Genomic DNA, 57671 nt, shown 5'->3' with positions numbered 1-57671 from the left:
ACCCATAAATTTGATCAGGTCATCTTTGTTGTAGAAGGTCGGGCTAAATCAGTGCTCAATGGCAAAAATTCAACAGTTACAGCAGGGGATATGATCTTTATCCCTCAAGGGATACCTCATAATTTTATTAATCTTAATGCAAACAAACCATTTAAAATCATTAGCGTTTATTCCGCTACCGATATTCCTGAACATGCAACCTATAAACACAAATCAGATATGCCAGGAGACTAACTTACTGGCATATTAAGCAAGACATTTTCATAGAGGAGCTTTGCAGGATATGCAACATAGAGAATATCATCGAATTGAACGAATTGGTTGGCTACGGGCTGCCGTATTAGGTGCCAACGACGGTATTATATCTACTGCAAGCTTATTGATTGGCGTTGCTGCTGCTCACACGCCATATCATGGAATTCTTATAGCGGGGTTTGCAGGATTAATTGCTGGTGCAATGTCGATGGCTGCAGGTGAGTATATATCTGTAAGCTCTCAGGCAGATACAGAAAAATCTGCTTTAAAGCGCGAAAGGAAAGAGCTTGAGACGAGTTTAGCAAGTGAAATAGAAGAGCTCACTGCTATATACATTAATCGAGGGCTAGAACCTGATCTTGCAAAAGAAGTTGTAAAACAATTGATGGTTAAGGATGCTTTAGGCACCCATGCTCGCGATGAGCTTGGTATTACCGAAGTTACGAGTGCACGTCCTCTTCAAGCAGCATTGTTTTCCGCCTGCAGTTTTACTGTTGGTTCATTATTACCCTTATTAATGATTTTTATTGCTCCCCAAGCTCATCTTATTCTAATCATATCAGTGATGGCAGTTCTTTTTTTAGCATTACTCGGGGCAGTGGCTGCAAAGGTTGGCGAAGCGTCCGTAGTATCAGGAGCAGTGCGTGTGGTGGTTTGGGGGACGCTCGCGATGATTGTGAGTGCTGGTATTGGTTCCCTATTGGGCATCGCAGTGTAGGATTAATGACAATGAAAAATTGTCATGACCCATGGATGTAGCTTCTAGCAGCGCCTTTTCAAATTCATTATTAGGGCATACGTTCTTTTGTGGTATAAGCAATTTTAAAAAAATTGAGGAACTGCATTCCCAGCTCCTCATTAGATTTGCACTGTTACTTGATGTGTGACTTGCTCCCCAAGTAATTTACATGGTTTACAAAATAGAACAATTATTCGCTTTATATCGGTCAAATTCTGATGACTCATATTCTTCTAATCGGGAGCCGTTAAAGAAATACAGGTGTTTGCCGGTTGGATCAGCTTCTGTTTTAGTCAAATTAAGGTTTAATTTATCGATAGCTTCATTTTCAGAGTCTGAGAAAGATGATCTGATTTCCAATAAATATTGATTAGCTTTTCCAAAATCGAAATGACTCATTTTACTGTCTAGGTAACCGTATCGTAATCCTGTGATGCGACTCGCTACTGATTGGGTTTCCTGTTGAATGCGAACTAGATTTTTCTTAGTATCGTCTACGACTACGATATCTCTTGGCAAAGAAGCACGTTTTAAATATTCTCTCAAAACAATTCCTTTATTCATACCATCACAATAAATGATACCATTCTGATACATTGCAACCTGATGTTCTGATGCGAATAAAGTGTAAGATTTCTCTGGTTCTCCATGTTTTGAAAAGTTAATTTTTATTTCGCGCATTTGTTTTTCTGTTCTATCAATAATGCCAGGACCTCGTGAGGTTAACGCTATGACTGGGATGTGAAATTTTTGCAGTAAGTGAATAATTGCAATTGTATCCGATTCAACAGCCCCAACTTTAATATTTTTATGGATGGCGTTACGTAGCGTCAATGCCAGTTCAAATGCGTCATGGTCATTTGGAAATACTTTTTGTATATGTTCTAATAATTTTTCGAACCATTGGTCGCTGCCTAAATCTTTCGAGCGTATTGGTCTTATGATCGTATTATCAAGATCAAAAACAAATAAAATATTTTCTCTAAAGCAATATTTTAGAACATCTTGAATGTTAGGGCATTCGTAGATGTCTTTATCGAAATTCCAGTTTAGGCGGCTTAATTTTGTAGTATCTCGAGATAGAACTTCTTGATTGCAATTTCTTTTTAAATGCATCTGATAAGCATATTCTGCTGCTTTTTTATAATTGGATGATAAAATGGATTCATCGAGTGGCAAATTGATATCAATGCCCTGTGCAGCAATAATATTTTGAATGCTCGGATCATGTAAAATCTCTACCATTTCCGCAAAACTATGAAATCCTCGTTTCCAGGTGAATGCAATAAATGCTTTGATGAGATTATCGACATCGGATTGAAGTAGCGTTTTGGGGTCTGATTTATGCTTAATTAAGTAACGTTCTAATACAATAATAAAAATAATAGTATGACCAGATAAGGAATTGACAAAGGGAACATGAGGATGCGATTTTGAATAACCATGTTCCACATTTTCATTAATAAGCGCTAAATCGGCAAGTCGATTCGCTGTGGCAGGAATCACTTCATCGAAAGGATTATACGCTAAGGACTTCATAATTCCCGGATTACTACTATATACTTTTTCTCCTTTGGTATCGAATCGGTTCTTTCCTCGATCCTTAATTTTATATAATGCAGAATGGTTCTTAATTGATTTATCTTTTTCAGCTATTTCTGCCACATGCTCGCATTTTTCCATACGATCAACGACGAGTTCAGCATCATCAAGTGATTGTACTAATTTAGGTATCTCAATTGTTGGATCAATCTCATTAATCAGTGCAGAGAGCTTTGTTATGGTTTCAAATTCCACTTCATTCAGGCTGTTCCATAACTCTAAAGCGAATCTGGTTTCGAAATAGCGTCTACTATCAAGAGCAAGTGGATTATCGGTCAATGTTGAAACTTGGGATTGGATCAAAGAGCGTTCATCATCAGATATTTCTTTGTGATCTCGGCAAATTTGTAATATCAATTGTATTGCGTCGGTCTTTTGATTTTTTAAGTACATGACTTGAATAGCATGCAATTCATTTTTTATTGTATCGCCGATCTTTTCCTCTAAGAACATCGTGCTCAATAGGATAAAATCAGACCAATCCAATTTTGACGACAGCATGGAATGTAGTGCATTTAATTTTTTAGATTGGACAGATGAGATATGGATATTTTTGTCATGACGATTAAAAAACATGGTAAAGGGCTCCTCAAAACATAAGAATACTTATGAAGTAGTTTTATAAAAAAAATATTGAGGAGCCTTCAGCAAAATCTTTCGAAAACGATGTAACTCAGGAAGACTCAGAGATTAGCTACATCAGCCGATTTCTTGCGCCAAATTTTATCAAGAGCTCTTAAATTAATCAAGTGTTATTTAATTTGTGCAGAACGAAAAATGCTTTGGAGGTAAATGAGTACCATTTTTATAAGTGGAATGGATTTATTTGTGCTAGCCTTTATAGTAATCACTAAAAATGAAGCGGTATTACTTAGTAATAATTTTTTTTCTTCTTATTGGTTTGGAGGCAGGGATTATGGAGTATAAAAGACCAATTCTAGATGATTTCGAACAGATTGTGACGCTACAAAATAAAAATCTGGTTGATGCTTTAACCCCATCAGAAAAAAGCGATGGTTATCTTTCCGGTAGTTTTTCGATTGAACAATTAAAATCCATGGATGATGATATTTGTGTCTTTATTTGCAAAGATAAAAATAGGGTTTGTGCTTATATTTGTGTCAGCTCGGTTGAATACAATAAACATATACCCTTAGTCGCTTCAATGCTGGATTGTTTCCCTGATATTTCTTATCGAGGAAAGCCTTTATCCACTTATAATATTGCAATTTCTGGCCCAGTTTGTATTGATAAGGACTATAGAGGGCAAGGTGTTTTTTTTAAGCTTTATGAAAAGCTTTCTGAATTTTTAATGAAGGAACGTCCAGAGTTAGATTTATATGCCGTGTTGATCTCTACCCAGAATTTACGCTCTATAAATGCTCATAAAAAAGTGGGGATGGAACAAGTTGGAGCGTTTTCTTTTGATAATAATGAGTTCTTAATCTTGGTAGCCCCTATCAAATAAAATTGTGTGAACAGGTTTAATCGTTTTTTGAAGAACAAGTTGATGCCCAAAGCGCGTCCATTGGTTAGAGCCCCAAAAATAACTTGATTGTAAATCGTATCTTTATGCGGTAAATCTTTTCTTTTTGTGGGAATGTATTTACGTAAAAAAATCGTAAAACCCTGTAGCTAATACACAGATAAATTAAATTTTTACATACAATTGTTCCATTATTGATAAATTTGAATTGGGTATTCCTCATGAAAAAAGACGAGCATCAGAACGCCTCTGGCCCAACAGGCGAACCCCAAACCTCTTCCACAGGATTCGCTTTGCAACAATTAAATAAAGAAGCAGAAAAGAAAGAGGCTGCTGCTGAATCAGCAAAGATACGTTGTCGGATTTGTTTTAAAGAAACCGCTCCAACGCCTCGTTGTTTCGGACATGGCGGCGGTGGCGGTGGTGCCGGTGACGGAGGTGGTTCTGATAATACATCAGAAGAAAAAGCCGGCTATGGTGATGACAAATCTTTGATTAAGGCTGACTTAGTTGATAATACTGAAGAATTAATAGGTGAGTTCAGTTTCATGGAAGATAGTGAAGAGCTTGATCCAGAGTCCCACTCAGATGAAAAAAGTTTTGATCCGGGCGTCATTGCAGAGTTAGTTGCTAAAGGGTTATTGGTTATTGATAATGACCGAAAATCGATGACTCTGACCATTAATTTACAGTGTGATCCTAACTCATTATCTGAAGAACAAAGAGAAGAGTTAAAAAAATTCATGAAGGCTATTCTAAAAGAATTCAATGCATTTAAAGAAAAACATCATTTGTCTGATGATTGCCTCAACATGACTCAAGATGAAGAAGGAAATATAGTTTCACTTTGTATGAGTTTGCCTACTTTAAAGTTATATGATGAATTTATCCAGCAGTTGGCTAATAATTTACTGCCCACACCAAGCCCGAAATTCCAAACGAAGGGTGAGCACAAGGAAACTAAAAATTTTGCTCCAACCCCTTTGTCAATGGAGCCAAAACCAACTGATAAAAATAAGCATCTTATGCACGATGTAGTCAATCAAGACAAAGATATTTCGGATACGGACGTTGAACCTGAAGAGAAGCAAGGAATCTTTGAGTTATCTCCTTTGCTAATGAAGATGAAACCATGGTAAAAATGAATGTCAGTAAACAATGTAACTTTTTTATTTGTATTCATTAAAAACACTTGTTTCGAAAATGTAAATTACTATGAGCCTCAGGCACCGACGCATCGGTGCCTTGTGCTAAAACACGATACTCCTTCTCATTTTCGGGGACTAATCAAGATTGCTCAACCTAATTCTTAAAAAAATTATGGGGTATAAACCCATTACTTGTTTGAGCATGCTGAAGGCTAGAAGGGGCTGTTTCTTCAATTTGTTGCTCAAAAAAACCACTTTGTCTGCGTTGTTTTATTGAGGTTAAAGTGAAAGTTTCTAGCTTTTTTTGTTCCAGCAAAAGATGAACAACCTGTTCGAGGCGCGAAACCATTTTATGAATATCAGTAAACTGGGTATATCCATAATGTGCTGTAACGCGAATATTGTTCGGAGGTCGGACGTCTATTTCGAACGTTCCCAAGTCACTTGCCTTTTTTAATAAAGCTTCTATTTGTTTAACATCACTAATTTCCTTAACACGAAAAACCAACATGGCTCCTCGTTTTTTAGGATCGTCAGGGGTAATCCACTCAATTTTATCGCCTAAATGTTGTTGTATTAGAGCTTGCATATAACGAGTAAGACATTCAGATTTGGCATTTAATTTATGCCAACCTACCTGACTCATTGTTTTGATATAGGTTTTTACTGGTGCAAGGGCAACAGGGGAGGGATTGCTGCATCTGAAAGCCCATGCTCCTTTTTGCATCATGATCCTAGAGTCGTAACCATCAATTAAGTCAAAAACTTTCTCGGAAGCTGCTGCTTTCCATCCTTGAATGGGTGGATATTTTTCCAAGTCTGTATTCTTGTTAACATAAATGCCAAAGCCACTCCCTGCTGAACCACAAATATGCTTATAACCACAACCCACCGCGTAAGTGACGGGTAATTCGCGTAGATTTAAAGTTCTATTTCCTACTGTATGAGCTAAATCCAAGCCAACAATAATAGGGTATTGCTCTATCGTATCCTTTAGTTCGGTTAAAATACGTGTGATATCAAGACGTTGTCCCGTACTAAATACTATGTCCGATAAGTGTAGGATTTGGATTTGCGCTGCATGTTTTTTGACAAAATGAATAATGTCCTCTTCACTATAGAGTCCTTTTTCATCAGGAAGGATTTTTAGGGTAAGGGATGTGGGACTGGGAACCTGTTTCGGATCACGAAACACACCAAAATTCTTAGCCGTTTGTATCCCTCTTTTTAAGACCGATTCAATGACAGCTTGATCGGAAAAAAATTCTTTTCCCAAATGACAAAACCCCGTTTTTCCTGATTGCCAATCAAATAATGTGGGTCGGTAAAAAGTATCCACCAATCTTCCTAGATTAGAAGATAAGCCTTCCTGAGTATAGAGAAATTCGCAAGGCTCAGAAAAGCCTAAAATTTCCTGCATTGCATTGATTGCTTCCTCTTCAATATCACAATCAAACCAATTACCGCCATGTTTGTGAGTTTCGGGAAAATGTCCTTCATGTAACTGGGTTGCTTGCAACTTATTAATGCGCTCTATTTCTTTCACAGCCGGTTTGAATACAGGCCCTAAAGAATGGCCCGCAAAAGGTCTCAAACCCTCAAACTCAAATAATTCATGTACGCTGTTTAAAGGGTCAATGGAATCTAAATAAGTAGCATACTCTAGGGAAAAACCACCCGGTTTTTCTGAAATTAAGCGGATAAATTCATCCGGGTTAGATACCATAGCCTCAATTAGTTCTTTCATCATTCCCTCGAAAATCAATGTGTCAATTTCTATATTAAGCTTTTCTTTGATGTGATTCTATGATTCGTGTAAAAGACTTTTTCAAGAAAAAAAAGGTAAACTTGATTGCTTAAGGGCGTTCATAACATTCTTTAATTAAACCAGGAAGATCATAAATATTGGCTGATAAATACAATAAATAGCACAGAATAATCAAATGGTTAGCCAATAAAATGGACTAAAAAAGGCCATTATGTTACAATGTAACACATTGTTTGTTTTTGTATACACTATTGAGTGAAATAAACCATGGCTAATCCTATTCATTACCTTAATCCCACTTTACCTGAAAATATTCCTGTTGTTCTAGCACTTATGAATTCAGTACATGGAGCCAATCCAGGGTTATTAGAAGCTTATAATGTCTATTCTTTACCTACATCATCTGGAGAAGAATCACGTTATGTGCTCACGCTACCTGTTCTTCAATTTCTTGCCGATCCATTAGTGCGCTCTGATGTACCACCAAGACGTTTAGATGTTTTTGAACCGAGTTCTGACGATAAGGGATGTTTCGGCAATGTTTTTCCGGTGATCAAATCCATCATTCCCCAAGGAGATGGCGGTGTTTTTGATGAGTCAGGCTCTTATGTCATAAAACAGATGCGTGCTCATCAAAATGGATTGAGTGATAAACCTAACAAACCTAATATGTATGTTCGCGTAGCGAATAGAGAACAATATCTAGGAAGCCAGCATCCCACTTTAGGAATACACTATAGCCTATTCAAAACGGAACAATTTTCTTATTTGCATATGAATCGAGCTCCTGGACGCACTCTTGATTTTTATATCGATCAACTTTCTGGTGAGGAGTTTCTAAGTCTTGCTTGTACTTTAATCGAAGAAGTTCCGAAACAAATTCATCGAATAGTTTCTTCCGGCAAACACGAAGGCCGAACGATGATTCATTGTGATCTAAAACCAGACAACATTATGGCTCAACTCAAGAAAAATGAAGAGAATGGGCATAGTGAATGGAGAATTACGGTAATTGATATGGGTTTAGCCAAAACAATAAATAAAGATGGGCAATACTCTACCTTACGGAACCATGGTAATCGAATGGCATGGGATACAGACATGTTTCTTGCGAGTTTGCATGGAACGCTTAAGAGCTATGATATTCAAAGTGATTTATATGCATTATTTGTTTGCATCAGTGAGCTAGCAGGTGCGCCGAGTCGAGATGGAACCGAAATAACTGAGGAATCAACCGAAGAGTCGATTGAAAAGTTGACCGCAGAAGAGCATAAAAAAAGGGCGCTGGAAAGAGGTCTTGAAATGACTCAAGACCCTGATTTTATAGGCATCTTTGGTAATATGGGCTTTGATCCGAAAATAGCTGCGAAATTAACAGATACACTCAGAAGCACACTCCATCCTGATAAAAAGCAAAGAATGAAACCGGAACAAGCCTTAACCGTTTTTCAAGAGGCTTTAAACACAGTTCGAGAAAATGCAGAAGAAACTCTCTTTGTTACACCAGCCAAAAAGAGAAAAAAGGACCAAGTAACTGCTGAAGATTTAATACAATGTATAGAGCTACCACTTGACGAGATAGCTAAGGAAAAAGAACTAGCAGTAGAGGAATATAATAGACAGCCAAGAAAAATAACTCTAAAAAAATGGCTGAATCAGTTTAATGAATTACGTTCTGCCGCAAGCCCCGAAGAATTCGAACGATTCAAAACGATGCTGCCTATGGTTAGAAAAGATATTAAAAGTTCATTTATTGTCAATCTGTTGCGTTTTAATTTGTTTGAAGAGTACGATGTTGATGCCTGTATTCGTCTCATCTTACGTCATGAACAACTTACTGCTCCTTTAAATAAGGATTACCCAACCTTACCTGTCCTTTGGCAAAAACGCTTCCAAATGCTGGCTCGAGTAATTCCACTACAATTGACGCAGAGACAGGCTTTAGCATGTATACAAACAGGACTTTTCAAACAAAATATTACTGCGTTACTCGCATTGGAAAGCAAGGAGTCTGATCCTGAAATAATCAAAGTAATGCGTCAGGAATTAGAAAAGCAATTGCGGTTGGAGCCTAAAGTTTGGTGCCTACAATTACCCCAATTTGTGGAACTTTTTAATCATCAATATGAATGTGTCACTCAGTTAAATGAATTGGCGAATCAATTGATTCCACATTGCGCTTGGAAAAAGGATTTTCAACAGCAGTTTATCGATTGGGCTAATGATATCTTTAATAATGCCATACATGGAAAATTTCCTGAAATTCAGGGGTATTTTTCCCATTACCGCTCCATGATTGCGCTACTCAATCGGTGTGCGCAGGAAGGGGAAACTTTAACTGGTCTATTTAATGCGCTTCCTGAGTTATCACAGTCAATTTTAGGTGGGGAGGAAATTGATATGGCAATTCGACAACTTAAATTGAGTGATACCCAAACTGTTATTAATCTGACTCAAAAATTAGTATTACTTTTTTTAATACATGATGTGTTTTATCAATTAATAGATCAGGATAAAAAAGAATACGATTCGATTATGCAGACGAATAGTGCCCAATTTATCGCAATTATCTTCCTACTTAATCAACAAGATCCGCCAAAAGGTGAGTTGGTAATACAATTAGGAAATATTTCCAATTCTTTAAAGGCGCTTAATCAATTGCGACTTTTCATGGATAAGTGTTCTCCATACCCGAACATTCAGAAAGCCATCGAAATTTTATTAAAACATAATTTTAAAATCGAAGCACTGGCGAACATTGTGAACGATAATTATATGAAAGTCAGTGACGCGAAACGACTTGATAGAGGCTTAGATATCGTTCTGTCAGAAGAAGCAAATCAATTATTGCAAGAATCCTCAACACAAAATGAGAAGCTTTTTGCCGAAATCACTCGGTATTTTGCTATGCCTGGGAGATACTTTCCACCTGAGCCTAAAATTCATACTCAGCAGAAATTTACTCAACTGTTATTCCAGCCAAGGCCACAAGAGGCAATGAACTCCGATGAAATTAGTGCTCTTGAAATAACCCCTCCACAATTATCTCATTAGTCAATGTTGGGTCAGGTAAGGGGTAAATTTTCCTCGACCCCCTCTCTCAAGGGAGCTGTTAAAAAATTGTATGTCATTCCTGCGTAGGAATGGCATACATATAGTTTGGCAATGATCTTCTTCTACGGTCTTTATTAAACAGAGTCCCCAATTCTAAGGGATCAACGTCAATAATAGTGGGCAATAATCAAATGGTTAGTCAATAAAATGGACTAAAAGAGACCATTATGTTACAATATAACACATTGTTTGTTTTTGTATACAGTATTGAGTGAAATAAACCATGGCTAATCCTATTCATTACCTTAATCCCACTTTACCTGAAAATATTCCTGTTGTTCTAGCACTTATGAATTCAGTACATGGAGCCAATCCAGGGTTATTAGAAGCTTATAACGTCTATTCTTTACCCACATCAGCTGGAGAAAAATCACGCTTTGTGCTCACGCTACCTGTTCTTCAATTCGTTGCCGACCCATTAGTCTCTAATGCACCATCAAGACGGTTAGATGTTTTTGAACCGAGTTCTGAAGATCAAGGCAGTTTTGGCAATGTTTTCCCGGTGATCAAGTCCATCATTCCTCAAGGAGACGGCGGTGTTTTTGATGAATCAGGCTCCTATGTCATAAAACAGATGCATGCGGATCAAAACGAGTTGAGTGATAAACCCAATAAACCGAACTGGTATGTCCGTGTTGCGAATAGAGAACAATATCTAGGAAGTCAGCATCCCACTTTAGGAATACACTATAGCTTAGTCAAAACGGAACAATATTCTTACCTGCATATGAATCGTGCTCCTGGACGTACTCTTGATTTTTATATGGATCAACTCTCTGGTGAGGAATTTTTAAGTCTTGCTTGTACTTTAATCAAAGAGGTTCCAAAACAAATTCATCGAACAGTGACTGCCGGAAAACACAAAGGCCGAACGATAATTCATTGTGATCTAAAAACAGAAAACATTATGGCTCAACTCAATAAAGATGAAGAGAATGGGCATAGTGAATGGACAATCACGGTCATTGACATGGGCTTAGCCAAAACAATAAAAAGCGATGAGCCATACTCTACCTTACAAAGTTATGGCAATCGAATGGCATGGGATACTGATATGTGGCTTGCTAATCAAGATGGAAAGCCTATGAACTATGACATTCAAAGTGACTTATATGCATTATTTGTCTGTATCACCGAGTTAGCAGGTGCCCCCAAGCGAGATAGTATCAATGCACTTGAAGAAACAAAAAATCCTGATTTTACAGGTATCTTCAGCGAGATGGATTTTGATCCAAGGCTAGAGGAACAATTAACCGAGGCACTTAGAAGTGCACTTCATCCTAATAAAACACAAAGAATGAAACCGGAACAAGTCTTAACTGTTTTTCAAGAGGCTTTAAGCGCAGTTCGAGAAGATACAGATGATACGGTTCTTGCAACCCCAGCTAAAAAGAAAAAGACGGAACAGATAACTGCGGAAGACCTAAAAGAATGGATAGAGCAACCCCTTGATGATCTCGTTAAGCAAAAGGAACAAGCAACAGAAGTAGAAAATAGACAATCAAGAAAAGCAACGTTGAAGATATGGCTGAATCAGTTTAATGAATTACGTTCTGCTGCAAGCGCCGAAGAATATGAACGATTCAAAACAATGCTTCCTACACTTGTAAAAAATATTAAAAGTTCATTTATTTTCGATTTGTTACGTTTTAATTTATATGAAGAATACGATGCTGATGCCTGTATTCGTCTGATCTTACATCATGAACAGCTCACTGCTCCCCTTAGAAAGTATTATCCTTCCTTGCCTGCTCTTTGGCAAAGACGCTTTCAAATGCTGGCTCAGGTAACTCCGCTACAATTGACGCAGAGTCAGGCTTATGCATGTATACAAATTGGACTTTTCAAACAAAATATTACTGCATTACTCGCATTGGAAAGCAAAGAATCTGATCCTGCTCTCCTTAAGGTAATGCGTCAGGAATTAGACAAACAATTGAAGTTGGATCCTAAAGCTTGGTGCTCGCAATTACCTCAATTTGTGCAATTGTTTAATAGTCAATATTTCTGTATCACTCAGTTCAATGCGTTGGCCAAACAATTGGCTCCCCATTACTCTTGGCACAATGCGCTTCAACAGCAGTTTATCAATTGGACTGATGAGATCTTTAGTCATGCCATAGAAGGGAAATTCCCTGAAAATCAGCAGGAGTATTTTGCTCATTATTGCACGATGATTGAGTTACTCAATCGATACGTGAAGGATAGGAAGATTTTAGCTGTTCTATTTAACGCGCTTCCTGCATTATCACAGTCCCGTTTAGGTAAAGAGGCAATTGATAACACAATTCGACAACTGCAGTTGAGTGATCCTCAAACAGTTAGTAATTTGACTCAAAAATTAGCATTACTTTTTTTAATACATGACGTACTTTGTCAATTAATGGATCCAGATAAAAAGCAATATCCTGCGATTCTTCAGGCAAATAAAAATAATTTTAATACACTGATTTTGCAACTTGCAAATCAACAGGATCTGCAACTAGAGGAGTTGAATAGACAATTAGGTAATGTATCCGATTCTTTAAAAGCGCTTAATCAATTGCGTCTTTTTATGGATAAATGTTCAGCACATCCGAATATTCAAAAAGCCATCGAAATTTTATTGAAAAATAATTTCAAAATTGAGGCGCTTGCCCACATGGTGAACGATAATTATATCGATATTATTCCCGCGAAACGGCTCGATAGAGGTTTAAATATCGTTTTATCTGAAGAGGAAAATCAATCATTAAATGAGAAACTTTTTACGGAAATAACTCGGTATTTTGCTAATCCTGGGAATTATTTACCCCCTGATCCTAAAATGTATACTCAGGCAAACTCAAGTCAATTGTTATTCCAGCCTATCCCAGCAGGGAGAGAGGAAGCGGATAAAATTACGGTCCCTGAAATCACTCTTTAATCTAATCCATCATTTTAGGTGGCGTAATAAAATTGGTCCAAGACTCAGAGCTGTAGAGCAAACGTGGTTATTCCTGCGTAAGCAGGAATCCATCGATTTCTTTGAATCATTTTAATGAATTAAAACCGATAGGGTTGGAATACAAGCTTAATAGTTTGCAGACAATTAAATTGTCAGTAAAGTCAAACTATTTACAAGAATGGAGAAAAATTGTATTTTCCGTTGGATTCTTTCGATACTCGAATTGAATTGTCTTATACGTTTATGGAAAAGTTGACCACAAAGCGTATCCCTTTATTTACATTCAAGAGGTTTTAATATGAAATTGTTTCGAATGATGTTACTGGGCTTTTTATTTTCCGCCTCCTTAATCACTCAAGTTTCTGCTGCTCCAGTAGAGGATCCTGCTTTGGCTGCTCCGGTTGAAGATTATGATTTCCAGCAAGAGCGAATGAAACTGACTCCTGATTCTGTGATAGTTATTTCAACATTTGATAGCGAAGATCATGTTACTGCCTATACCTATGCTGGAGTACGTTTATGGAATGCTCCATTTCATGCAAAGATATTATCATGGCAAATTGCAGGTGATTACGTTTTTATTTTTTCTAAAGATCGTAAAGGAACTAAAACTTATATTACTTGTCTAAACAGACATACTGGCGCTCTTATTTGGCAAAAACCTTAAGTTTGTCGAGGTCTTTTGCGGTCAATGGCTGTTGATCACCCCTCTATGTCCCGAGGGGTCTCGGAGTGCTGTAAATAGCCACTGTCTTGAACGCTTATTTCAAGACAGTGGCTATGTCATTTCTGCTGAACTGATTTGACTCCAAAAATGTAAAAATAATATACAATTAAGGGAGGGCACACAGGAAAGGATATGGTTATGATTGGTTTAGGAGGTAGTTTTAGACTTTTAGGTAGAGTGTTCCGAGTATTTTATCAAAATATTAAGGCTTCCTATCAAATTACCAAAATGCCAACCCCCATAGTTGCAATATTAGGTTCATCTAAAGCAAAACAAGAAGGCAGTTATGCGCAGAATGCACGATTACTCTCGAGAAAATTGGTTGAACAAAAGATATCAATCCTAACTGGAGCTGGAACTGGAATTATGGAAGCTGCCAATCGAGGTGCATCTGAAGCGAACAGTTTGGAGAAGCGATCTTTTGGTATTGCTGTAGGAGCGTTCAAAGTACAAAATAACCCGTTTTTAGCCGGCACTATCAATGTGGATTATTATTTAATTCGCAAAATTCTCTTACTCAATTATGCTTCCGGATTTATTTTTTTTCCAGGAAGTTTCGGTACCCTCGATGAACTTTTTGAAATCATCACCATGCTAAGACACAAACAAGTGGAGTTATACAGAATAAATAAAAACAAACTACCGAAAACAGTACCCATTATTTTGCTAGGAAAAGAATTTTGGCAGCCATTGTTGGATTGGGTCATTAATTTTCCCTTAAAAAATAATTTACTTTATCATGATGATATGAAAATGATTCATATTACGGATGATCTCGAGGAAGTAGTACAAATCATTAAAGAATGTTGTTGTAGTGAGGAAATGAAACACCAAAAAATTCACACTGTTATTCATTAAGCTACGAATTCTGATTGGCCTCTCAGGTTACATCCCTAACTGCTATGGTTTACCATCCCAAGAGTATTTTTTTAAATCAACCTTACCATTGGTAATGACAATGTCCTCTTTTTCTAACAGTTCTTGCTGCTGAAAATAGAGGGGATTATTAGCAGGAAATGAAAGGTATCCTCCAGATTTTAGCACGCGTTGCCAGGGAAGGTTGTGACTCTTAGTACAGGAATGAAGAAGCCATCCAACACCACGTGCTCCTTGTGGGTGACCTGCTAGCCTCGCAATATCTCCATAGGTCACAACCTTACCTCGCGGTATTGACTTAATTAACCTAAGCACTTCCTTAGAAAACTCAGTTTGTGTGTTCATTCTGTAAAAAGTAAGTTCGGCTGTTTTTCTATTATAGGACTTTTACTTAATGGCTCAATTTTCTTAAAATAACTAATAGAATTAATTTGTAGTGAAACGATGCAGAACTCTCAAACCTTTATCTTAATTCACGGTGCCTGGCATGCTTCTTGGTGCTGGAAACGTATTGCAGAAGAGCTTTCCCTGAAAGGGCATAAAGTGTTTACACCTGATTTGCCTGGGCATGGCAGTTTAAAAAATCTAATAAGCAGTTCAATAGGCCTCGCTGATTATGTGAATCGTGTTGTTCAATTAATTCAACATCAACAAGAGCAGGTTATACTTGTTGGCCATAGTATGGCGGGTTTAGTTATTTCAGAGGTTGCCGAAGTTATTCCAAGTGCTATTCGCGAACTCATTTTTGTCGCAGGTTATGTCCCACAAAACCAGAAATCGCTGTTTTCATTAGCGCAAGAATCCGAATCAAATAACCTTACCCCTTTTTTAATTATTGATGAAACACTACAAGAAATTCGCCTGCAGTTTTCACCCGCTTTAATCAATGTTCTTTTTAACTGTTGTAGTGAAGAGGACACGCAAAAAGCATTATCCAAATTACAGGCCCAACCTTTACGACCATTTACTGAACCAGTTCATATCGGCGAACAGTTTACTCGTATTTCTAAGCGCTCTTTAGTTTGCCGTTATGATCACGCGCTACTCTTAAGTGATCAATTACGCATGAGTAGAGAAGTTACCGATAATATTGTATATTTAGACGCCGATCATGCTGCCTATTATTCAGGCATGAAACAGATTGTAGATGAATTATTAAAATAAGTGAGTTGCTTTTATGCATGAAAAAATTTTAAAAGACCATAATGTTGCTACCACCTCCTTATTAGCGAATTATTGGAAGAATGAGGCTAAATCTAAAAAAAATTGGCCAACATTGACACAAAAGCAAGGCGAAAGAGAAGAAGATTTATTTAAAGATCCTCTGATGCAGAATTTTGTTAATGAACAAGTTAAAGAGGAAGCAGAGCAAAGACTCGACAAAAGAATGTGGTTGCCATTGGCTACGAGAACACGTTTTTTTAGAAAAACCGTATCAGATGCTGTGAAAAACAAAGAAGTAAAGCAGGTTATTGTTTTAGGTAGTGGCTTTGATACCTTACCTGTACGCAAAATGAAATATACGCAACAACTTGGTGTACGCTTTTTTGAAATTGATCAGCCACAAATTTTAAAATGTAAAGAACAGATATATGCTGAGCAATACGTTAACAAAAATGCTACTTATATTGGTCTGGATTATGTTAAAGGTGATTTAATTGCAGAGTTAGCAAAAAATGATGTCGATTTCACAAAGCCGACTTTAATTTTATGGGAAGGTAATACATTCTATCTCGAAAAAGAAGACGTAATCAGAATCTTACGTGACTTATCCAGTAAGTTTAGTCACTTAGTTATCACCTTTGACTATATGCATGCTTTGATGCAAACAGGAGCACAGCAATTAGACTCATCCGCCAAAGAAAAGTGTTTAGAAAAAACATTAGATGAGTTTGCCAGTAAAAAATCTCCTTTTAAAACATTTTTTGAACCAAGTGAAATTGTTTCTCTATGCAGTGAGCTAGGAATACAATGTGTTGATCATAAAACGGCCGCAGAGTTAGCCAAAGAATATGAAGTGGACCAAGAGCCCTACTATACAGCTGAAACTTATTCTATGGTTACGTTTGAGCATAAGTAACCTGTTCAACAAAACTACATATTAGGGATGAGCATCATCCCTGATTTCTTTTAACATTCTCATGTGATTGTTTCGTTGTAGGCTATGTTTATTCATTGCTTTTTTCCTTTACCTCAAAGACAATGCCTTGCTAAATTTCAATATCAAACAGTGGAGGTGCGTTGTGAAAGAAGTAATTCTTAAACAGTTACAGGAAATTCAGGAATTAAAGAATAAAGTAGCTCAAAGAGTATGGTCCAAAGCTCTTCCTATCAGAGAAATTGATGAAGATAAATTTGATGGAAAAGGGGAGGCGCTTACACAGAGTGCCATTAAACAACGCACGGAACTCCTGGCAGAGCGAATTATTAAAGAATATCCTGATGCTGATCCGGTCCTTATTAGTTTGATGGATGGAGCACTTCCTTTTGCCGGTCTCTTACAAAACGAATTAAACAATCGCGGCTATAAATATTCATATACAACCATGCAAGCAAGTAGCTATGAGAATAAAATGGCTTCAGGTGAGTTGAAAATCGGCTCAAAGCCAAAAATTCCATTAGGTGGAAGAACTGCCTTTGTAGTAGATGATGTTTGTGACACGGGAAATACCTATTTAAAAATTAGGGAGCTTTTAGAAAGCTTGGGGGCAAAAAAAGTTTCTTTAATTGTTCTTGTTGATAAAGTACAAAAAAGAGTGAACGGATACAGACCTGAATATGTAGGATTTGAAGTGCCTGCTAACGCATTTATTGTTGGGATGGGTTTGGATTATTACGGTGAACTGCGCAATGCACCTGAAATTCGTGGAGTAGATCCTTCTTCTTTACCTACCCCAGAAGAACAGGAATTATTGGACTCGGAAGCGTCACTGAATGCACAATTGATGAAACTCATTGCTTTGGAAAAAACAATCAAACTGGGTAGCAGTACTATGACAGTGTTTGGCGCTACCCTTGATAAATTAAGTAAATCAGATGCTAACATTTTGCCAGAACATCTTTCCACAGACTCACCACAACACCAGCAAAATAGTACTTCCCAGTTTATCTAAAAATAGAACTGGGTAGTCAAGGCGCATTCTCTGAAACCCCGTCTAGTTCTGTACCTCATCGTTCCGCTCCGCAACTTGTTTGCGGGGGGGGGAGATGAATAGGAAGAAAGGGTATAACATGGGTTTGCAAGCAGCTCGCATTGATAAGTACCATTTAAGGATAAATTTATTCCCGAGGTGTTTTACTATGTGGATTTCAATACCAAAACCTTCAATTAGCATACGCTCAATAAGCACTACTTCTCAGTAACTCAAATCCCCCCATCAATAACAAAAAGATTTCGGCATTTTTTCATAAGTATTTTGTTGGTCTATATTTAAATCAAGTGATCAAATTTTATGGAATTTGATATGTCGCAGATTAAAATTGATGGTTATAATTTTGCAACAGAAGGTGATACCAAAAAACGAAACGGTCCTATTGGTCTTGCAAAAATCCAAGGGGCATGGGGCGAGCCTCCAAAGATGACACTTCAGAAAAGTCAAGAGGATGATGTATCTGGGGAGAGGATGCCTGGATTTAATCTCCTATCTGAGCCCGAGCAAGAGTATGCGTTGAAAAAAACGACCAGAATAATGCAAGAAGTGCACGGTAACAAACAAGCAGTTGGTGCAACCCTGGCCTCACTGGTTGCATGGAAGGATCCTCAGACAAATCAACTGCATGGGGTGACCTGTAATGTTGGCGATAGTCTTGCCATTTTTGTCATTATTGGTGCTGATGGGAAAGTACGTTTTGAAAAGCAGCTTAATAATTTACATGAAAATCAGGATAGATCAGCGCTAGCAATAGGAGTTAAGCGTTCCATAGGAGACAGAGCCTCAGAAAAGGATGGGTTAATACATGAACCCGAAATCACCCGTGATGTAATCCCGTTAGAAGAAGGTGATAAGGTATTTGCAATTGCTGCCACTGATGGGCTTTCCACAATAAATAAATTTTTCGGAACTCCAGCCTTAACAACGGCTGATATTGCGCAGACTTTAAGTAAATTTATCGCAGAAAATCCTAATTGTGGTCCAGATGATATTGCAGAAGCTTTAATATCCAAAGCTTTTGCAGGAGGAAAGGGGTCGGTGGATAATACTGCTGTGATTGTAGCTGAAGTGGGTATAGAGCCTATTTCTATCTTGGCTACTGATGGACATAAAGATGCACTTCAAGCTGATGAGCTTGGAGAAAAAGGAGATGATGTATCCAGAGCAATTGCAGAAAATTTTCATGATCAACTACAAATTCAAATGAAATTTAAGCCACAAGATTATGTTGATGCCTTAAGAGAGAGAAATTATCTGACGGCAGCAAAAATAGGACGATTCCTATATGAGAAGTATATACCTTTAAATAGTGGGGTGGACTTAGGTGCCGACGAAGTCGTTCCTTTAATGGTGAGTTTACTTGCAGAAACGGACATTGCCTTTGAAGATATAGTAAACATTGAACATGGAATTTTATCTAGCAATGGAGAGGATGAGTATTATATGACTCAAATTAAGTCTGCTGCCTCCGTGCTATTAAGTCATGAGGCATGGTTAAAGGAGCAACTAGATAATCAAGACAAAACGCCGGCTGATATTCGCCAAATGGTAAAGGATAAGGTTAAACAAGCCCTTTTAGGGCCTTACAAAGAAAATGCAGCTCAGGACGTAGTGGCAGCTATAACGGAGACCAAAAAAAATCAAGAAATGGAGAATTTGGTTGATAAAGAAACCACCCTTCTACGAGTAATTACTTATGCTGCTGATCATTTAATAAAAGGAAAAGTGGAGCACAAAAATGCGACGAGGCTACTTTATGATTACCTCGAGAATATAAAAACTTCCATCACAAAATTAAACGAAGAGATAGATCAATTAGACGTTGAGGTGGCGGGCTTAAGAAATAAATTGGACATATTGAAGAGCAACGCTGGTGAGCTTTCAGCAGAAGACTTCTTAGCACAACAAAAACAAATAGATACAGAAATTTCATCAAATCGTGAATTCCGAAAACAGTTAGTGGAATTAAGAGGCTTATTGCAAAACCGGAGCTCCATGGTACGGGAGAAACTTTTACTTTTGATCACCCAACCAGATAAGGTTAAAGATAAACACGACTTGGATAAACACATTCTGTATTTATTAAAAGATATAACCAATGCTGCTAAAACTTCAGCAAAAGAAGCTCTATCAGGATTACCTGTTGACGAGTCCTTACAACAGGTACAGCAAAAAATCGAATCTTATTTAGACTTTTTAGATAAAAATCCCGTCCAAGAACCTGAAAAAAATCCAAGGCTACTAAAAGCCTATGAAGCCCGGAAAAATGCTGCAGAAAATATGCTTCTCATTATTAAAACTGCTGACTTAAGAGAGCCTGAAGCGACACTCTTGTATTTAAACAATTATACTAAGACTATTGAATCTAATCGTCCTGGCCTAAGAGAATTAGGATTTATTGGCTGGCTGAAAAGTTTCTTTGAAAAATACAAATCAGAGATGACAAAAAAAACCGATGAGACTTTAGGTTCAACTAAAACAGAATTAAAAAAACTTGTATCTTCAGATAGTTTTATGAATGTTAAACAAAGACTTGAGGAAGTTAAGGAGTTACATAAGCCTACAGATGAGGCTCCTTCTGGTCCTGAGTCTACTTTCTAAAAAAGAAAACCTTTTTTAATAAAAATAGAGTATGGTGTATGGTTGCAAATGGAATTACACAATCAACTTCGTATGAAATGCTACAGCAACCTTTCAAAACGCAATAGTGGTAATGACTCTAAGCGATGCAATATATACTCCCAATATTGGTTTTAAAGTGAGCGGCCTTATTATCCTACCAAACCAAGCAATGCTTAACACAAATGGACAGACGTATAAGGCGTACTGCTTTGTTTTAATAAAGGGAGAATGAGCTCATTAAAGCTCATTGTTATCTTGATAGGACTAGAATTAGTTGTTCTGGATGATTTTATTGGTGCCCATTGCAACAAAAGATAAAGGGTTAAGGACCTTTATTATTTTTCATACTTTGTAATTCTTCTTTTAGGCTCGTTTGTTGCTCAAATCGTCGAAGTTCTTTCAGCTCATTATCATTATACATACGAAATCCAATAAAGGGTGCGCGGAGCAGTCGGAGTATCACATTCATGATATGCTGGGGAGGATTTACTTTTAATACATCTTCACTCACTTTTTCCACAAAATAACCGACTGCTAACTGATATGCGTTAAGCAGCGCTTTTTTCTTAATTAGTTCAGAAACCTGGCTTAGGTGCTTTGGAATGTCTTTAGCTTTTTCTAATTGAACTATTAAATTTTGTACCGCAAAATATGCACCTAGCAGGTGAGGGGGAAGTTTGGCAAGAGGTTTGTGTTTTTTAAGATATTGCTCATTATGTTGCATTAATTCGCTTAAACCCGCTTGAGCCATTTGACAAAAATTTTCAATTTTCAGTAGGACATCGTTTAAAGTGAGCATTGTTTCAGGCTCTGCTTTTTCACCACGTAACTTCTTTTGTAGCGTAACCGTGAGCGCACGCAATTCTTTAATGCCCTCTTCGCCTTGGGCTGCACTCGTGCCAATGGTGTCGTTTGTAATTCCATAAAAAAGCTTAAATCTTTGAATTTCTCCATCGGATACCCTCCATGGCAAGTTTTTATCCAGTTGAGTTAAGGCAATCACAATGGGGGCTTTAGTATCCACTTTGCGGATCTCTCGAGCATAGTACCAAGCCTCTTTAAATGAATCCCTCTCGGATGGATCAATGCATATGATATTGATGTCTGAATTTTTTACGGTATTAGGTAGTATCCCTTGTATAAATCCAATAAATCTATGTCTTAGAGATCCAGGAAGTGTGCAAACCTCATAATCAAATGTACTATTAAATCTTGAAAATTCCATGCCCATCGAAGGGAAAAAATCTGGATGATATTTTTTACCTTCTAATGCAGTACGGAGTTGTGTTTTACCAGAACCTGAGCTTCCCATCAGGGAAATTTTAATCGGTCGATTATTATTTTTCTCAATATTAAGTCTGGTCATAGCAAGTAAATTGGTCATTTATAATTGAATCAAGCATAATAATTTGATTAAAAAAAATTCACAATGATTTTTATGTGTCAATCCAACCTGAATTGATTTTGCAAATCATCCATGGAGATAAATGCACCAGAAACATTCAATCATGAGATTATGAAGGGGATCCTGGGATCCTTTGTAGGATCAAGTGATAAACCGAGAAGCAGTGGCTGAAATTAAATTGGCATTCACCTATAAAGCACTCTGCCTCGATTGGTCCTTAATTGTGTGTTTTTTATACAATTCAATGTCGTTTGAAAGGTTATCTTTTATCTCATCTTATGGTAGGACTACCATTTTTTTACAGCCTGAGAAAAATAATGCCATCGAGCCAATTGTCTTCATTATGTGAACTGATTGAAAATCAAAAGACTGATAATTTCGCTAAATTTTACATGTACGCCAGTTTACTGAATACTTTGACAGTAAAAAATAAAACTTTTGTTGGAAGTTTACCACAATATAGTGGATTTTTTGGTAGTACCACTGATTTGGATATTGGAGGGCCCTTACCTATCCAATTTACCAAACAGCTGACCTTGTATGCCCGAGAGTTTAATAATACCCAACCGCATTGGTCGAAAACACTTCAAAATGTGGTAATGACCTATGTTCGCAAAGGGAAGATTTCCGATCTAGCCCATATTATTGATATGATGTTGTATCATCTTGCTGCGATACAAGGAAGACAAAGTCGTAATCACGGTATTTACAGCGATATTTCCTTTGCTGACAAGAAGGAAGGTTTAACTCAATTTATTGAAAAGATTTCGGCATTTAATCATCAATTATTATCTACTGCTGATAGTGGTTTTAACACGGCATTGTCTGCATTCGCTGTGGTCACAGGATTCGTATTGGTTTTAGCTTCTATTGCGTCTGTTGTTCCTTTGATTATTGGTTTACCTCTCTTAGTGGGTGGTGGATATGGTATGTATCATTATTCAACTAAAGCGATAGGCCAGATCGACAAACTAGCAAATCAATTAAAGCTGATACAAGACTCGGTGAACGGGATAGGACAAGACAATTCTCTTTTTGACTTTAGTAATTTTAACCAGATGGCTTTTTTGACGGCAGCGGTCAAACCTTTACCTTATGCACTGGTAACCGCGGTGGAGCAAATAATACTGGATGAATCTCAACAGAAACAAGCAACCCAGTATCGTGAGGCGCTGGATTTAGCGTTTCGTCCTCTGCCCATCTAACGTTTCTTGACTGTAGTTCTTGACTTTCTGGGCGCGCAATTTGCGTATAACTTGTTTTGTGTGCTCATATTATCTCAGCTGGAAGCAGCGAAATTAGCTTCTTCCGGTATTTCATCTTTGAGTACTTCTATATTGCCCTGATTACCTATATTTTGTCGTATGAATTAGGTATGATTACCTTGCCAATTAAAAATAAATACATGGGGCAATGATGAAAAAATTAGTTCTTATTATGGCATTATTTTCATTCAACGCGTTTGCTGCAGATGAAGTAAATCCAAACTCAAACTCCTATGCAAACAATAATTGTGAGCGCATAAAAGATCCTGCAGAGAGAAAGGATTGTTTTAATATCGAAAAGAAAAATGAAGCGGAAGAAAACTTTAGAAATTTCGAAGAAAACAGCCCCGCGGCTTATGAACAAACTTTCTAAATAGAATGAGGCAGTAGCCGAAATCGATAAGTTAATTTGCTAGGCAGTATCACTAAAGTGTTCATTGTAAAAACTCTGATAGATATTGCCTATTTTTTAAAGATGCATCCTGATTACCGTATACATGCTAAGAATTCAAATCCCTAATTTTCCTTAAAAATCCAACAGAAATATTTCTGAAAATCCCTAACAAACACCCTGTTTATCAACTATATATACATATAATGATCAATATGTATATTGCATGGTCATTATGTGTCAGAGTCAAGGAGTGAACTATGAAACGAATAATAATCTCATCAACTATGCTCATGTCTTTAAGCTTGGTTGGTTGTAATACAATGAATAATGTAAGCCAATACAGCAATTCAACCGTAGGAGCCGGTGTAGGTTACACCGCGCACGTTGTAGGTACTGGGGTAGGTTATGTAGCTGATACAGGTGCATTTATAGGTAACGGGGTTGGAAGGGTAGTTGATACAGGGGTTGGCGTTGTAACCGGCCATCCAGCGAGTTACCATAATAAGCACGTTGTTTATCATAATGGCCATCACTATGTACTGGAAAACGGTCGCTATGTTCTTGTTCGTTAATCCAAAATGGCTCTTCTTTAATTCATTTAAGAAGAGCCATTATCAATATGACAATCCATTTGAGGATGAAAAAGTAATCTAATTTCAGTTTTGATTATAAAAATAGTACCATCTCTTAGGGGGAGCTTTTTTCTTTAAGAGGGAAAGCAGAACCCCCTCCCTGGTAAAGATTGGAAGAAAAATATGCCAGAATTGAATCAGCTTTCAGTTAAGACATTAGCAAAATTAATTCGCCGTCGTGAATTGACGGTTTCGGAGCTACTTGAGTCTTTTGTTCGGGAAATAGAAAGAGTCAATCCAAAAATAAATGCTTTAGTACAAACTGATTTCACTGTTGCCCGTCAAGCTGCTTTTGAGGCGGATCAAAAGCTCAAAAACGCTCACTTTATACCCGATGAATTATTTGGTATCCCTTTTACAGCGAAAGATTTATATGCTGTTCCAAACCATATTGTTACGTTTGGCACAAAAGGCTTAATGAATACTTTATGCCATCAGGAAACCACAGTTATTTCTCGTTTAATGCGAAAGGGAAGTATTTTTTTAGGTTTGACTAATACGCCAGAATTAGGCCTCTCATTAGAAACCGATAATTTAGTTTATGGACGTACGAATCATCCGCTGAAACCTGATTACTCAAGTGGAGGGAGTAGTGGAGGGGAGGCTGCGCTCATTGCAAGTCATGCTTCGCCGATGGGGATAGCAGGCGATCATGGAGGTGGGGCAAGATATCCGGCTCATTGTTGTGGTGTACTCACTTTACGCCCCTCACTGGGACGTTTACCGCAAACAGGATGTGTAGTGCCAAAACGTGGTTGGGTGGCTTTGACCAGTCGAATTGCTCCAATGACCCAAAATATTGATGATTTGGAAATTTTATTCCATGCAATTCAAGGAGGAGATGGTCTTGACCCATATGCTGAACGACTTAAGCCATCTAAAAAAATAAAGCTTAGAAAAAATATTCGTATCGCGTATTTAGTCGATCACCATTTTTCTGATCTGGACCCGGCAATACCTGGTGCAATCGAAGAACTATGCCAACAACTTGCTCTAGATGGAATGCAGATTGAAATAATAGGAACACCGCTTTTTGAAGAAGGAATTGGTATCGCGACACAATTGTTTCAAGCAGATGCTGGGCAAGGCTTAAATAATCTTCTCCAGTCACTCGGCACGCAAGAGGTCTCTCATCAGGTACAATCTTGGTTGACTCAGCTGCCAGAAAAGCCCATGAGCCTCGATCAATATTTAAAACTTTGGGCAAAGTGGGATGAATATAAGATTAAGTTTTTGCAATTGTTTCAAGCTTATGATGCATTATTATGCCCTGTGTCACCCAAGTGTGCCTTACCCCATGGAAAAACATTGGAGCCCAATGCGATTTGGCCGCTTATTCGTTATACAGCAAGTATTACTTTAACTGAGTGTCCTGTAGTTGTCATTTCTTGCGGTACGAATCGACAACAACTTCCTATAGGCATGCAAATCATAACCAAGCCGTGGGAAGATGAATTGGCTTTGGCACTGGCTAAAAAAATATATGTTTCAATGGGAGAGGGATGAATTACCCTGATCCGCCTTATCGGAGCCCTTCTCTCCTCGAGGAGAAGGGCGTTTTGATGCTAAATCAATATTTATAAAGTATATGGGCAATCTCTGTGTTCAATTTCTTCTAATTTTTTACTTCTAATTTCAGCTACTATGTACTCAAGTAGTGATTCTTTGTGTCCTAAAGGAATGTCTTTATGAACTTTTAATACACGATGAGTCTCAGTTGTACGATAGTTCGCGTTAAGATTATATAACTCCTCCGAGTCGACCACGCTACTTGCATCATCGAGTGTAAGCAACCGTTCATCGCTCGTTATTAATCCGAGCTCTCGGGCTCTGAAATTCATTTTATCAAAATATTTCGCGCTAATTCCTTCCGAGAATACTACTTCAAGAGACCATACTCTTTTTTTGAACTCAGGATTCGTCCAGTCTTGGACATGTACAATTTCATCTGAAGACATAAATTTACTTAATAAACGACCTGGTCCTCTAACTTGAATTATTTTCGCTACATCTTCAGAAACTTTGAATGCCCAATTATCCTCTTTACGAGCACCAACGATCACTGTTATTTCATTATTATTCGCTGCTGTATCTTTAATGGGATGATATTTTTCGTCTTTTTCTAATTGTTGAATTTGTCTTCTTGAATAACTATCAAACATTTCTTCATTTAGGAACAAATGTTTTTGTGGGATTGTGTACACTTTGGGCAATCCCAATACCCATATATAACCTTTACACGGGATAATCGATATTCCTGCCGCATAAGGTCTTACCGTGTATTTACAGGGAGAGGTAGAAAAAAAGTATCTACTGTTATTGCTTACGAGGTAATCGACCAGATCGTGGCTTGGTGCTTTTTTTCTTTGTATGGAAGACATGCCCAGATAATCAGTAGTCATCGCCTCATGGACTTCTTGAGTTCCTTCGGTTCCTCTAAAAATAAAGTTCTTATCTGATGAAAGACTGTCATGCAATTGAGCAATACCTTCATTTATTTCAGTTGGCGATAATCTTGGATAAGTTGTATCCAACTTATTAGACAAAGGCGAAAATAGGGAACCCTGTGTTTTGTTCAGAGAGGACAATACACTTTTATTAAAAGTCGCTAGTGTTCTTAGTGCAGATTGTGCTAATCGTGATTGCATAGTAGAAATACCCAGATGTTATTTAAACAAGTTAAATAAAAAAAAAGACCTATATATGGTCTTGGTGTTTTAAAAAGGATCATACCAAATAAATTTTGTTTTGTTGAATGAAAAATGGATTTTCTTTCGTTCACTTTGATGATTTTTGGGTGATAGTGTTTTTTTAAAGATTCATTTAGTGTTTGGTTAGTGGTTGTTTTGTGCAAAAAAAATTTGGGCGTCTCTTTAATTAAAGGGCGGAGCAGATAATGAACTGCATCTTTGTCATTCCCTTGCATGCGGAAATCCATCTTTAGGCTCAATGAGTAGATTCACGCTTGCATGGAATAGCCTATGATTTGTTCTACCAAACCAATTAAAATGGCGAATAGCTAGGGTGAGGGAGTCTTAGAGGTTTCTTCCTCAGGTGTAGTTTTCTTATCTCTTGAGGTATAAAGACTATAGGGATTAAGCAACGCCTGCGCCACGCCCTTTAAACTTGATTTGTTTGCTAAATGTCCAAGCTCTAGACCATCTAAATGTTTTTTAAATATTTGGAAGTTTGCTTCATGTTCTGTACCGATTATAGGGAATACAATGTGTTGAAAATGTTCCGCTCGCTTTGTAATTTCTTCACGATATATCTGGGCAACAATTTCAGGATTATTTCTAAAACTTCCACATCCCCATGCGCCTAAGACTGCATTAGTTTTTCCTTTAAGTATCAAAGTATCCAGTTGAGCTCCTATTCGACGGCTTAAATCGTGTATATATTCCTTTAAAAATTCTTTATTATTAAAGTCGATTTTTTTACCTATGAGCTCAGGAGCCGCTGATCTGATTTCATAAAAAGGGAATATTTGGTCTTTTGGAAGGAATGCGTAACTCAATTTAGTGTCAGTAGTTAATATTCTCTTTGATGTGAACTCTTCTTCGAGCACTATGGGAACTAAAATTTCTTTTCCTCGAAAACAAATCTGGGGTTGATCATCCATAAAGACTTTAAAGGCCTCAGGAGTTTTTACTCCACGTCTTATACTTAAAGATTCCAGTTCTTCAGGACTCATTTGTGCTTGTGCATTTAAAAGTTTTCTGGAGTTCTCATCATATAAAAAACATTTTTGTGCCTTATCATAATAAATTCCTTTGGCAAGTAATGAACGAGCACAAGTTGAACGATGCCACATATTTTCTTCTTGGGCACTTCCTCCCTCTAGAACAGCTCCGCCAGGAAATAACGAATTGGCCATGTTGAGGACAGGATATATTTTTCCATGCTTTTTAGTTACCTCTAGGGTTGCCTCCCCAAAATCCTGATGTACTACCTCAACTTTTTGCGGAGGATCTACTTTATCTTTTTCCCATAATTTTAAATTATTCGATGCATCAGATTGCAATTCTTCAAACTTCTTTTGATCTGTAATCTGGTCTAATGTTAAGCCCATACTGCGATGACGCCAGCGATCGCCAGAAAAAATACCGGCTATCAAACTCGGTTTATTCTCCAGATGTACTTCTTTTAATATAGAGTACTGGAGGGGGGAGTGGGGTTTACGTAATTCTCGTACTGCTCTCATGCATCGCTTCCTTAATTTTTTGTCTCTTTCAGGTATTGGTGGACATAAAATCCTGTAAAATTTGATATAAATTCATCAATTTTGGCCTTTATTTTACATTATTGTTCTTTTTACGTCATTATTGTTATCTCATATGGTGATCTATTGGGTAATAAAAAATTTTTTGTGACAAAGCAGAAGGTAAGAAACAGTACTGGAGGTACCACAAAATATTTTAGCTGGAGCAATCACATTACTGAATACTTATGAATTCAGTAATGTGATGATGTTTTTTATTAAAACCTTTTATTTTTTAATATCTTACCATCTATGGTATCCATGATGATAGCCATGATGACGATAGCGGTGATGATAACCATGGTGATGATACCTGACAGGATAATATCTATGATGATAACCATGATAACCATGGTAACCATGATGATATCTATGGTGATATCCGTGGTGATGCCATCCATTATAGGCCAATGCGATTGGACTTATACTCATGAATAATCCTATTAAGAGTACACTTAATATCTTAATCATAAAAAGCTCCTTTTAATTCTCCACGTGTTAAGTTTAGCCTGAATTGTTCAAAAAATACACTAAGTGGGTTTGTATTATTTATTCTGCTTGGATAAACATTAACTACTTGGCGCTATCAATTTAAATTGGCCGCAGCTCAAGATTTTAATTGAAAAATACTCTTTTAATTTGTTATCGCGACAGAGATTCATGCAAAAAGCTTTTATAAAATAAGACATTGACTCATATATAAGATAAGGATTATATGATACTTTGAATTAACTCTAAATTTTGTGGCGTTATTGGAAAAGTAGCTTGCCAGGCGTGAGATATACTAATTTTATAGATCATTCCCGCTTTCGCGATAATAATAAACGATGATTGTTTTCAACAAAGCCAATTTTGTTACGATGTGATGGTGAATACTCATTCATAAAGAAGTACTTATTTAAGGAAATATGATTTGAAAAAAATCCATAGGTGCCTCCAGCACGCTCTATTGTTGTTCCTAATTATTTTTTTTGAAAACGGGTGGACTGAGCAAAGGTTGCCGCTTTTAAACGATTTTATGCGAATTAAGACGGTTAACGAACCCGACTTATCGAAAGATGGAAAATGGGTTGTCTACACTTTAGAAGAAAATGTTAGCAATAAGGAGGCAATCCGTAATATCTGGTTGGTATCGTATGACGGAAGTGTATCAAAGCAACTCACGAATAGTAAAAATGAAAGCAATTATTTACCTAAATGGAGCCCTGATGGTCTATGGATTGCCTTTTTATCAGAGCGAGGTGATTCTAAAAATCTGAGATTATTAAATAGAAAAAGCGGCGAAATAATTAAATTAACCAATAACCAGTATGATGTGAGTGATTTCACTTGGGCGCCAGATTCCCAAAATATCGCGTTTATTGGGCATAAAGTAAGCAGTGAAAAAGAGGCTAAAAACAAACCCATAGTCATTACTCGATTTCTCTTTAAAAAAGATAGAGAAGGATATCTTGGCGAAAAAAGAACGCATCTTTATCGTATCGCAATTGAAAGTAAACACATTGAATTATTGACTCCAGGACCCTATGATGAATGGGCTCCAGCATGGTCTCCTGATGGAAAATATATTGCTTTTGCGTCACAAAGAGGAACCGATCCCGATAGAAATTTCAACTCGGATGTGTTTGTAATCAATACAAAACCGGGAAGCAAAGCCAAACAGCTAACCAAATCCCCTGGAGCAGAAATGGATCCAGAATGGGAGTCTGTTCCCGCATGGAGTCCTGATAGCGCTGAAATCGCTTATTTGAATAATAGTAACCATTCCCACATATATGCCCCTACACAAATAGCTGTTGTTGGATTGACGAATCCACAGGAACAAATTATTGCTCCTGTGGATCGTTGGTTTACCAAACCTAAGTGGTCTGAAGATGGTAAAAATATCTTTGCATTAATTGAAATAAGTAGAAATATTCATCTAAGTGAGATTAATGTTCATACGGGTGTCGTTAAAGCACTAACTCATGGATTGCGTGTTGATAGTAATTTTTCAACAGCAGATCGACGCATCGTAGTTGTCTCATCGGATGATCAACATCCACCAGAACTCTTTGCAGTAGAAAATACATTAAGGCCGCTAACTCACCATAATCAAAAACTTTTAGAGCAAGTAAAATTTTTACCAGTAGATGATATTGAATTTAAAAGTTCTGATGGAACAGTGATTGAAGGTTTATTGCTAAAACCAGCAAACTACAAAACAGGACATCAGTACCCTGCTGTTTTAAATTTACATGGTGGGCCAGTTTATCAATTTAGCCATGAATTTAATTTTGACTGGCAATGGCTCGCTGCCCAGGGATATGCAATTATAGCCCCCAACCCACGAGGAAGTTCTGGAAGGGGATATGATTTTTCCAGAGCAATTCACGCAGACTGGGGTAACTTAGATGTCAAAGATGTTTTAGCTGCAGTTGATTACGTCATTAAGAAAGGTATTGTGGATCCTAATAAATTGGCGGTGGGTGGCTGGAGTTACGGTGGCATGCTTACTGATTATGTTATTGCCAGCACACAACGCTTTAAAGCCGCAATTAGTGGGGCAGGGACCGGGAATATCCTGGGGAATTATGGCGTGGATCAATATACATTAGAATATGAAGCCGAATTGGGTAAACCTTGGCTCAATGTGCAAACTTATTTGAAATTAAGTTATCCATTAATGAAAGCGGATAAAATTAAAACGCCTACTTTATTCATGTGTGCCAGTTTGGATTTTAATATGCCATGTATTGGTTCTGAACAATTATATCAAGCCTTAAGATCACAAAATATACCGACACAATTAATCATATACCCTGATCAATATCATTCTCTTGATAGACCGGATTTTCAATTGGATCGTTTAAAACGATTTAAAGATTGGATCGATTTATATCTGTAGGAGTACCGCAGAGGTACTCATTACATTCCTGGCCTGTATGGCTCGAGCTCTTGCAGGCTTGTCACTATATCTTCCGCCTGTTCTTCACTGATAAGTCCTTTCTTTTGTATTTGTCGAATAAATTCTATGGCTTGTTCTGGAGTTTCAAATACCAAGACAATTACATCTTTTCCCTCATATTGTTTTAGATTCTCCTTTTCTTCTTCGGGCAAGTCTTGATAATGTTGACTTTCTTTAAACTCAGCTAAAGAATTATAAGATTGATCTTGGGCATTTTGTTGCTCCATAAATTGTCTATAGTACTCAAGGATCTTCCGCTTTTTTTCGTCATCTTCTACGCTAAAAACCACGGATTTAGTCATAATAGAAAACCTCTCAATTTTATATAGTGTTAAAATTTTACCTTAATTTATGTCATATATGGACATAATGGGTTGAATTTGCTCTTCCTTTACAAAGACATCTCACAAAAAATACAAAAGTTTACTGAAGACTTCGTTTACCTCATCATTGGAAAACTGGCCAAAGTGATTCCCCATGGACTATAAATATCTATAGGGTTTAAATTTGCTTCTAAAAAAGAGCTCTCATGGATAAAGAAAAGTGTAATATCCTTTATGTTGATGATGAAGCGAATAATCTTACCGCTTTTGTCGCTACTTTTCGCCGCCATTTCAACGTATATACTGCGACCTCTGGACGCGAGGGTATGAAGATTATGCGTCAAAAGAACATTCAAATTGTTATCACTGACCAAAGAATGCCAGAAATGACAGGGGTGCAATTTTTAGAGTCAATTATTCCTGAATATCCCAATACGATTCGAATGATATTAACCGGCTTTACTGACATTGAAGCAATTATTAAAGCCATTAATACCGGTCGGGTATTTCGTTATATTACTAAGCCATGGGATCCAGTTGAATTAAAGATTAATATTGATACTGGATTGAAAATGTTAAACCTTGAAGAAGAGCGGTTGTCTTTGATTGAAAAACTGAATCATGAAGTATTATATCAAAAGCGAATTATGGAGTTGTTTCAAAAATATGTCCCTAAAAATATAGTCGATGAAATTTTAAATGATCAGGGGGAGGATTCGCTGATTCGGGGTGAATACCGCATCATTTCAGTCATGTTTGCTGACATACGCCAGTTTACCTCATTATCGGATAAATTGGGTTCTGTTAAAACTGTAGAACTTCTTAATGCCTATTTTGAGTTAATGACTCAAAGAATACGAGAGAATCATGGTTGCATTAATAAATTAATTGGTGATGGAATCTTGGCTTTATTTGGTGCGCCTGTTTCACATATCGATAATCAGTTAAATGCTGTATCTGCAGGATTAATGATGATCGAGGCCTTAAAAGAGTTCAACGACACGTATCGCAATGAAATAGGCCATGATATTACTATTGGAATTGGTATCAATACGGGGGAGGTCATTACTGGAAATATAGGGACCAGTGACCACATGGAATATACCGCGATTGGTGATACCGTGAATACTGCATCCCGCATTGAAGAGCTTACGAAAGATAAACCCAATACCTTGTTGATTAGTGAGACAACTTATAAGCCTATTTCTAATGAAATTCTAGTTGAAGAGTTAGAGCCACAAATGATTCGAGGCAAGGGTGAGAAGATCAAGCTTTATCGAGTACTTGGAAAGAAAACATGAGCCTCAATGCAATAAAAACTTGGCGGTTCTGCTACCAGAATCTAGTCACAGGCTTACTTTATACATTGGGTGGTTTTGCAAGTAATATTTGGGTCATCCCAAACACATTGGTGACACCACTTTGGCTTCCGTCGGGTATCGCTTTAGCGATGGTATTATGGTATGGAAATAATGTCGTTTTTGGAATTGTAGTTTCCGAAACGGTTGTGACTGCCGTATTAGGCAATCTCATGTCATGGCAAAACTGGATTGCATCCACAATAATTGGTCTTGGTGCCGGACTACAGGCAGTTTGGGCTGGAAAATTCATTCAATACTATACTCATACCAAAACGCCGTTCTATACCGTTCGCGATATTCTGTTGTTTACATTCGGTGGCGATTTCCTTCTATCCCTTACGAGTTGTACTTTAGGAATAATGGCACTTTTTATGTTTGGTTTTATTGAGCCCAAGTTAGTTTTAAACAATTGGTTCGTTTGGTGGATAGGTGATGCTGTAGGTATTATTGTGATGACACCGCTTATCATGACCTGGTACCAAAAAAAATTCACGTTTCATTTAGCTCAATTTGTTGAGTTTATTATTTTGATCGTTTTATTAGGTTTGACGATTAGCTTAATCTATATGTTGCATTATCCTTTAGCCTACATCTTGCTTCCTTTTGGAGTTTGGTCAGCTGTACGTTTCAGTACTCGCTTTGCGACACTCACCGCGTTTTTCATATCAATTTCTGTCATTTGGCTTGAAATACATGGTTATAAAGAATTTTATATGGCTAATATTTCAACCAGCTTATTATTTTTGCAAGCGTTTGTGGCAGTGATATTTTTTACTACTTTAGTTTTATCTGCTGTGATTACTGAACGTAGAAGGGCACAAAGTGAACTACTGCAAGCTAATATTGAGCTGGAATCGCGTGTAGAACAGCGCACGCAAGATTTAAATGAAAAAAATATTCAGCTTAATCATGCGTTAGACACGTTGAAACAGGCGGAGACTCAATTAATTCAAGCAGAAAAAATGTCTTCCTTGGGCGTGTTAACTGCTGGAATCGCACATGAAATTAACAATCCAGTTAATTTTATTTCTGCCAATATTGGCCCCTTGAAAAATGATATTGAAGAAATTATGCAATTATTAAATAAATATGCAGAAATTACCCCTGACACATCAATAAAAGATAAATTAATGGAAATTTCAAAATATAAAAAAGAAATCGATCTGCCTTTTACTTTGCAAGAAACTCATAATTTACTTAACGGCATTGAAGAGGGGGCAAGGCGCACAGCAAATATTGTGAAAGACTTACGTACTTTTTCTCGGCTTGATGAAGGAGCATTGAAACGGATTAATATTCACGAAAATATCGATTCCACCTTAACCTTGTTAAATAATTCATTTCGTGATCGTATTACCATTAAGAAAAATTATGGGGATATTCCTCAAATAGAATGTTTCCCTGGGAAAATCAATCAAGTGTTTATGAATATTCTTATCAATGCAGCGCATGCAATTCCTGATCAGGGGGAAATTACGATTACTACAAGCAAGGAAAATGAGCACGTTTTGATTCGTATTCGTGACACAGGTACTGGTATGAGTAAAGAAACAATGGCTAGGATTTTTGAGCCTTTTTTTACTACGAAACCGGTTGGTCAGGGGACTGGTTTAGGTCTATCGATTTCCTATAGCATTGTTCAAGAACATCATGGAGCAATTTCAATTCATAGTGATCCAGGAAAGGGCAGTGAATTTGTCATCACTTTGCCAATAAAGCATGTCCTTTAATTGTTATTCTGGTCCTATTGATTCAGGCGAATTTCGTAGCTTAGCAGTTATCGCGCAAGGGGATGCTTGATCTCGATGCCTGGTTTAACTTGAGCGCAGGACTGGGGCGGATACATGACCTACATCAGAATGTGAGATTTCGGAAGTATATTGGTTGCGTAAGATGTGCCAAATACTGAAGTTAGTGAATTGGGCAGGATCGCTTACCTCAGTCAGGTAATTTCTCTTTAATATGACTACCAAAATATTTACGATAAAGAGTTAAATAGGTTCCATCGGCTTCTATTTCTAATAAGGCCTCATTAATTTTCGCAATTATTGCGGCATTTTTTTTAAGTGCAATAATTCCATATCCGTTTCCTACAGTGATAGGTTTTCCTACTAGTTGAAAACCTTTTAGGATATTGTTGAGTAGGTATTTGGCAACATTTGCATTCATTAATGCGGCGTCAATGTCATGTTTATTGAGTGCAGAGATTAATACCGTAATTTTGGGATACACTTTAATATTTTCTTCGGAAGTATATTGAGGTAGAACACTGTATTGAAGCAAGGTTGCTTGCAGCACGCCAATTTTTTTATTTTTAATATCATCTATTGAATGAATGTCTGAGCTTTTTAGTGATACAAATTGTCCCTTACTGGTTATGTAAGGCATACTGAATTGATAATGCTCTGACTCTGTATCGCTTAATGGACTTACTAAAAAGGTAACGTCAATAACCCCTGCCTGCAGATCATTTAATTGGCTATCAAAATCGGTTGCCTTGTAGATACATGATGCATCAATGCGTTTGCATATCTCTCTCATGAGATCAACAGCAAATCCAAAATAATGATTATGAGTGTCTACTGATGAGAAAGGTGGAGCAAATTTTAAAATGCCAATAGTGATTGGATTACTGTGAGCAAGAAGGCTACTCATTAGCAGCGTTATAAAAACAAGATACCTAATAAGCTTCATGCTGTATCTCCATCCCTTATGTATTTAAACTCTAGATGGTTGGAAAGGGGTTGTCAATCAAGCAGTTAATGCATGCCCCATTTATTTGCCCCATAATTTGCTGATTAAAAAATGTACTATAATTCACTTAGGTTTATCAGAGTTATGGGTAGTACTATGCAAGAAAAATTGCAAAAACTTAGGCGAATAAATCCCATTAAAAACGGGGCTCCAAAGAATGATGGAAATTGTCAATGGTGCGCTCTAGAAGGGGCTCGACTGTTGCTTGAAAATGCTGACCCTAGAGAAATACCCAGTTTTCGAGAAGGTGCAGATGATCCACTAGAGGACTATATTGAGGATGATTATCAAACAGTTTATAAGGGCACCCGCCAGGAATTTTTTTCTTCTTTGAAAGACCGGCTGCAATCAGGCGAATTGATGTTAGTTAATTTGGACAATGAGTTCGATCATGCCTATATCATCTACAGAGAGGAAGATAAGTATCACCTGATCGATCCCGATAGGCAGATTTTTGTTGAATTAAAAAGTGGTGATGATTTTATCCAAAAAGTAACAGGTTGGAAAAATGTTGATACTATTGATTATGCATCTGGGACGAAAAATCCTGATGGTTCGATGGACTATGTCAATATGAGCGTAACTATATTAAATCAGGATAAAGTAAATGAAAAACCTTTACCTGTCTATGGGGTTGAAGATTATGAGAAGCCCAAGAAAAACTCCGACTGTAGAATCCTTTAGTTAATAATGTGTTCGTGGATGCCTCCGTACCTGAGGATTTATTAGTTGCAGAGGCAGTCTCCTAAACACCCAAGGCTCAACCTAGGTATCAATAGATCCTAATAAAACCAATGCTTAGAAAAGTCTTGATTTTTGTCGTCACACTCATCATAGTGCAAAAGATAAAACTTGGGCTGATGGCAATTCCCCATCGCGCCGTGTTCCCGTGATCGAGCATGTAGCCCGTAGGTTGGGCCTTGGCCCAATAAAACAGCTATCATAGGATTTGGTGTGTTGGATCAAGGTCCAACCTGCATGTTTGAAATAATAATCATCACCAGATGGCAGCGTTCGTTAGTTAATTAATACATTCTTACAAGGAGTACAAATCAAATGGGTTATAAATTTCGCCTAAGCTGTTTCTTGCTATTGAGTGCACCGTCGATCTTATTCGCTGATGATACACTTGTTTTTGCTGTTGATATTATTCGGCATGGGGATAGAACACCAATTATTCCTCTCCCTGCAGTAAATTATCAATGGCGAGAAGGCCCTGGTCAGTTAACAGCCGAAGGCATGCGGCAAGAATATAAGCTGGGGGTCGAGTTTCGTAGAAGATATGTGGAACAAGCCCATTTATTACCAGATCACTATGAGCAAGGAACCATGTATATTCGGTCCACTAGTTATGAACGTACGCTTATGAGCGCTCAGTCTTTATTAATGGGATTATACCCCCCAGGAACCGGCCCGCATACGGACTCTTCTATTCCTGCTTTACCTTATGGTGTTCAGCCTATACCTATTTTTAGTGCACCCGCTAAATATGACGAGGTAATTCTCCAGCAAGTAAGTCCTGAGGAACGGGCAAAGTTAATGGAGCAGTATGTATACTCAACAAAAGAATGGCAGCAAAAAAATGATGAGCTCAAAGATAAATATCCACTTTGGAGCGCCTTTATAGGTGCACAAATTGGTAGCTTGAATGATCTTCAATTACTGGGTGATGCCTTATATATACATCAAATACATAATGCGCCAATGCCTGTTGGACTAAGTACCCAAGACATTGAAACAATTATTGCTGCCAGTAATTGGGCTTTTATGGCTCAAGAAAAGCCACCACAAGTAGCAACTGCCTACAGCAGCAAACTCATGACAAACATTGCTAATTATCTCAACGGTGGTAGTCAGAAAAACACCAAACTTAAATATGTTTTATTATCTGCTCATGATACGACAATTGCCAGTGCATTAAGTTTTTTGGGTGCCCCTTTGGAGAATGCACCTCCATATGCTTCAAATCTTAATTTCTCACTGTATGAACGTGATGAAAATTATTATCTTGTAAAAATTACGTATAATGGCCATCCCGTTTCTATTTCGGCTTGTGGTGGGGATGCTTGTGAGTTACAACAGTTTATAAAGCTGGTGCAGCGCACTAAAAATCATGAACTCGTTTAATGAAGCTTTTCTGGCTAAAAGTGAGTTTGTTGAACAATCGTATGTCATTCCGCCCTTGCGAGAATGACAACGACACTATTTCTAGCGTACGTTGGTTATAGGGTCGGTTTCTCTTCTAATGGAAACCTAAAATTGGCTAGCCGTCATCCCGAGTGTAGCGAGGCATCTCCATTTTGGAGCAGGATATTGCGATAGGAGATACCTCGCTATGGTCGGGATATAGGCTGTGTTTGCTGCTTTAAAATCACACCATTTTAATCACGAAAGAGGAGTTATTTTTTTATAAATAGCGCTCTTTAATGTGGGCAAAATAAAAATCTGGATTTAATTCTTCGCCTGTTGCCTGACGTAAAAGTTCTTGATAAGGCAATAATCGTCCTTTTTCATGAATATGCTTTCTTAACCAAAGTAACAGCGATTTAAAATCCCCTTGTTGTAGCTGTTCTTTAATATCAGGAAGTGATTTTTTTACTGCTGAGAATAATTGAGCAGCAATTAATGCTCCGAAAGTATAGGCTGGAAAGTATCCAAAAATTCCTGAAGGCCAATGAACATCTTGCATCACTCCGTTTTTATCATCACCTTTTGTAGATAATCCTAAACATTTCTGCATGGATGAATCCCAGACCTCAGGTAAGTCTGCAATAGTAATGTCAGAGGCAAAGAGTTGTTGCTCGATTTCATATCGAAGTATCACATGTAAGGGATAAGTTACTTCATCTGCATCAACACGAATTAAGCCAGGCTGTACTTTTGTATAATGATAAAAAATATTTTCTTCAGTTATATTCGCTACATCCTTAAAATATTTTTGTGCCATTGGCACCAAGAAATGGATGTATGCCAAACTTCTGCAAATTTGCATTTCAATAAATAAGGACTGACTCTCATGAACAGCCATCCCTAAAGAATGCCCAACAGGTTGTATACTCCATTCTGTAGGTAGGCCTTGTTCGTAGAGTGCATGTCCCGTTTCATGGGTAATTGCCATTAGTGATGATAAAAACTCATGTTCTTGATAGCGGGTTGTAATGCGAACATCACTAGAGATACCACCACAAAACGGATGATGGCTTACATCCAGCCGGCCGTGATTAAAATCAAAACCCAGACGCGTCATTATTTCCATTCCAAGCTGCTTTTGCCTTTCTACTGGAAAATCTCCGGTGATTGCTTTTATCTGCCGATCCTTTTGTTTTTCAATAATCTTAGGAATTAGCGTGGGTAACTCATTTTTCAATAAATTAAAGATAGGTGTAATAGTTTTACAATCTAAATCTGGCGAATACTCATCAATTAAAACATCCAGAGGCGATTTATTAAATGTTTGTGATTTAATTTCTGCAATTGTTTTTATTTTTTGAAATAATTTTTCCAGATAAGGCTTAAAAGATTTCCAGTCATTGTTTGCACGTAATTCGCGCCATGCCTGGCCGCAGATTAATGATTCATTAGTAAATTCTTCGACTAAATGTACGGGGATACAGGTGGCCTGCAGATACTCTTTTTCCATCCAATAAAGATTTTTTTGTTGCCAGGATGATAAATGTTCAATCTCTTTTGCTCGTTTTATTAAGTCGCCTACTTTTTTATGGGTTAGCCAATCATGTTGGACTGCACTTAATGTAGCCAAAGCTTCTGCTCGTGCTTTGCCTCCGCCAGCGGGCATCATAGACGCCTCATCCCAGGAAACAATTGCTGCCAGATTTTCAAAGTCATAATATTTTTTAAAATGCTGTTCTAATTGTTGGTATGCATTCATGAATGATCTCATTATTCTATTTTGCCCAGTTTGGCCATTTTTTGTTTTCGATTTATATTAAGTTAAATTGGATTTCCATTCCCGTCCAGGCGAGGATGATAAAATCAAAAATAGCTACCTTCGACTCTATTTTGACATGGGTTATTTTAAATATATCTCTATAATCAAAGGATTCAAATAAATTTATGACTAATAAATAAAGGGAATTATTTTTTTCTTTACCTTTGACTTGTATTGTTCATATTCAGAATATTTTTTGCTTAATAAAATTTCTTCTTTTTTTGCTTTGAAATCGAAAAAAATGATTAAAATTAATGAAGTAATGAAAGAGAGTAGCGCGCCCCAGAATACAGACCAGCCAATAGCCATTGTAATTACTCCTGTATAGATTGGATGCCGAACAATGCCGTAAATTCCTGAGGTTACGAGCTGAGTGTTTTCTTTCGGGGTGACAACAGGTGTTAAAGCCGATCCTAATTGTTTTGCCGCAATGATTAGGATCAACAAACCGATAATAAAAAATACTGAACCAATGATCTGCAATATCAGACTATGAACATACATAAATGGCGTGAGCAGAAGAATTACTAAGCCTATAACCATTTGTGTGACTACATATTTATCCAGGTATTGTGTGTTCATGGTTACTCAGTTTTGTTAACCAGTTCAAATTGGAACAGGTATTTATCATCCATTACATAAGCTATAGCCTAAATTGCTTGTTGGGTCAAAATAATTTTGCTCATTTATGCTACAATTTTTTGTTTTAAAATCAATAACATTTACTCAAATTGGTCATTCTATAAAATAGTGTGAAAAATAAATAAAATTGGTTTATTTGGCCTACCAAAAATTGTAAATTAACTGTAAACTTGCTTCGTGAAAAGACAGACTCGTGACAAAACGAGCTTCTTTTCACGAGGTTATTTTTATCGGAATTTTAATTATTTTAATTTTTAAGGAGCAATGATATGCCTCACACACCACCAGGCTCACCTAAAGTTGAAAAAAAGACTGACGAAGAAAAAAGTTTGCACAGTTCACAGGAAAGTACTGAAGAAGAGCAAGAGAGTTTAGATAACTCACAGGAAATTTTAGAACAAGAAAGCTCACAACAAGGACTTGAGTCTGAAGAGGCGCAACAACAAACCCCAGAGCAAAATGAACAACCAAGAAATACAAATTCCTTTTTTGGTTTTGCTCCTAGAACAGTACCTGGTTTTCTTTGTCCTCAGGGCCATATTCATTTTATTTGCCCAAATGGTCATTTCCATACCATACCAGCACCAGCAGAGTTAAGGTTAACACTTGCATTGGCATCCATGTTAAATGTTCTTGATAGGCTGAATTTAGATGAGGAAGAAGAACTAGAAGAGAACACTAATCCAGCGTCACCTGAACAAAACCAAGAAGTGGTGAATGACGACAAGCAAGAGGAAGAAGAAGATAAAGAAGAAGAACGCGTCCGTTGCTTTACCATGTAATTTCTAATTCCGCAGCCTCGAGCTGCGGATTTTTACTTTAGACCGTACCTATCATTTAACGAATATTCGCTCATTAAGCACGATTGATCCTTTACCTCAACCTCTTATATCATCGCACTTAAAACATTTCTAAAATTCAAACCAAGCTGAGTTCACATGATCTTAATAATGAAGATGATTAAAAAACTGGTTCTTTTCTTTCCTTTTTTGGCGATGATGTTATTGTTCAAAGCCATAGTAGTTAATGGCGCTCCTGAATCTAATAAAATTCAAGTCGAGATCAATAAACTGGCCGAGATAAGTAAAATAGGTAGGAAAGTCAGTTCTACTCAATTGCCCAGCCCTTACAATGAACTATTAACTCAACCTTTAATGACACCAAGTATCGAGAAGTATTATGGTCGTCGTGCAATTATAAAAACAATTGTTGCAAATCAGGATCCGGAGAATAATACTTATCGTCGCTCGATTGTTATGCTGATTGATAGCAATAGAGAGCGGAATGAGCCCAATTTGGCACAAACAAAAAAAGAGGCCATGGTTGTCGAGCTCGCTTTTATTACTATGAACTTTAATGCATTACCAACGAGCATGATCGCTGAAGTGCTGCATACGAATACTCCTTTTGGCAAACTGTTAACCAAGTATCAAATTCAAGCACTGACCCAGAATCGAAATTATTATAAAGTCCGATGCGACGCAACATTAGCGTCGTTAATAAATTGTACTTTAAATGATTCCATTTATGGACGCACCAATACCCTTATTCGCGCAGATAATAAAAAATGGTTGGCTCATGTTGTGGAAATTTTACCCAATCCTACGGAAACCATTCCCCCAGACAAAAAGGTGGCTGGTACTAAATAACTTTTTGTTTTTAGTGTGTATTAAATGCGTATTATGATATTATCCAGTCCAATATTATAAAGAAAGGGTAAGTATAGATTTTGCTAGCTTGAGCTGAAATAGCCAAAATAGTAGAAAGGTAAACAGACCCTAGAGCAAAAGGAACTTGGTGATTTATGTGGAATGAAAAAGCGACAAAGCCCTTCCTAATTATTTATATCGGATTCTTGTTTCTAGCAACTTTTTTCATAGTTCCTACCATTACCAGTTTTTATTATTACGCTTGGGGAAAACACCTGGCTTGGTCCTATTTTGATGGACCTCCAATGATTGCTTATTTTTTCCATATTTCTCAAGCCCTGTTTGGAAATACTTTCTTTTCTATCAACATTGTCGGTTTTTTATGCTTGATTGGGGGCGCCTATTATATATACAAGACAGGTTGTCTCCTACATGATCAGCGGACAGGATTAATTAGCGCATTGCTCTGGGTCGCTTTGCCCACGACCACGGAAAGTATTTTTGTTCGTGTTTTATACGATGCCCCATTAAATTTATTTACTATCTTGTCCTTCTATTATTTTGCTCTCTATATTTCCCGAAAACGAATTCTTGATCTTTATCTGTGTGCCTTGTTTATTGGTGCCATGATTTTATCTAAATATACTGCTGTTGTCAGCGTAATCGGTTTGTTGCTGTATGTTGTTTTCTCAAAACAGAGACAACTCTTTAAAAGCATCCATTTTTACCTGGCGAGTTTAATCATTATTCTAATGGTTTCTCCTGTGATTTATTGGAATATCAATCATAACTGGATATCAATTACTTATTTATTAAATTTTCACAGTCAAACCCAAACCAACACGACGATTGTTCATTGTCTCTTTGAACTCATAGGGGCATTGGTGATTAATTACTCTGTTTTCCTGCTATTGGCTGCATTGGGATGGTTCAAGTATCAACAGAGTAAAAATACATCAAGGAATGAAGTTTTAGAATTGTCTTATGCGGTATTGCTTGCCGGCCTGGGTTTTTGGATTACAGCGACTTTATTGGGAGGGGATGCTCGAGTGGTTTACTTGACGCCGCTGGGAATAAACCTCGCGCTGATCACTGGATATCTCATTACCCAATATCATTATCAACGGTTTTTCATGATAATTTATCCATTTTTTCTGTCCCTTAGCATTATTATGATTGTTATTAATTCATGGCCTATAGCTTACTATTTGAAAAAAGGCAGGGCTTATACAGTACTCAACAAAGCGATTCACTCACTTGAAATGATAAAGAAAGAACAACCTATAGTTACTGGTTATTATACTAATGCTGCAGCATTGAATTTCTTTATGCCCAATGAGCCTGTGTATGCAATTCCTTGTGGGGATATCAATCAATATCAATATTGGGGAGAGGCTTTTTTAAATTCACTATCCAAAGGAAAAATTAACAAAATAACCTATATCGATTTTAGAGATACAAAACAATGTGCGGAGCGATTTTTTAATCAGTGCCAATCATTGGCTACATTAGCGCATCATAAAATAATTCCAGTCATTCACAAGCAAACTAAACCGATACATTTATTTGTATATGAATGCTCTTCACCTCGTACTCAAATTTCTAATGGTTAATCAAGAAATCAGTGGAGTGAGCGAGTTATACTAAGAGATTGTTCTCGAGCCTCTTAGGTAATTTGGGATTTATTTTCCCATTCTGTTTCTTTTCGATTGCACTTGTAATTCTATAACGTAATAATGGTTCCGAATTTAACCAGTCACAAACATGCTGTGTTTGTATTAGGATACTCATAAGGAAAAATAATGAAACAAAAATTACTTATAGGATTTACAGTTGCTGCACTGTCTTTCGCACACATAGCCAATGCTGATTTTACTTTTAATTCGGGCTCAAATTCGTGTGACGATATTTCTGGAAATTGGTCTGGCTCAGGTAAGGCGAGTAATTGGTTAATCGGAGAATGTGTTTATAATGGAGCAGGAACAGTCAGTGCTGTAGATAAAGAGGGTAATTTAAACATAGAAGTAACTGCTGACAAACGCTCAGGGAGTCTCGTGTGCCCAGACCATAATACCACGCAACTGAAGGGAATTTGTGTTAATGGTACGGTGACCATCAAAACAGAATACGGTAACTTGAGCGGCATTTTTTCAAAAACTTCAGGCAGTGCAAAAGGAAGACTAACTGTTTCACCGGGTATGGATGTGGATGTATCCATTCAATTTAAAAGGGTAGGATAAAATAGATTTGTAGCCTGGGTGAAGCGTTTTTGATGAGGGCTGCATTCAGGCAGTATTGCGTCAATCCTATAAGGATTTTTTTAAAGCCACTATATGTTGATAGGCCTCATTTATTCGTTCTTGACTGATTTCACCTGATTGGACTTTAGCTTCAATGATGTCAATAACTCGTGCTGGATTTTGTTCTGGAACAGATAAATTGTTTCCAAATATCAGCATATCTGCACCAGCATTGATGGCTAGTACTAAAGCCTGTTCAAGACCATAATTATCGCTAATAGCTTTCATCTGCATATCATCTGTAATAATGACGCCTTTAAAATGGAGTTGATTGCGAAGAAGGTCAGTTAATATTTTATGAGATAGAGTGGCTGGCAGTCCAGATGGATCAAGTTGACGATTCACAATATGTGCTGTCATGACGACACCGCATGTTTCATTGGAATTGATCAGGCGTGCAAAAGGCTCTAACTCATATGGGTGCCAGGTTTCTGTAACATCCACAAAACCTAGGTGTGAGTCCTTAGTGGAACTCCCATGACCTGGAAAGTGTTTATAAGCACATTGAATTTTTTGATTGAGGAAATGATGGGTGTATATACGTGCAAAGCGTGTGACTTGTTTGGGATCGCTGGAGAAACTTCGATCTCTTTTCCCAATCACTGGATTGTCTGGATTGACGTTGACATCCAGTTCCGGGGCAAAATCTAAATTAAATTCCGCTTTTTTTAGAGTTTGACTCATAGACTTCGCAGTGGACTCAGCCTCCTTACTGCTTCTTTTGCCGACTTCGGCAGCAGATAGGGTTGGAGGAAATCCATATTGCTCACCTAAGCGATTTACCTGTCCCCCTTCATAATCAACGGAAATTAATAGAGGTAATTGCATTCGATGATGTTGCAAATTACCTTGCTCCGCAAAGTATTGCAGTTCATGATTCAGTCTTTTTACTTGTTCCGGACTTTCAATATTTTTATCAAACGTGTTCGTATGATAGTTATAGTCGAATAAAATGACTCCTCCAATATTATTTTCCTCTATTGTTTTTACTATTGGCGATTTAGCATTAATTTTTTTTCCATCAAAACCAATAAGAAGCATTTGGCCAATTTTATCGCGCAAACTCAGTTCGGATATAGGCCCAGCAAGGCAACTTGCGGAAAAAGATAAAGTGAACAGCAGTGAAAAAAAATAGTTCATATATGGCCTATGTATTAGCTAAGTGGTGCAAATTTTATCATTTAGTTCTATTTCCTGCAATCTGCGTCTATTACTTCTCTAATCGTTTAAGTATACCTGATCGATGAGAGTTGCTATTATTTGTTTACCAAAAGGATTAGGATCATAAGTTATGACTACTGCGAGTGAGTACTTTAATCAGAATTGGCAACGTTACCAAAGTGCTCTTAAAAATAATACCTTATATCATCGTGAGATGTTGCAGGCATTGCAAAAATTTCTCTCAGAATATATAGGAAGCCGTTCTTTCTGCTTTGTGGATGTGGGGTGTGGGGATAGTAGTACCGTTCTTCCTGTGCTTACGGCAACTTCCATCAAAAAATATATTGGTATTGATGCGGCCCAAGATGTTTTAAAAATGGCAGAAAACACATTAGCGTCCCTAAAGTGTGAAAAAGAGTTTATCGCAGATAATATGATTTCTGCACTGCCGCGTTTAATCGCTTCGGTTGATGTCATCTATACCAGTTATGCGGTTCATCATTTATCGCTGGATGAAAAAGAACGATTTATTGCAGTCTGTAAACAGAAACTAAACCCTAATGGTTTTTTGTTAATGGTGGATGGGGTACGCAAACCGAATCAAACACGTGATGAATGGCTGGATGCTTTGCAATCGCGAATGTTAGAAAGTAATCCTGAAATCGATGGTGATGAGATTATCGTCCGTATGGAACATCCACGAGCTGATGATTATCCTGAAGAAATTGAAACCTTCGCCCAAATTGCACGACATCAATCTTGGCGTAATTTTCAAGTTCTGGTAGACCAGGGGATATTTGCTTTTATGGTCTTTACTAAGTAGTTTTATGGTGTCTGCTTAGATCGGCACTAATTCGACGCTACAAACTTAAATAATATATAGGTTGGACCAAAGTCCAAGCTGCATCTTATTGATTCATCTAAGTAAACAGTTGTGCTTTTGTTGCATTAATGTAGATTTTATCGATTATCCCAATAATCAATGATGCAGGACCGGACGCACTAGAAGAAGTTGGGCCAACGCAGTCCGCGTAAAAATGTACTGCATTTTTTGCAGCCCAAAAATGATCTTGGACTACGGAAGTAAAAACACTAATAATTGCTGAAAGTAAATTGCCAATCCCCGCTACTTTTTGCACCATAGCGGAATCAAAATTAAATTGATCCATATGATTGGAGTTGACAACCAAATGTCTTTTCCCACTTACGACTACAGTAAGCTTATGCTTTTTTGATAAGGACTTAGCATGCTCAATTATTGTTTTGTCTTCGATCAGATGATTACTATCGTGGATGACGAGTGTATCAGTCAGCAAACTCGCAATTTCATTAGGGTAGCCACGAATAACGGAAATTTGATGTTTTTTAATCAAATTGATTGCAACATCAGTTCTGTATCGGGTGGCTCCTACTCCCACTGGATCTAAAATGATAGGGATATTCATTTGGTTTGCTATCTTACAGATTTGATTGCTCAGTTTTATAAAAGCATTATCTAATTTACCCAGATTGATTACCACCGCTTTCGATATTTTCAGTAATTCCTCAACCTCTTCTTCTGCACTACACATTATGGGAAAGCCACCAACACTGCGTATTCCGCTTGCTACGTAGCCCATAGGGAAATAATTGGTAATAGTTAATACAAAAGGTTTTTGTTCTTTGATTTTCCTTAAAATTTCATTTATTTCAGGTGCCATGAAAAGTCCGTTTTAAATAGTGTTTTATTAAAAATTACTTTAACTTACTTTTTCAATTACAACCACTGAATTTATGGATTAAACTGCATGCTGGCTAACGATGCTTCGTGTTGCAGAAAAGCGACCGAAGTGTAAATGGGTTAATAATTTGCTTTTTCAAAGAATGCGAACTAAGTTTAAATTCTATGGATGGAATTTTAATCGCAAAGGAGAAAGTAACATGTCAAAACATAATAAATTTAAAAATGAGTCTCAAGATGCACGCCGTCACGATCAACAACATTCTGCTCATCCTGATAAAATGAAACATGCTCAGGAGAAATCTAAGGTCGAATCTCATTCTAATAAAAAGAAATAAAATAAATCGTTTTCTGAGCATTGGCCTTACCTAAAAAGGTAAGGCCAATCGGAGATTAGATTATCTGCAACGTAATTGACCCCATGCATTTCTCCAGCAATTGTGATGATATGGAGCTGGTCTAGCATATGGTCCTGGACGATTTAATACGCATTGATTATACATATTCCTATGATATCCATGTCCGCAGCCTTGAGCTGCACTGGCAATGGATGTATAACCTACGGCGAAAAATATGGAACCGACAATAATACCTGTACGTAACACTTTTGAAATGCATGAACTTTTATTCATTACATCCTCCTTGGTTTTACTTTTTTTTTTCACTCAGCTTAAGTATAGAGTTTATTTTTTATTTTGCATAAGTTTTCACCAAAAAATGTATGCTTTAATACTAAGTGATTGAAAAAAATTCAAAGAGGACTCGTGATGGATTATTCCGCTAACATGTTTTGAACACTTACCATTCATCTTCCCATAAATTTAATTGTTTGTTGGTTAAATCCTCTTTTTTACAAAACTTACTCAGTGTTAAATAGGGATCAGGTTCAACATTTAAGCGAAATTTTTTACAAGCAAGCTGAAATCGAGTATTTAAAAGATTGGCATATTCTCCTTCACCACGCATGCGGCTGCCAAACCGTGCATCATATTCTTTTCCTCCGCGCATTTGACGAATAAGGCTCATCACATGTTCGGCTCGTTGAGGAAAGTGTTGCGCAAGCCATTCTTTAAATAATTCCTTTACTTCATGAGGCAATCGGATCAATACATAATTGGCATGCTTGGCTCCAGAGTCTGCCGCAGCGTGCAAGATTTTTTCCATTTCCATGTCATTGATCATCGGAATAATAGGTGCAACCAAAACACGAGTAGGTATCCCACTGTCAGTTAAGTGTTTTATGATTCTTAATCTTCCTGAGGGTGCGGTAGTTCTTGGCTCCATAATTCGCTTTAAATCGGTGGAAAGTGAGGTGATACTAATTGCAACTTTGGCCAGATTTTGTTTCGCCATATCGGACAAGATATCTAAATCACGTTCTATAAGTGCATTTTTAGTAATAATAATTACGGGGTGATGGTGGTTCGCCAATACTTTTAAAAGAGTTCGAGTAATTCCCAGTTTCGCTTCTGCGGGTTGATAAGGATCGGTATTTGCGCCTAAGACAATAGGCTTACACTTATAATTTGATTTATTAATTTCTTTTTCTAAAAGCTTTGCCGCATCTACCTTATAAAAAATTTTGGTTTCAAAATCGATTCCCGGCGACAAATTAACATAAGAATGGCTTGGTCTGGCATAACAATAAATACAACCATGCTCACAGCCTCGATAGGGATTAATGGACTGTTCAAAGCCTAGATCAGGAGATTCATTACGACTGATTATTGATTTGGAATGTTCGGGCAATAAAAATGTTTCTAGTGGAGGAAGACTGTCTTCTTCAATATCCCAACCATCAGCGAAAGACTCACGAGTTTCTGGCTCGAAGCGGCCATCTGGATTACTAAGAGCACCACGATTTTTAAGCGTCTGATTGGGTTTCATAAACAGTTATGAATAAATAAAAAACAGTTTAGTGTATCACAATCCTGAAAAAAATATTCGGCCTCTTTGTAGGTAATGCTTATTCTCTGGGGCGATTGATTACGGATGCTGTCATTCTCGAAATACATGTTAGTTTTTGTTCTTCATTAAAAATCTTAACTTCCCAAACATGGGTGGAGCGTCCTATATGGATAGGGGAGGTGATGGCAGTAACAATGCCTTGTTTCACGGAGTGAATATGATTGGCATTAATTTCTAAACCGACACAAAAAAATTGACTTACATCAATTACTGCATTCGCTGCGGTGCTTGCTACTGTTTCCGATAAGGCGACATTAGCACCGCCGTGAAGAATGCCTATAGGTTGTCTGGTGCGCTCACTGACTGGCATAGTTGCTCTTAAAAAATTATCACCTATTTCAATGAATTGAATACCAAGAAATTCCGACATGGTATTTTTACCAAACTGATTTAGAGACTCGAGAGAAATTTTTTTAAACCATATAGCCATTTTTATCTCCTTTTTCTTAGAGCCTGCTTACCATGCTACTATTTTGGATCAATCTGGCGAACTGTAAGCAGAACTTAAAATAAGATAAACTTTATTTATTCAAAAACCAATAAGAAAATTAATATGAATCAAGCATGTATGAAATGTTTTATCTCTGGGAAAGTTCAGGGAGTGTGGTATCGCGCTTCGGCACAAAAAGAAGCTATAAAGCTGGGTATTACCGGTTGGGCACGAAATCTTGATGATGGGCGTGTAGAGGTTTTTGCTTGTGGTTCTGTTGAAAACCTTGAACTGTTTTACGAATGGCTAAAGGAAGGGCCGCAACTTGCTGTTGTAGAAGAATGTACTTATGAACAGCTTATTTGGGAAGAGTATGAGGGATTTGATACTTTTTAAGTGAATTTAAAGTAGTCCAGAATAGCACAGCGCAATCAAGAATTTTTTACCGTCATCCCGAGCGTAGCGAGGGGTCCCCCAATTATAACATGGCGATACATCCAGTAGATCCGTCACGACGCTCGGAATGAGGGGTGGGGCTAATTTATAGACTGAGACTTGATAAAATGTTCTATAGATTGAATTAATCGAAAAACCTGATCAGGGACAAATATTTCAAGTTGTGCAAAGACATGAATCATTCCCTTAAATTCTTCAAGGATTACAGAAACCCCCAAGTTTTCAATTTTTTTTGCAAACGCAAGTGCTTCATCAAATAAAGGATCATACTCTGCTGCTGCGATATAACAAGGTGGCAATAATTCTAAATGTTCGAAATACATTGGTGATGCGTGAATCCGATCACCTCCATTTCTAAAATAATTATCAAAATACCATTTAATTTTTTCTCGTGTGAGCAAAAAACCTTCTCCATTGCGCTGATATGAATCATAGTTCATAGAGAAATCAATAGAAGGATAGATTAACACTAATCCTTTAATCGAAGTATCGCCCTGCTTTTTCATTTGATGGCAGACCGATAGTGCTAAATTTCCTCCTGCACTATCACCTGCTAAGAAAACCTGTTCGGTATTTACTTGAAATGCTTTAAGTAATTCAGCCTTTCCTTCAAACACTGCAATACAATCCTGCAACCCGGCTGGATATGGGAATTCTGGGGCTAATCGATAACCCACAGAAAGGACTATAGTTTGGCTGCTAACCGCAATCCGCCGGCAAAGAGCATCATGGGTATCTATACTTCCTGAGAGATGTCCGCCTCCATGAAAATAAATAATTAAAGGTAATCTTTTTTGTGGGGCCGGATGATAAATTCGAGTTGGTATCACCCGATCAGCCAATTGCAGCACTAGGTTACTGATCAAGGGTACAAATAATTTAGGTAGGGCAAAAGCTTCCGCTGTTTTTTCTGCGAGATCACGAACCTCTTCAGGCACAAAAACAGCGGGTTTGGTATTGCTCAAATTTAAAAAATTTTGCAGTGTTTGAGGTATATGGCTTTGTGGCATGGATTGCCTCCTATTCCACGCAATGAGGCGTAGATATTTACTCTGAATCCCCAGATAATATCAACGAATTTTTTATCATCAAAACCTTCATTATTAATAGTCCGACAACAAGTAACCAAACAATACTTAAAATAATAATAAAACTTAATAAAGGATTTATCATTAAATAGCCCATTAAAATGACACTGAGTGTTGCAAAACACATGTTAACAAAACTCATCATGGCCGCAGCACTGGCTTTGTCCGTAAGTGCGTTAGATGCTACGAATGAACCTCCTGAAAAGAGGAAACTACTGAATAAATATAAGCTGGATGTAATCAGGAAAAACCATAACGTCGATTGACTCTCGAAATGCCACATCATCAATAAATTAAGTATCCCTAGGGCAACGCCAAGAAAACCAATCGAAATGAGCTGATTTGCCGAGAAACGAGACAGTAACTTTTTGGAAAATATTCCGCCAAAGAGCATGCCCATAATGTTGAGTATATTCCAATAGCCATATTCTGCTGCTGAAAGCTTCAATAACTCTTCTGCGATTTGAGGTCCTGCAGCAGAAAAGCAATAAGATATTGCAGAACAACAGCCCACCACTAATGAAAAAATCACCAGTTTTGCAGAAGATAGGGCGGCATAATAATCACGGATAATCGTTAAAACATGTATCGATTTAGGATGCATCAATGTTTCGCTAAATACACAGGTGCCCCAAAGCATTATTACACCATGCAAGAGTAAAATCCAAAAACATCCTTGCCAGTGAAGATATTCCGTAATTAATCCACCAACTACTACAGCGATCCCAATTCCCAGTGCAAAAGACAACACAGAGTAGGCCATAGCCGTTTTGCGTTGTGACTCAGGTAACCATTCATTAATTAACATGAAGGTGCATGCAAGCCCACTGGCAGCACCTAAAGCGGTAATTAACCGTCCACTCACAAGCAACCAATAGCTGCCCTGTAGCAAAGCAAGCAAACAAATAACAATCCCGAATAGATTAATTACTAGACCTGTGCGTAGTGCTTTTAAACGCCCAAATCGGTTAGCGAGCGGGCCATAGATTAATTGACCCACCACATAGCCAATCAAAAATGCGGAGACGATCCATTCAACGGCTCCTGGGCCTAAAATATACTCGGCCTGGATTTTGGGCAATGCAGGGGTGATAATCGCTGCCGAAACCGATGCAATTGAAATATAGTTGAGCAACCAAAATAGGTTAAATGATGATGTTTTTCCACGAGCGCTCATGGCTGTCCTTAGAGTAAAAGGATTCATTGTATGAGCTTCTTTATCTTAGTCAATAATTCTTTTTTTCTTATTTAATTCGTGCAGTGGATAATTGCTAAATTTAAGTAGGGATGGGTCGCTTTATTCTATAGGTGCTTTGCGAAATGTTCTAATGGTTTTATGGGTCTTGTTATCAATAATTTCACCGCGAATGTCACCAAAATAGCCATTGACTTGAATGAGCATCCAAGCATAAAGCTGGTCGATATTAGTTCCAGTTTGGGTCGCGATTCTTTCTTCTTTGCAGTACACATTTGCGGTAAATTGCGTGTTCATTTAAGAATCCTTTGAGCCAAAACTTATATATATAAGTTTAGCGTTTTTTACTTATTTCACCACGTGATTGAGGGGTATTTTGAACTATAATTTATATAGGAGAATTGTTTTCAGGAGTTTGTTATGAATACCAATTTTCTAGCTGCTGTATTAGGTTGGTATTTGGTAATTGTGAGCCTGCTTTTACTGATAAGACGTGAAATTGTAGTTACCGCAATGAGAGAATTAATGGGGCAACGTGCCGTCATGTTAGTTGTTGGCATAATAACCTTGATTATTGGTTTATTAATGGTTATTAGCCATAACGTGTGGTTAATGGGTTGGCCTGTTATTGTTACGATTTTTGCTTGGTTAATACTCATTGGCGGCTTATTTAGGCTCTATTGTCCAGATACTGTGTATAAAATTTGGAATAAAGTAATCGATAAATCGGGACTATTGATCACTACGGGAGTAATTTCATTAATCATCGGCCTATTTTTGTTGTATAAAGTTTATTTTCATTGATCGAAAAGCCATGTTTGGTGCATCTTGAGTGAAAATGCCTCTCAACCTGCGCTTAAATTTCACTTTTGCCCAATTCTTTAAACAGCCCATGCTAGGGAAGCGTAATCCCAGTGTCTAACCTGGCTTCAGATACTAATTCCAAGGGCATTGAACAATTTATTTTGATTCCCTAATCAGCTCTTTGAATGTTACAGAGAGATTGGTATAAAAAAGTGTAGTCGTACTTTCAAATCCAGAGTCAGTACCTAGAATTAGCCATGCCTCACCTTTATTGCTGGTAATTACTGTATAGTTAGCGAGTTTGCTTTGCATTTCTTCATCAGGTAAATAAGGTAAGGTTTTTAGTCGGTAGATGGAATTTTCTGTGTCTGTGCCTACAGTACCAATGGTAATCATGTCTTTTCCATCAAATGCTTGATTTCCCTTGTCCAAATCCATTCTGTAATAATCAGAGCTATCTACATACCGTTTGGGTTCATCAGATACAGCACCAATTTTTACATAGACTGAATCACCAGTTGAGCCACCCGTTCCTATAGAACCCTCAGTGGCATTAGAAGCAAATTCCAAATTAAAACGGACATGATACGTTGTATTAGGTTTTAAGCCTTTTACTTTTTTATAAGCATACATGAATAGATCATCGCTATGATTGTTACCCGATATTTTTAATCCATGCAGGGGAGTATTAATTTCATGGGGGAGTGTAACGCCATTTTTGAATTCAAGCTCAAAGAATTTTTCTTGGCCTTTAGGATAATCAGCAAAAGAAACCTTAAAATGTTCTTTTTTCGAAAAAGTAAACTTATAAGATTTTAGATCAGGCTTGCCTAAAGCAGGTGCCGAAACTGAAAACAGAGTGCATACTAAAAAAAAGCAGAACAAAACAGTGCACTTCAAGATATCATCCATCTGGTCGATAATGGCGCATTTTAAAATTAAACCGCCTGTAGAGCAATACAGCACTACCAAAAGCAGCTAATGACATGCCCCACCAGAGACCGACGCCTCCCCATTGAAGAGGAATTGCAAATAAGTAACCGATAGGTAGAGCGATTCCCCAAAAACTGAACATGGAGATGACCAGAGTATAACGTGTGTCTTTTAGAGCACGTAAAGCACCAAATAGTGAGATACGGGCTGATTCGAATATTTGAAAAATGGCACATATTGCGAGAAGTTGGATGGCAAAATGAACAACGCCCTGATTGAGGGGATCGTGTGTATCAAAATCAATTCCAATAAGTAACTCAGGGAAAAACCAATAAATAAGCGCTGCAACAGACATAAAAATAACGGAAGCAAAAGTACCGGTATAACCTGCGTGCTTTGCAGAGCTTATATCACCTTCTCCCAGTAGATGTCCTATGCGAACAGTGATTGCTTGTGCTATAGAAAAAATGATGGATATCAATATGCATAAGTATTGTAAGGTGATTTGATTCGCGGCCAACAATTGATTTCCAAGAGAACCTGCAATTAAAATCAAGACAAAGAAAAAGCCAATTTCCACACAATACATTATCCCTAGAGGAGCACCAATTTTCAGTAGTTCCATGCAGTAAAATGGTTTAAGGTAAGTAAAGAGAAGACGTGTATAGGGTTTATAATCTTTATTTATAAAAATAAACCCAGTGAAAAATAATGCAGTTATCCAGAAACCTATAGTTGATCCCCAGCCAGCACCAGCAACGCCTAAAGTGGGCAAACCAAATTTTCCAAAAATCAGTACAAAACTAAATAGGATGTTCAAGGAAACATTTAGGGTGCTAAAGAGTAATGCAAGTCGTGTCTTGCCAAGTCCTATAACAAACTCCATCAGTACCACAGTGATAAAATTAGGGAATAATCCCCAGGTCAATGCATGTAAATAAGAATCTGTCAGATTAACTAATGCTTGATTTTGTCCAAGATACAAGAGCAGTGGGGCTATATGCCAAAAAAAATAACATGCTGGAAGGGTCATAATACATGCCAGCCAAAACCCATCTCGGAACACCAAAGAAATTCCATGCGTATTTTGCGCTCCATATTGATGAGCTACCAAGACATTAATTGAATTTAAGATACCCAAAATAATGACGTTAAATGTACCAAAAAGCCAGGCAACCAGTGAACCGGCCGCTAATGCGTCTTGGCTTACATGAGCTAAAAAAATAGTTACAAAAAAATAAATGGAAGATTGTAATAATCCAGTGAGAATTAGTGGAATAGCTAATCTGAGTAAGGGTTTAAAATTACTTCTAAATGATTTCACAACACACTCTCAACGGATACAGTTTCGCCTTCTTACTATAAAAAGACATAAAGACATATTAAATATGAAGCAGCTTAATTATAGCTCTAGTGAACTACCAGTACATCAAACTTTATTTTAATTATATTCAAACCCTATTATTTTTTGGGAGATATTCGTTAAAAGTATGAGCCGAACGGCACTTCGGCTCATATTGGCGCCGGTTAATTCATGTGAATTAACGTTGATTTTGAACAGTGCTCATCATAGAAATTCTCCAAGTCTTGAAGGAGTTCTTTTAATTCTTCTGTATCATAAATTCCTTCTTGGGCTTGTTCAGCAAGCTGTTCGTAGGAATCTGTATAAATTTCAAAGAGACTTTCTGCATAAGCATCTTCTTGCTTTTGGGTTTTTTGAATTTCTACAATCAGATCGTCTACCTCAGTTTTTATGGTCGCATACTCCTCTTTGCTTCCTAGAACTTTCACTTTGGTTTCTGACTTATTTAGAGATTGATAGAGCAAATAAAGGACAATTAATCCAATGGGAATCATAACAATGCATGCCATATAGATTCCTGCATTATTGTTCTCATGACTCGGTACTGGACAAACAGCAGTTTCTTGATTATCTGCACAAGCAGCGAGTGCTTGAGGTTGTGCTGAAGGCAGTTGTTGGGATTTATGTGTTTCATAAAACACATTAGGTTGTTGATAATCATCAACTGCAGATATTTTTTTATTCCTATCAAAAAATGATGGGCATGATTTCGTTTGCGGAGGGGATTTTTTCTCGGGCTTTAGTTGGGGTAATAATTCCAACCTATCCGGTTTTTGAGGTGGTTCTAGACCTTTGAGTTGATACTGAAATGTGATCCAGCGATGCATCGAATCCATCAATGTATTTAATTCTTGAGCTTGTCCAGCAAGCGTTGCAAAATCAGAGCCTTTTATTTTAGGCCCGTTTAAATGACCAATCACATGATTGACTTGTTGTTTGAGCGCTTGATTTGTTTTTGCAAGTTCCGCTGTTGTAGAGGGAAAATGAGCTAAAGTATCTTGATTCCCTATGAAAGTGTTTAATTTTTCTTGTTCCGATGTGAATAATTTTTTTACTAGAGATAAATTTTGTTCTTCTTGAATTGCTTTATGATAGGCATGTGTATTGGCACGGATTATTTCCTCAATGTGAACAGATGATTCATCAATAAAGTATTCAATTTGGCTCAGAAGGGAGGATAACTGTTCCTTAAACTGAAAAACTGTATACACTTCACCCGCTTGTCCCAATAAATCCATGGTTTGGGTAATAACTTTTTGAAACTGTTCCAGTTCATTAAGATCCGTCATCGCTTTGGCATAATGATCGAGTACTTCTTCTTGCATATTGATTAAGTGGAAATCTGGGCAGTCTTTAAGTTGATTACCGGTTAATTGCAATACAGGCGTAGGATTTTCTACGATGGCAGTAGTGCTTTTACTGCACTCTTTTGCTGCTTGTGTTGGATAGGCTTTCAGATCACTGGGTTGATCAATTGCGAACCTATAAGGGTGGGGATTAACCTGATTCGTATTCAGAGCAAAATGTAATATTCTGTTGCGCTCAGTGGACAATTGTTCAATGGTTTTTGATAATTCACCAAGACGATCTCTTAATAGTTGCGATTCAATTCGATGGGTTAATTGAGGGTGAATTTCATCATCAATAGTGCTGCGGAAATTGGCTAAAAATAACCGATCAGAACCTGAAAAAGGCGAAATGTTTTTTTCTATAGTACGAACGTAACGAGTGACATGCTCCAATTGTTCCCTGGTTTGTTTGGCATTAGGGTTTTGACTAATTCCTTTCAGGATATGATTCAAATCCAGTAAGAAGAAATTAATGGGCTGATTTAAATGATCTGGTGGTAGTTCCTGATTTCTTAATAATAAATAATCTCCAGCTTTTTGCATTAATTCATACAAAGCTGGCCATTGGAGGCGTTGACTATCAATAGGCTGAACGTGAAAATCATCTCGTGTTAAGGCGTGACGCGTCTTATATGCATTTGAGTAAAACCAGGAACGCTCATAGACATTAATCAAGGCTTGTGAATCATCAGCAAACCATGAACTTGGATTGCTCAAATAATCGGAATGGATCCCTGAATTGGCACGCGTTTTAAGTATCCATTCTCTTTGGGCTAATTCTTCTTCAGTATAACAAGACTCTGAATGAATCCAAAAACGAGAACGATGATGCTGGGGTTGATATGAGGTATACTGCTCCTTCTTTTCCTTTGTCATACTTCTCACTCCTTGAGATAGAACAACTAGA

General features: G+C 37.4%; 52 protein-coding genes (1 of these 52 cut by a window edge). 30 read left to right on the top strand and 22 right to left on the bottom strand.

The genetic code is table 11. From position 1 onward, the window contains the following. Together ACF8MK_RS16405 and ACF8MK_RS16400 are read left to right on the top strand one after the other, a co-directional pair. Positions 1 to 234, top strand: partial view of a cupin domain-containing protein gene (locus ACF8MK_RS16405; protein WP_392537558.1) — the 3' portion only. Its footprint begins 159 nt before the window's first position; the window shows 234 of its 393 coding nt (coding positions 160-393); its start codon lies off the left edge, out of view; it ends in the stop codon at positions 232 to 234. A 49-nt stretch (positions 235 to 283) separates the two neighbouring features. Then, complete coding sequence (locus ACF8MK_RS16400) at positions 284 to 973, top strand: VIT family protein (protein ID WP_392537557.1); 690 nt, start codon at positions 284 to 286, stop codon at positions 971 to 973. A gap of 195 nt (positions 974 to 1168) precedes the next feature. Here ACF8MK_RS16400 and ACF8MK_RS16395 read toward each other — a convergent pair whose 3' ends face one another. After that, positions 1169 to 3172 (bottom strand): DUF2608 domain-containing protein, encoded by a 2004-nt coding sequence (locus tag ACF8MK_RS16395; protein ID WP_392537556.1) that lies wholly within the window; start codon positions 3170 to 3172, stop codon positions 1169 to 1171. 216 nt (positions 3173 to 3388) lie between these two features. On the opposite strand from ACF8MK_RS16395, the gene ACF8MK_RS16390 reads away from it, so the two are divergent. From ACF8MK_RS16390 to ACF8MK_RS16380, 3 genes are all read left to right on the top strand, one after another. Then, positions 3389 to 3523: a hypothetical protein gene (locus ACF8MK_RS16390; protein WP_392537555.1), complete on the top strand. Its 135-nt coding sequence runs from the start codon at positions 3389 to 3391 to the stop codon at positions 3521 to 3523. Then, on the top strand, positions 3513 to 4064 hold the full coding sequence (locus ACF8MK_RS16385) for a GNAT family N-acetyltransferase (RefSeq protein WP_392537554.1): 552 nt from the start codon (positions 3513 to 3515) through the stop codon (positions 4062 to 4064). The genes ACF8MK_RS16390 and ACF8MK_RS16385 overlap by 11 nt, the downstream gene beginning before the upstream one ends. A gap of 239 nt (positions 4065 to 4303) precedes the next feature. Further along, positions 4304 to 5221, top strand: coding sequence for a hypothetical protein (locus tag ACF8MK_RS16380; protein WP_392537553.1), 918 nt, complete (start codon positions 4304 to 4306; stop codon positions 5219 to 5221). A 163-nt stretch (positions 5222 to 5384) separates the two neighbouring features. Here the strand turns inward: ACF8MK_RS16380 and ACF8MK_RS16375 are convergent, their stop codons facing one another. Next, a complete protein-coding gene (locus tag ACF8MK_RS16375; protein ID WP_392537552.1) occupies positions 5385 to 6980 on the bottom strand; it encodes an aminotransferase class V-fold PLP-dependent enzyme in 1596 nt (531 codons plus the stop codon). Between the two features lie 285 nt (positions 6981 to 7265). Here ACF8MK_RS16375 and ACF8MK_RS16370 point away from each other — a divergent pair, with 285 nt between their 5' ends. The 4 genes from ACF8MK_RS16370 to ACF8MK_RS16355 all read left to right on the top strand — a co-directional run bounded on the left by ACF8MK_RS16370 (position 7266) and on the right by ACF8MK_RS16355 (position 14623). Beyond that, positions 7266 to 10052 carry a hypothetical protein gene (locus tag ACF8MK_RS16370; RefSeq protein WP_392537551.1) on the top strand — a complete coding sequence of 929 codons (2787 nt, stop codon included), beginning with the start codon at positions 7266 to 7268 and terminating at the stop codon, positions 10050 to 10052. A 283-nt stretch (positions 10053 to 10335) separates the two neighbouring features. After that, positions 10336 to 13017 (top strand): protein kinase, encoded by a 2682-nt coding sequence (locus ACF8MK_RS16365; RefSeq protein ID WP_392537550.1) that lies wholly within the window; start codon positions 10336 to 10338, stop codon positions 13015 to 13017. A gap of 319 nt (positions 13018 to 13336) precedes the next feature. Continuing rightward, complete coding sequence (locus ACF8MK_RS16360; RefSeq protein ID WP_392537549.1) at positions 13337 to 13705, top strand: hypothetical protein; 369 nt, start codon at positions 13337 to 13339, stop codon at positions 13703 to 13705. Between the two features lie 198 nt (positions 13706 to 13903). Then, positions 13904 to 14623: an LOG family protein gene (locus tag ACF8MK_RS16355; protein ID WP_392537548.1), complete on the top strand. Its 720-nt coding sequence runs from the start codon at positions 13904 to 13906 to the stop codon at positions 14621 to 14623. Positions 14624 to 14665: 42 nt separating this feature from the next. On the opposite strand, the gene ACF8MK_RS16350 is transcribed toward ACF8MK_RS16355, so the two are convergent. Then, positions 14666 to 14917: an MGMT family protein gene (locus ACF8MK_RS16350; RefSeq protein ID WP_392537547.1), complete on the bottom strand. Its 252-nt coding sequence runs from the start codon at positions 14915 to 14917 to the stop codon at positions 14666 to 14668. A 168-nt stretch (positions 14918 to 15085) separates the two neighbouring features. Between ACF8MK_RS16350 and ACF8MK_RS16345 the strand changes: the two genes are divergently transcribed. The 4 genes from ACF8MK_RS16345 (at position 15086) to ACF8MK_RS16330 (ending at position 20394) form a co-directional block, all read left to right on the top strand. Then, positions 15086 to 15805, top strand: a complete 720-nt coding sequence (locus tag ACF8MK_RS16345) for an alpha/beta fold hydrolase (protein ID WP_392537546.1) — start codon at positions 15086 to 15088, stop codon at positions 15803 to 15805. 13 nt (positions 15806 to 15818) lie between these two features. Next, entirely contained in the window at positions 15819 to 16721 is a 903-nt protein-coding gene (locus ACF8MK_RS16340; protein WP_392537545.1) for a class I SAM-dependent methyltransferase, read from the top strand. A gap of 163 nt (positions 16722 to 16884) precedes the next feature. After that, positions 16885 to 17754: a phosphoribosyltransferase gene (locus ACF8MK_RS16335; protein WP_392537544.1), complete on the top strand. Its 870-nt coding sequence runs from the start codon at positions 16885 to 16887 to the stop codon at positions 17752 to 17754. Between the two features lie 339 nt (positions 17755 to 18093). Further along, on the top strand, positions 18094 to 20394 hold the full coding sequence (locus tag ACF8MK_RS16330; RefSeq protein WP_392537543.1) for a hypothetical protein: 2301 nt from the start codon (positions 18094 to 18096) through the stop codon (positions 20392 to 20394). Between the two features lie 343 nt (positions 20395 to 20737). On the opposite strand, the gene ACF8MK_RS16325 is transcribed toward ACF8MK_RS16330, so the two are convergent. Continuing rightward, the gene (locus tag ACF8MK_RS16325) at positions 20738 to 21799 is read right to left on the bottom strand and encodes a hypothetical protein (RefSeq protein ID WP_392537542.1); all 1062 of its coding nucleotides are present in this window, start codon (positions 21797 to 21799) and stop codon (positions 20738 to 20740) included. A 338-nt stretch (positions 21800 to 22137) separates the two neighbouring features. Between ACF8MK_RS16325 and ACF8MK_RS16320 the strand changes: the two genes are divergently transcribed. From ACF8MK_RS16320 to ACF8MK_RS16305, 4 genes are all read left to right on the top strand, one after another. After that, on the top strand, positions 22138 to 23025 hold the full coding sequence (locus ACF8MK_RS16320) for a hypothetical protein (RefSeq protein WP_392537541.1): 888 nt from the start codon (positions 22138 to 22140) through the stop codon (positions 23023 to 23025). A gap of 208 nt (positions 23026 to 23233) precedes the next feature. After that, positions 23234 to 23458, top strand: a complete 225-nt coding sequence (locus ACF8MK_RS16315) for a hypothetical protein (protein WP_392537540.1) — start codon at positions 23234 to 23236, stop codon at positions 23456 to 23458. A 278-nt stretch (positions 23459 to 23736) separates the two neighbouring features. Continuing rightward, the gene (locus tag ACF8MK_RS16310) at positions 23737 to 24051 is read left to right on the top strand and encodes a hypothetical protein (RefSeq protein ID WP_265702578.1); all 315 of its coding nucleotides are present in this window, start codon (positions 23737 to 23739) and stop codon (positions 24049 to 24051) included. A 183-nt stretch (positions 24052 to 24234) separates the two neighbouring features. Further along, the gene (locus ACF8MK_RS16305; RefSeq protein ID WP_392537539.1) at positions 24235 to 25617 is read left to right on the top strand and encodes an amidase; all 1383 of its coding nucleotides are present in this window, start codon (positions 24235 to 24237) and stop codon (positions 25615 to 25617) included. Positions 25618 to 25688: 71 nt separating this feature from the next. Here the strand turns inward: ACF8MK_RS16305 and ACF8MK_RS16300 are convergent, their stop codons facing one another. The 3 genes from ACF8MK_RS16300 to ACF8MK_RS16290 all read right to left on the bottom strand — a co-directional run bounded on the left by ACF8MK_RS16300 (position 25689) and on the right by ACF8MK_RS16290 (position 28843). Next, positions 25689 to 26759: a hypothetical protein gene (locus ACF8MK_RS16300; protein WP_392537538.1), complete on the bottom strand. Its 1071-nt coding sequence runs from the start codon at positions 26757 to 26759 to the stop codon at positions 25689 to 25691. 371 nt (positions 26760 to 27130) lie between these two features. After that, the gene (locus ACF8MK_RS16295) at positions 27131 to 28315 is read right to left on the bottom strand and encodes a poly(ADP-ribose) glycohydrolase domain-containing protein (RefSeq protein ID WP_392537537.1); all 1185 of its coding nucleotides are present in this window, start codon (positions 28313 to 28315) and stop codon (positions 27131 to 27133) included. Positions 28316 to 28615: 300 nt separating this feature from the next. Beyond that, positions 28616 to 28843 (bottom strand): hypothetical protein, encoded by a 228-nt coding sequence (locus ACF8MK_RS16290; protein WP_392537536.1) that lies wholly within the window; start codon positions 28841 to 28843, stop codon positions 28616 to 28618. Positions 28844 to 29390: 547 nt separating this feature from the next. Here ACF8MK_RS16290 and ACF8MK_RS16285 point away from each other — a divergent pair. Next, on the top strand, positions 29391 to 31259 hold the full coding sequence (locus ACF8MK_RS16285) for a S9 family peptidase (protein ID WP_392537535.1): 1869 nt from the start codon (positions 29391 to 29393) through the stop codon (positions 31257 to 31259). Positions 31260 to 31279: 20 nt separating this feature from the next. Here ACF8MK_RS16285 and ACF8MK_RS16280 read toward each other — a convergent pair whose 3' ends face one another. Further along, positions 31280 to 31621: a hypothetical protein gene (locus tag ACF8MK_RS16280; protein ID WP_392537534.1), complete on the bottom strand. Its 342-nt coding sequence runs from the start codon at positions 31619 to 31621 to the stop codon at positions 31280 to 31282. Positions 31622 to 31848: 227 nt separating this feature from the next. On the opposite strand from ACF8MK_RS16280, the gene ACF8MK_RS16275 reads away from it, so the two are divergent. Both ACF8MK_RS16275 and ACF8MK_RS16270 read left to right on the top strand, forming a co-directional pair. Then, the gene (locus tag ACF8MK_RS16275) at positions 31849 to 32943 is read left to right on the top strand and encodes an adenylate/guanylate cyclase domain-containing protein (RefSeq protein WP_392537533.1); all 1095 of its coding nucleotides are present in this window, start codon (positions 31849 to 31851) and stop codon (positions 32941 to 32943) included. Next, entirely contained in the window at positions 32940 to 34733 is a 1794-nt protein-coding gene (locus ACF8MK_RS16270) for an MASE1 domain-containing protein (protein ID WP_392537532.1), read from the top strand. The genes ACF8MK_RS16275 and ACF8MK_RS16270 overlap by 4 nt, the downstream gene beginning before the upstream one ends. 208 nt (positions 34734 to 34941) lie before the next feature. Here ACF8MK_RS16270 and ACF8MK_RS16265 read toward each other — a convergent pair whose 3' ends face one another. Further along, a complete protein-coding gene (locus tag ACF8MK_RS16265; protein ID WP_392537531.1) occupies positions 34942 to 35697 on the bottom strand; it encodes a transporter substrate-binding domain-containing protein in 756 nt (251 codons plus the stop codon). 156 nt (positions 35698 to 35853) lie between these two features. On the opposite strand from ACF8MK_RS16265, the gene ACF8MK_RS16260 reads away from it, so the two are divergent. Both ACF8MK_RS16260 and ACF8MK_RS16255 read left to right on the top strand, forming a co-directional pair. Beyond that, positions 35854 to 36441: a hypothetical protein gene (locus tag ACF8MK_RS16260; protein WP_392537530.1), complete on the top strand. Its 588-nt coding sequence runs from the start codon at positions 35854 to 35856 to the stop codon at positions 36439 to 36441. Positions 36442 to 36813: 372 nt separating this feature from the next. Then, positions 36814 to 37884 carry a histidine phosphatase family protein gene (locus tag ACF8MK_RS16255; protein ID WP_392537529.1) on the top strand — a complete coding sequence of 357 codons (1071 nt, stop codon included), beginning with the start codon at positions 36814 to 36816 and terminating at the stop codon, positions 37882 to 37884. Positions 37885 to 38164: 280 nt separating this feature from the next. Here ACF8MK_RS16255 and ACF8MK_RS16250 read toward each other — a convergent pair whose 3' ends face one another. Together ACF8MK_RS16250 and ACF8MK_RS16245 are read right to left on the bottom strand one after the other, a co-directional pair. Continuing rightward, entirely contained in the window at positions 38165 to 39646 is a 1482-nt protein-coding gene (locus ACF8MK_RS16250) for a carboxypeptidase M32 (RefSeq protein ID WP_392537528.1), read from the bottom strand. Between the two features lie 189 nt (positions 39647 to 39835). Continuing rightward, positions 39836 to 40288, bottom strand: a complete 453-nt coding sequence (locus ACF8MK_RS16245; RefSeq protein WP_392537527.1) for a methyltransferase family protein — start codon at positions 40286 to 40288, stop codon at positions 39836 to 39838. Between the two features lie 329 nt (positions 40289 to 40617). Between ACF8MK_RS16245 and ACF8MK_RS16240 the strand changes: the two genes are divergently transcribed. From ACF8MK_RS16240 to ACF8MK_RS16225, 4 genes are all read left to right on the top strand, one after another. Continuing rightward, a complete protein-coding gene (locus tag ACF8MK_RS16240) occupies positions 40618 to 41130 on the top strand; it encodes a hypothetical protein (protein WP_392537526.1) in 513 nt (170 codons plus the stop codon). 168 nt (positions 41131 to 41298) lie between these two features. Then, positions 41299 to 41997: a hypothetical protein gene (locus tag ACF8MK_RS16235; RefSeq protein ID WP_392537525.1), complete on the top strand. Its 699-nt coding sequence runs from the start codon at positions 41299 to 41301 to the stop codon at positions 41995 to 41997. A 155-nt stretch (positions 41998 to 42152) separates the two neighbouring features. Beyond that, on the top strand, positions 42153 to 43610 hold the full coding sequence (locus ACF8MK_RS16230; RefSeq protein WP_392537524.1) for a glycosyltransferase family 39 protein: 1458 nt from the start codon (positions 42153 to 42155) through the stop codon (positions 43608 to 43610). A 189-nt stretch (positions 43611 to 43799) separates the two neighbouring features. Continuing rightward, positions 43800 to 44237 (top strand): hypothetical protein, encoded by a 438-nt coding sequence (locus tag ACF8MK_RS16225; RefSeq protein ID WP_392537523.1) that lies wholly within the window; start codon positions 43800 to 43802, stop codon positions 44235 to 44237. 66 nt (positions 44238 to 44303) lie between these two features. Here the strand turns inward: ACF8MK_RS16225 and ACF8MK_RS16220 are convergent, their stop codons facing one another. Next, complete coding sequence (locus ACF8MK_RS16220) at positions 44304 to 45437, bottom strand: glycoside hydrolase family 3 protein (RefSeq protein ID WP_392537522.1); 1134 nt, start codon at positions 45435 to 45437, stop codon at positions 44304 to 44306. Positions 45438 to 45588: 151 nt separating this feature from the next. Here ACF8MK_RS16220 and ACF8MK_RS16215 point away from each other — a divergent pair, with 151 nt between their 5' ends. Beyond that, on the top strand, positions 45589 to 46281 hold the full coding sequence (locus tag ACF8MK_RS16215; protein ID WP_392537521.1) for a class I SAM-dependent methyltransferase: 693 nt from the start codon (positions 45589 to 45591) through the stop codon (positions 46279 to 46281). Between the two features lie 97 nt (positions 46282 to 46378). Here the strand turns inward: ACF8MK_RS16215 and ACF8MK_RS16210 are convergent, their stop codons facing one another. After that, positions 46379 to 47158 (bottom strand): hydroxyethylthiazole kinase, encoded by a 780-nt coding sequence (locus tag ACF8MK_RS16210; RefSeq protein ID WP_392537520.1) that lies wholly within the window; start codon positions 47156 to 47158, stop codon positions 46379 to 46381. Positions 47159 to 47378: 220 nt separating this feature from the next. Here ACF8MK_RS16210 and ACF8MK_RS16205 point away from each other — a divergent pair, with 220 nt between their 5' ends. Further along, positions 47379 to 47516 (top strand): hypothetical protein, encoded by a 138-nt coding sequence (locus ACF8MK_RS16205; RefSeq protein ID WP_164715639.1) that lies wholly within the window; start codon positions 47379 to 47381, stop codon positions 47514 to 47516. 60 nt (positions 47517 to 47576) lie between these two features. Here ACF8MK_RS16205 and ACF8MK_RS16200 read toward each other — a convergent pair whose 3' ends face one another. From ACF8MK_RS16200 to ACF8MK_RS16190, 3 genes are all read right to left on the bottom strand, one after another. Then, positions 47577 to 47810: a GCG_CRPN prefix-to-repeats domain-containing protein gene (locus ACF8MK_RS16200; RefSeq protein ID WP_392537519.1), complete on the bottom strand. Its 234-nt coding sequence runs from the start codon at positions 47808 to 47810 to the stop codon at positions 47577 to 47579. A 166-nt stretch (positions 47811 to 47976) separates the two neighbouring features. Further along, positions 47977 to 49065, bottom strand: coding sequence for a PA0069 family radical SAM protein (locus ACF8MK_RS16195; RefSeq protein WP_392537518.1), 1089 nt, complete (start codon positions 49063 to 49065; stop codon positions 47977 to 47979). 79 nt (positions 49066 to 49144) lie between these two features. Further along, the gene (locus ACF8MK_RS16190; protein ID WP_265702552.1) at positions 49145 to 49576 is read right to left on the bottom strand and encodes a hotdog fold thioesterase; all 432 of its coding nucleotides are present in this window, start codon (positions 49574 to 49576) and stop codon (positions 49145 to 49147) included. Between the two features lie 123 nt (positions 49577 to 49699). Here ACF8MK_RS16190 and ACF8MK_RS16185 point away from each other — a divergent pair, with 123 nt between their 5' ends. After that, the gene (locus ACF8MK_RS16185) at positions 49700 to 49972 is read left to right on the top strand and encodes an acylphosphatase (protein WP_392537517.1); all 273 of its coding nucleotides are present in this window, start codon (positions 49700 to 49702) and stop codon (positions 49970 to 49972) included. Positions 49973 to 50112: 140 nt separating this feature from the next. Here ACF8MK_RS16185 and ACF8MK_RS16180 read toward each other — a convergent pair whose 3' ends face one another. The 3 genes from ACF8MK_RS16180 to ACF8MK_RS16170 all read right to left on the bottom strand — a co-directional run bounded on the left by ACF8MK_RS16180 (position 50113) and on the right by ACF8MK_RS16170 (position 52612). Further along, positions 50113 to 51042 carry an alpha/beta hydrolase gene (locus ACF8MK_RS16180; protein ID WP_392537516.1) on the bottom strand — a complete coding sequence of 310 codons (930 nt, stop codon included), beginning with the start codon at positions 51040 to 51042 and terminating at the stop codon, positions 50113 to 50115. Between the two features lie 37 nt (positions 51043 to 51079). Continuing rightward, the gene (locus ACF8MK_RS16175) at positions 51080 to 52297 is read right to left on the bottom strand and encodes an MFS transporter (protein WP_392538980.1); all 1218 of its coding nucleotides are present in this window, start codon (positions 52295 to 52297) and stop codon (positions 51080 to 51082) included. A gap of 120 nt (positions 52298 to 52417) precedes the next feature. Further along, complete coding sequence (locus ACF8MK_RS16170) at positions 52418 to 52612, bottom strand: hypothetical protein (RefSeq protein WP_265702546.1); 195 nt, start codon at positions 52610 to 52612, stop codon at positions 52418 to 52420. A gap of 123 nt (positions 52613 to 52735) precedes the next feature. On the opposite strand from ACF8MK_RS16170, the gene ACF8MK_RS16165 reads away from it, so the two are divergent. Beyond that, entirely contained in the window at positions 52736 to 53119 is a 384-nt protein-coding gene (locus ACF8MK_RS16165) for a hypothetical protein (RefSeq protein WP_392537515.1), read from the top strand. A 156-nt stretch (positions 53120 to 53275) separates the two neighbouring features. Here the strand turns inward: ACF8MK_RS16165 and ACF8MK_RS16160 are convergent, their stop codons facing one another. The 3 genes from ACF8MK_RS16160 to ACF8MK_RS16150 all read right to left on the bottom strand — a co-directional run bounded on the left by ACF8MK_RS16160 (position 53276) and on the right by ACF8MK_RS16150 (position 57640). After that, positions 53276 to 54019: a hypothetical protein gene (locus ACF8MK_RS16160; RefSeq protein WP_392537514.1), complete on the bottom strand. Its 744-nt coding sequence runs from the start codon at positions 54017 to 54019 to the stop codon at positions 53276 to 53278. A 4-nt stretch (positions 54020 to 54023) separates the two neighbouring features. After that, on the bottom strand, positions 54024 to 55376 hold the full coding sequence (locus ACF8MK_RS16155; protein ID WP_392537513.1) for an MATE family efflux transporter: 1353 nt from the start codon (positions 55374 to 55376) through the stop codon (positions 54024 to 54026). Positions 55377 to 55579: 203 nt separating this feature from the next. Further along, on the bottom strand, positions 55580 to 57640 hold the full coding sequence (locus tag ACF8MK_RS16150) for a hypothetical protein (RefSeq protein ID WP_392537512.1): 2061 nt from the start codon (positions 57638 to 57640) through the stop codon (positions 55580 to 55582). Between the last annotated feature and the right edge of the window lie 31 nt (positions 57641 to 57671).

It is taken from the genome of Legionella sp. 227, assembly GCF_043161935.1.
Lineage (GTDB): Bacteria > Pseudomonadota > Gammaproteobacteria > Legionellales > Legionellaceae > Legionella > Legionella sheltonii.
The sequence above is the reverse complement of the archived record's forward strand: the minus strand, read 5'-3'. Positions and strand labels throughout refer to the sequence as shown.

Coding starts and splice junctions, on each gene's coding strand:
- ACF8MK_RS16400 (WP_392537557.1), top strand. CDS start 284: ATGCAACATAGAGAATATCATCGAATTGAACGAATTGGTTGGCTACGG.
- ACF8MK_RS16395 (WP_392537556.1), bottom strand. CDS start 3,172: ATGTTTTTTAATCGTCATGACAAAAATATCCATATCTCATCTGTCCAA.
- ACF8MK_RS16390 (WP_392537555.1), top strand. CDS start 3,389: ATGAGTACCATTTTTATAAGTGGAATGGATTTATTTGTGCTAGCCTTT.
- ACF8MK_RS16385 (WP_392537554.1), top strand. CDS start 3,513: ATGGAGTATAAAAGACCAATTCTAGATGATTTCGAACAGATTGTGACG.
- ACF8MK_RS16380 (WP_392537553.1), top strand. CDS start 4,304: ATGAAAAAAGACGAGCATCAGAACGCCTCTGGCCCAACAGGCGAACCC.
- ACF8MK_RS16375 (WP_392537552.1), bottom strand. CDS start 6,980: ATGATGAAAGAACTAATTGAGGCTATGGTATCTAACCCGGATGAATTT.
- ACF8MK_RS16370 (WP_392537551.1), top strand. CDS start 7,266: ATGGCTAATCCTATTCATTACCTTAATCCCACTTTACCTGAAAATATT.
- ACF8MK_RS16365 (WP_392537550.1), top strand. CDS start 10,336: ATGGCTAATCCTATTCATTACCTTAATCCCACTTTACCTGAAAATATT.
- ACF8MK_RS16360 (WP_392537549.1), top strand. CDS start 13,337: ATGAAATTGTTTCGAATGATGTTACTGGGCTTTTTATTTTCCGCCTCC.
- ACF8MK_RS16355 (WP_392537548.1), top strand. CDS start 13,904: ATGATTGGTTTAGGAGGTAGTTTTAGACTTTTAGGTAGAGTGTTCCGA.
- ACF8MK_RS16345 (WP_392537546.1), top strand. CDS start 15,086: ATGCAGAACTCTCAAACCTTTATCTTAATTCACGGTGCCTGGCATGCT.
- ACF8MK_RS16340 (WP_392537545.1), top strand. CDS start 15,819: ATGCATGAAAAAATTTTAAAAGACCATAATGTTGCTACCACCTCCTTA.
- ACF8MK_RS16330 (WP_392537543.1), top strand. CDS start 18,094: ATGGAATTTGATATGTCGCAGATTAAAATTGATGGTTATAATTTTGCA.
- ACF8MK_RS16325 (WP_392537542.1), bottom strand. CDS start 21,799: ATGACCAATTTACTTGCTATGACCAGACTTAATATTGAGAAAAATAAT.
- ACF8MK_RS16320 (WP_392537541.1), top strand. CDS start 22,138: ATGCCATCGAGCCAATTGTCTTCATTATGTGAACTGATTGAAAATCAA.
- ACF8MK_RS16315 (WP_392537540.1), top strand. CDS start 23,234: ATGATGAAAAAATTAGTTCTTATTATGGCATTATTTTCATTCAACGCG.
- ACF8MK_RS16310 (WP_265702578.1), top strand. CDS start 23,737: ATGAAACGAATAATAATCTCATCAACTATGCTCATGTCTTTAAGCTTG.
- ACF8MK_RS16305 (WP_392537539.1), top strand. CDS start 24,235: ATGCCAGAATTGAATCAGCTTTCAGTTAAGACATTAGCAAAATTAATT.
- ACF8MK_RS16300 (WP_392537538.1), bottom strand. CDS start 26,759: ATGCAATCACGATTAGCACAATCTGCACTAAGAACACTAGCGACTTTT.
- ACF8MK_RS16295 (WP_392537537.1), bottom strand. CDS start 28,315: ATGAGAGCAGTACGAGAATTACGTAAACCCCACTCCCCCCTCCAGTAC.
- ACF8MK_RS16290 (WP_392537536.1), bottom strand. CDS start 28,843: ATGATTAAGATATTAAGTGTACTCTTAATAGGATTATTCATGAGTATA.
- ACF8MK_RS16285 (WP_392537535.1), top strand. CDS start 29,391: ATGCGAATTAAGACGGTTAACGAACCCGACTTATCGAAAGATGGAAAA.
- ACF8MK_RS16280 (WP_392537534.1), bottom strand. CDS start 31,621: ATGACTAAATCCGTGGTTTTTAGCGTAGAAGATGACGAAAAAAAGCGG.
- ACF8MK_RS16275 (WP_392537533.1), top strand. CDS start 31,849: ATGGATAAAGAAAAGTGTAATATCCTTTATGTTGATGATGAAGCGAAT.
- ACF8MK_RS16270 (WP_392537532.1), top strand. CDS start 32,940: ATGAGCCTCAATGCAATAAAAACTTGGCGGTTCTGCTACCAGAATCTA.
- ACF8MK_RS16265 (WP_392537531.1), bottom strand. CDS start 35,697: ATGAAGCTTATTAGGTATCTTGTTTTTATAACGCTGCTAATGAGTAGC.
- ACF8MK_RS16260 (WP_392537530.1), top strand. CDS start 35,854: ATGCAAGAAAAATTGCAAAAACTTAGGCGAATAAATCCCATTAAAAAC.
- ACF8MK_RS16255 (WP_392537529.1), top strand. CDS start 36,814: ATGGGTTATAAATTTCGCCTAAGCTGTTTCTTGCTATTGAGTGCACCG.
- ACF8MK_RS16250 (WP_392537528.1), bottom strand. CDS start 39,646: ATGAATGCATACCAACAATTAGAACAGCATTTTAAAAAATATTATGAC.
- ACF8MK_RS16245 (WP_392537527.1), bottom strand. CDS start 40,288: ATGAACACACAATACCTGGATAAATATGTAGTCACACAAATGGTTATA.
- ACF8MK_RS16240 (WP_392537526.1), top strand. CDS start 40,618: ATGCCTCACACACCACCAGGCTCACCTAAAGTTGAAAAAAAGACTGAC.
- ACF8MK_RS16235 (WP_392537525.1), top strand. CDS start 41,299: ATGAAGATGATTAAAAAACTGGTTCTTTTCTTTCCTTTTTTGGCGATG.
- ACF8MK_RS16230 (WP_392537524.1), top strand. CDS start 42,153: ATGTGGAATGAAAAAGCGACAAAGCCCTTCCTAATTATTTATATCGGA.
- ACF8MK_RS16225 (WP_392537523.1), top strand. CDS start 43,800: ATGAAACAAAAATTACTTATAGGATTTACAGTTGCTGCACTGTCTTTC.
- ACF8MK_RS16220 (WP_392537522.1), bottom strand. CDS start 45,437: ATGAACTATTTTTTTTCACTGCTGTTCACTTTATCTTTTTCCGCAAGT.
- ACF8MK_RS16215 (WP_392537521.1), top strand. CDS start 45,589: ATGACTACTGCGAGTGAGTACTTTAATCAGAATTGGCAACGTTACCAA.
- ACF8MK_RS16210 (WP_392537520.1), bottom strand. CDS start 47,158: ATGGCACCTGAAATAAATGAAATTTTAAGGAAAATCAAAGAACAAAAA.
- ACF8MK_RS16205 (WP_164715639.1), top strand. CDS start 47,379: ATGTCAAAACATAATAAATTTAAAAATGAGTCTCAAGATGCACGCCGT.
- ACF8MK_RS16200 (WP_392537519.1), bottom strand. CDS start 47,810: ATGAATAAAAGTTCATGCATTTCAAAAGTGTTACGTACAGGTATTATT.
- ACF8MK_RS16195 (WP_392537518.1), bottom strand. CDS start 49,065: ATGAAACCCAATCAGACGCTTAAAAATCGTGGTGCTCTTAGTAATCCA.
- ACF8MK_RS16190 (WP_265702552.1), bottom strand. CDS start 49,576: ATGGCTATATGGTTTAAAAAAATTTCTCTCGAGTCTCTAAATCAGTTT.
- ACF8MK_RS16185 (WP_392537517.1), top strand. CDS start 49,700: ATGAATCAAGCATGTATGAAATGTTTTATCTCTGGGAAAGTTCAGGGA.
- ACF8MK_RS16180 (WP_392537516.1), bottom strand. CDS start 51,042: ATGCCACAAAGCCATATACCTCAAACACTGCAAAATTTTTTAAATTTG.
- ACF8MK_RS16175 (WP_392538980.1), bottom strand. CDS start 52,297: ATGAGCGCTCGTGGAAAAACATCATCATTTAACCTATTTTGGTTGCTC.
- ACF8MK_RS16170 (WP_265702546.1), bottom strand. CDS start 52,612: ATGAACACGCAATTTACCGCAAATGTGTACTGCAAAGAAGAAAGAATC.
- ACF8MK_RS16165 (WP_392537515.1), top strand. CDS start 52,736: ATGAATACCAATTTTCTAGCTGCTGTATTAGGTTGGTATTTGGTAATT.
- ACF8MK_RS16150 (WP_392537512.1), bottom strand. CDS start 57,640: ATGACAAAGGAAAAGAAGGAGCAGTATACCTCATATCAACCCCAGCAT.